Here is a 56301-nt window from a genome sequence, read left to right on the forward strand (position 1 = left end):
CTCAGGGAGCACCAGCTACGCCGGCGGTTTACTGCCTAGCTTCCCGAACCCGATTGACGGGGCGGTGATGGTGACGCCGGTCCTGATCTTCGAGGGGGGCAACGCCAGCCAGCGGGGCGCACGAGGGTTCGCCCCCGGGATGTATCACCTGCCGATCAACGGATCGGCCACTGCCTACAACCACCTCGACGTAGTAACCGGTGTGGACACCATGCCCGGCAAGACCTTCCTAGCGGTACGAACCGGCAACCCCGCACAAACCGCGTACGCCGGGTGCACGTTGTTCGATCTGTTCGGCCCTTGGCGCTAAGGAGAAATCGACATGGCAGTGAAAATGTATAGCAGCTACGCCGCTGGCGGCGGGCACCCGGTCATGTCGGGCGTGTCGGGGGCGCTGATCGCGCTGCTGGACGCCTGTCTGAAGGACGGTTATGGGCTGAAGACCGTCGACTCCATCGTGGTAGCAGGTGGCGTGGCGACGTTGACGATCAACGCTGGGCACAGCTTCGAGATCGGCAGCACTGCGCTGATCTCCGGTGCGACGCCCATCGGGTTGAATGGCGACAAGAAGGTGCTGACGGCATCCACCACACAGGTGACCTTCGACGCGGCCGGCATTAGCGATCAGACCGCGACCGGCACCATCACCGCCAAGGTCAGTCCCTTGGGTTGGCTGAAGCCGTTCTCGGGCACGAACCTGGCCGCCTACACCTCGGCCGCCCCGGACTCGTACGGCATGTACCTGCGGGTTGACGATACCGGCACCATTGACGGTCGCGTGGTCGGCTACGAGTCGATGACCGATGTCAACACCGGCACCGGGGCGTTCCCAACCGTCGCGCAGCTCAGTGGGGGCATGTACGCCGGCAAGTCGTACCAGGGCAACAGCACCGCGCGCAACTGGATTCTGGTCGGCGACGAGCGGTTCTTCTACCTGTGGGTCGAGACCAATGCGCTGGCCGCCGGTCTGATGTGGGGCTTTGGCGATCTGCTGGGCTACAACCCCGGAGATCTGTGGGGCGCTGCGCTGTGCGGTCAGAACGCCAGCCAGGTGAATTACACGGGTCAGTACAGCAGTGAATGCCTGTCGTATTCGAGCAACATTTCTCAGTACTACATGCCGCGTGCCGCTTATGGTCAGCCCGGGGCGCTCAAGGTGCAGCGCCTCGGCGGCATGTTCTGGAACACTCAGGCCGCTTCGGGAGCGAGCCAATATTCGGCGTCGATGCTCAAGTTTCCCAACAATGCCGACAACGCGCTGTTGATTACGCCGGTGTACCTGGTGGTAGCCGGGCAGGGTCAGCGGGGCCGTCTCCCCGGTTTTTTCCACACGCCGCAGGATCTGACCGTGTCCGGCATCAACCACCGCGACCGATACTCCAGCATGCCTGACCTGCCGGGGCGGATTGGCATGATGCTGCGACATGGCGGGCCCGGCTTCGCTGCCAGTTGCTATTCGATGCTGGATATCACCGGACCCTGGCGTTAAGAGGCTGCTCGTATGGATACCAATCAGGAGTACCTGACCTCGCTGCTGCATTTCGACGGCAGCAACGGGGCCACGACGATCCCCGACACGTCGAAAACCGCGCTGAACAGCGTGTGCGTCGGCACCTGCGCGCTCAGCACCGCGCAGAAGCAGTTCGGCACCGCGTCGCTGAAGACCGGCAGTGCCAATGGCAACTACCTGAAGCTCGGCGCCGGCAAGACTGCCCTCGACTTCGGCAGTAGCGACTTCACCGTCGAAGCCTGGGTGTGGCCGGTCTCGCAGGGCGCTGACTACGGCGCGATCTTTGGGCGCTGGGACGACGCAAGCAGCAACAAGGACTGGTTGGTCTGGCGTGCGGCCGATGGCTCGGTCAACGTGTCGATCAACGGTAGCCAGGTGGTAACCGGTGCCGCAGGCGATCTGCCGACCGGTGCCTTCGCGCATGTGGCGCTGGTGCGCTCGGGCACCACCCTGATGGTCTATGTCGGCGGCGTCGCCAAGGGCAACGGTACGTTCTCCGGCGCAATCAATTGCGCAGTCGGGCAGGCCAACGTACTCGGCCAGTCGAACTTCTCGGCGGGCTCGACCTACCTGGAGGCGTATTACGACGATTTTCGCGTCAGCCGGGGGCTTGCACGCTACACCTCGGGATTCACGCCGCCGGCCGCCGCGTTCGAGGACTACTGGAACATCGTGCTGCTGGCGCACTTTGATAAGAGCTATCCGGCGGGAACGGGCGCTGGTCCGACGTGGCTAGACTCGTCGCGTTACTGCCGGGTGTTGTACAGCAGCTCCGCGTCGGACGCGGTCAACACCACGGTGACCAAGTTCGGAGGGGGAAGCTGCTACCACCCGGGTACCTACCTGCTCGCCCCCGACGCGCCGGAGTTGAACTTCGCCGCGAACGACTTCACCGCCGAGGGCTGGTTCTACCCGACTATCGTGGCGGCGGGGCAGGCCGGGCTGATCAACAAGCAGAACCTGGTTGGCAACTTCGGCCCGTTCGACGTGTACCGCACCGGCTCACAGGTGGCGGCGAGGCTGTCGACAACTGGAACCAGTTGGACGCACACCATCGCCGCTGCGGGTAGCCTGACGGTTAACACTTGGCATCACTTCGCACTGGTGCGACAAGGGGCGACGGTCACGCTGTACCTAAACGGCACCTCGATTGGCTCGGTATCGGTCGGCGCTGGCGTGGCGTTGGCGAACAACACCGCTTATTCGTTGGTAATTGGCGGTTATACCGGCAGCAGCTACCTGGGTGCCTACCTTGACGAGTGGCGCGTGATCAACGGCGTGGCGGCCTATACTGGCAACTTCACGCCGGCGACTGCCGCTTTCACTGATCCTCCGATGGACGTTGTGGCGACGGGGCAACTGCGCGGAGAGCGTATTCGCGCCGCGCAAGCTGCGCCCATCCCGGTGGTGAACCGCAAGGCGCCGCTGACTTCGTACGGCCCCTTCCGCCTGAAGGATGCAACCTGGGGCGGCACCGCCAGCGTCAGCGGCAACGTAACGGTGAACAACGTTGCGGCGGTACGTCGGGTATCCCTGATGGACCTGAAGTCGATGGCGATCATCAAGGCCGCTTGGAGCGACACCAACGGTGCCTACAGCTTCCCGAACATTGACGGCAGCCGCAAGTATCTGGTGCTGGGCCGCGACTACACGCAGACCTACAACGCGGTGGTGCAGGACAACATCACGCCGGTGGAGGCCGCACCGGCGCCGTTCCGACCGGCACGTCGCAAGCTGCGCTTCGTCGCCGGCGGCACCGGCCTGGGCGCCAACTACCCGGTGCTGGTCCGCGTGGCCGAGGGCGGCTCCACCAATCTGGCAGCGCTAGCGTTCTCCGGGGCCGACCTGGTCGCACCGGTGCGCTACATGCCTCGCGCCCGGGACGACGTGGCCGATATCGTGTTCACCGACACGGCCGGCAACCAGCTCGACTTCTGGATGGATGCGGTCTACGGCACGGCACCGGACCGCGTGGCCTTCTACTGGGTCAAGTTGCCCGGCGATCTCGATGCAGGGCCGGTCGAGATCTATGTGAAGTACAACACCGGCGTGACGCAGACCAAGACCAGCAACGGCGCCGGCCTGTTCCCAACGCTGTTCGACGACTTCAACGTAGGCACGCTGTCGTCGCAATGGGCTAGCAGTGCCTCCATCGCCATCAACAACTCGATCATCTCGCTGCAGGGAAACGGCTCCGCGATGTATGTGCAGTCGGTCGCCACCTTTGCGGCCGGGCTTGAGGCGCTGGGCTCCTTCACGCAGTTCGGCACGATGAACGTCGCCGGGTGGGTGACCAGCCAGTTCGGCTTCGTCAGCAGCACCGCCAATAACGCCGCCGTGGCGGCACTGGAGAACACCGGCGACCTAGCCACGCAGTCGCGCCTGAGCATCAATGCAGAAGCCACCAGTTCGGCCAACGGTCGATTCACGCCGCAGATCGGCGGGGTATTGGCGCAGCCGAGCCGGATCTCGGTGGGGCGGGCAACCGATGGCAGTTCCACCGTGGCGCTCAACGGTAATGTGTTGATGGCTCGCGCCGGCGCCGGCACAGCGGCAGCCTACCTGTCGATCCACCGCAGCGCCACCAGCGGGGGTGCCGGTATCAGCGCCTTGGACTGGGTGGCGCTGCGCAAGTACATTCCGAGCGGCCCGCCCGCCATGCAGCAGTTTCCGGAGGAATTCCTGTGACGCTCGCCTTTTCAACCACCGTGATCAATGACCGGCTCCAGGCGCTGACCCGCGCCATCGACGGCGGCTCGGGGCCGGGGCTGCTGAAGATTTATGACGGCACGCGCCCGGCAACCGGCGCCGCCGTGACCACGCAGCAGCTGCTGGCGATGCAACCGTTCAACGACCCGTCCGCTGGCAGCATCTCCGGCACCACGCTGAACCTGAGCATCGGCGCGTCGGTGCTGGCGTCGAAGACGGGCAATGCCAGTTGGGCGCGCATCACCGACAGTGCCGGTACGTTCGTCGCCGACCTGGACGTTTCTGCCTCGGGAGGAAGTGGAGAACTACAATTGAGCGCCGGTGGCACTCCGACCACCCAACTATACGAGGGCGGCGTTTTCTCCATCTCGGTGGCGACGCTGGTTGAAGCGTGAGCAATGTAGATCTCGACTTCCACAAGGCTTACACGCCCCCGTCTGGTGGGGCGGTAGACCTGAACTTCTCGCTGAACCCCGATGGTGTACTCACCGCCGGGGTTTTGGCGATGGTGCAGCCGAGTCCGACGCTGCAGATCACCGGAAACGCCCAACCCGCCACTCCGGTCGAAGGCTCCTGTACCCTGACGATCTCGTCGGTGCAGACCGTCCACCTGACCGCCAACTACGATAACAATGTGTTCCGAGGGCCGAGCGTGATTCCCGGTAGCGCCTGGCAGGCGGCCGTCCCGAATCCGGCGGACAGGTCCAGCACGTTCCAGCAGGCCGGCACTCAGCGCACCGCGCACCAGGACACCTGGCAGCCGGCCGCCCTGCAGACGGCGGAAAAAGGCAGTGGATTTGAGCAGGCGGCCACCGCGCGGACCGTGTCCGGCGGCGGGTGGCAGGCGGGCGGCCACGTCGAGCAGTTGCTGCTGTCGCGGTTCGAGTACGGCATCCGGCTGCGCACCGCGCCGCTCGACGGGTGGCAAGCCACCTTGGCTAAGCCCCGCGCCCTGACAGACGGCTTCCAGAATGGCATCCGCAAGCGCGGCGAGGCGAGGTTGCCGTGGCAGGAGACCACCCCCGCCGCGCGGGACTGGCGCTTCACCTCGCAGCAGGCGGAAAAGACCCGGTGCGCGCCGGTGATCCCCTGGCAGGAGGCTAAGCAGGCGTACTGGGCGCCGGGCGAGGTGCCGCCGGTCGAGCCGCCCGATGAAACGTACGACGGCACTGGCAAGCCGTTGGATTTCCGCTGCCTGTGGCTCGACTATGCCGGCGACGACATCCTGCTGAACTTCGCCATCGACCCGTGCCCGCCGGTAAATCCGCCGGATGGCGAAACCATCATCGTCCCTGTCAAGAGGGTCTACATCGTGATCAACGCAACTACTCTGCGCCGTGTCGACGGCAACGTCCTGATCCCCGCATTCTCGATGTCGCTGAGCATCGACGCTGATTCCTGGACATGGGGCTTCAATGCTTCGCTGCCGGCGGAAACGCTCGACGCCATCGAGCCGGGCTCGGACGGCACGCCGGTCGAACTCGAAGCGGTGATCAACGGTACTGCGTACCGCGTACTGGCCGAAAAGATCAGCCGTGAGCGCACGTTCGGTCGCGCGGCTATCCGCGTGAGCGGCAAGGGCAAATCAGGGCTTCTCGACACGCCGTATGCGCCCGTGCAGAACTTCAGCAACTCGTCGGCCGCGCGCACGGCGCAGCAGTTGGCGAACGACGCGCTGACCGTCAATGGCGCCAGCATCGGCTGGACCGTCAACTGGCAAGCAACGGATTGGCTCGTACCCGCGGGCGCTTGGTCGCACCAGGGCTCCTACGTCTCTGCACTGAACGCGATTGCCGGCGCGGCCGGGGCATACATCCAACCGCACCCGAGCCTGAAGACGCTCAACGTTCTGTCCAGGTATCCGACGGCGCCGTGGAACTGGGGTTCGGTGACACCCGACTTCGAGCTGCCGGCTTCCGTGACGACGCGCGAGGGTATTGAGTGGCTGGAGCGTCCGCGCTACAACCGCGTGTTCGTGTCGGGGCAGGGGCAGGGCGTGCTCGGCCAAGTCACCCGCACCGGCACTGCCGGCGACATCCTCGCGCCGATGATGACGGACGCGCTCATCACGCACGCAGACGCAGCGCGGCAGCGCGGCCTGGCAATCCTCGGCGACACAGGTCGACAAGCTCACCTCTCGCTGCGTCTGCCGGTGCTGGAGGAAACGGGCGTGATCCAGCCGGGTAAGTTCGTGCGGTATGTCGACGGCGGCGTGACGCGCATCGGCATCGTACGCAGCACCAGCGTCGACGTGAGCAACCCGGAAGTGTGGCAAACCATCGGAGTGGAAACCCATGTCGCTACTGCGTAATCCCTACAAAGTCCTGCGCGACCTGATGCCGGACCCTCCGCTCCAGGTCGGCACGGTCGTGTCGATCACGGGCAGTGTGGCGTCCATCCAACTGCCCGGCGGTGGCGTGGCGCAGGCCCGCGGCGAAGCGGCTGTCAACGACCGTGTGTTCTTCCGCGACGGCGTGATCGAAGGACCGGCACCAACGCTGCCCATCGTCCTGATTGACGTGTAGGCGCAATCCATCCGCAGGCGGCGTTCTGCTGCCCGCCATACGGTGTTCACCTGGACAACTTTCAGGAGGACACCGATGTTCAGCGCAATCCTTTCATTCCTCGGCGGCTCCGCATTCCGACTGATTTGGGAACAGATCAGTCAGATGTGGACCGCCCACCAAGAGCAGAAACACGAACTGGAGCGCATGCGGCTGCAGGGCGAGCTTGACGCCGCGGCGCACGAGCGCAACCAGGCGGCAATCAAACTGCAGGCGGATCTCGGCGTGCAGACCATCCGCGTGCAGGCTGAAGCGGATCTCGCGCGGCTCGATGCGACCACGTTCGGGCAGGCGGTCACCGAATCCATGAAGCCGTCTGGCATCGCACTGGTCGACACCTGGAACGGCATCGTGCGGCCGGCAGCCGCAACCATCGCGCTGATGCTGTGGTGCGTGGCGCTGAACGCGCAGGGCTTCAAGATGACCGAGTGGGACCGCGAGCTGGTGGGCGTGATCCTCGGCTTCTTCTTCGCCGTGCGCGTGCTGTCGTCGACCCGGAGCAAGGTATGACGGTCGCCGAGTTTCGCGCGCTGGCAGTCCAGGTTGCTGCTGCGCTGGCTCGGCGCTTCGAGGGGCTGTATCTGCGCCCCTACCTGTGCCCGGCCGGCGTCCCAACCATCGGCTACGGGGCGACCCGGTACCTGGACGGACGCGCGGTGACGCTGAAAGATCCGCCCATCACCCGGGTGGTCGCCGAGGTAATGCTGCTCGACCAGGTGCGCACGGTCTATCTGCCGGCGGTGCTGAGGCTCTGCCCGGGTATCGACACGCCCGAGCGCCTGGCTGCGATCATCGACTTCGCGTTCAACCTCGGGGCTGGCAACCTGAAGGCGAGCACGCTGCGCAAGCGGATCAATGCGAAGCGATGGGCAGACGTTCCGGCCGAGATCCGGAAGTGGAACCGCGGCGGCGGTCGCGTACTGCGCGGCTTGGTGCTGCGGCGCGAGGCAGAGGCAGCGTTGATATAGTCGGGGCTAACTTCTGATAGAAACGTTGCTAAACCGGGTGACAAAATTTGTCACCCATCGCACAGACAGGGTGACAAATTTTGTCACCTCTACACCCCTCTGTGGGTGACAAAATTTGTCACTTACTCGCCGTGTTCGCAGCCGCACTGACAAAAATTGTCGTTTCACCCCGGGTTTTAACTCATTCGAGGTACCTGGCACACCTCATGCTCTATTGCCTGCCAGCAGCAATTCGCTGCGTAACTTAAAATTCTTGGGGGTCAACTCATGCTGAAAAAAGCGCGGATGGGAAAACGGGTACAAAAAGGCTTCACGCTGATCGAACTGATGATCGTGGTCGCGATCATCGGTATCTTGGCGGCAATTGCTATCCCGCAATATGCTGACTACCAGCAGCGCACCAAGGTGTCCGGCGCCGCAGGCGGAATTGGGGCATTTAAGACGGCTGTTGCTATGTGTGCTCAGGACAAGGGTACGCTCACTGGTTGCGGCGGTGGTGTGGGCGACATTCCGGCGGACATCGCTGCAGCCAATGCTGGCGCAACGGTCGCGTATGTCGATCAGCTCACGACGGCCAACGGTATTATTGATGTGATTACCACCGGTACTACCTCGGCGGGCGCTAAGATGGCGCTGAAGTACACCCCTGCCTTGGCAAACGGCGTTGTGCAATGGACGATTACGGGCACTGGCTGCGATGCTACGACGCCTGGTCGTGGCATTAAGTGCGCGGCCAACTAAGCGTTTAGTTGCGAACATCGGGCGCCCGCTGTATGGGGCGCCTTTTTCTATCTGGAGTATCCGTTGACGCTGCCCATCCTACCCAGCGCAGCCGAATTGGTCGCCTCGCTGGACGAGGAACTGATCGATCTGCTGTACGAGCGCCTCAAGATGGCGGCCGAACTGCCCCCGATCGAGACGCCCGATGACGTGGCCCGGGAGGTTCAGCGCATGCGCAATCTAGCTGCGATTTATCGCGTGCCGCCGGATCTCGGGGAGGCGATGGCGCTTGCGCTAATAGAAGCGCGCAAGCAGTGGAAGGGTGCATAAAGGCAAAAAGGCCCGCCATTGCACCACATCACTCTTCGAGGGGTCATGTAGTACGGCGAGCCGCCGACGAGTCGGCATGCGTAGTGTCCAGCAATTCGCGGCGCTAGGCAATTGGCGTGTCGTCTGCGCCCAACAGCTTAACGGTCCCAGCAATGCTTCGCAGCCGGTTAGGCGCGCAGCCTTTGGCGGGCATCGGCGCTAGTGAGTGTCCTTGCTGTAGGTGTAGCGTTCGCGGATTTTGCCGTTTCGGCCGTGGATGAATAGTGCAACGCCATCCTCTTTCGCTTTTTCTGTGCCAGCGGCGACCGCCTGATCCTGCGTCAGGTATTCCGCGCTCGCTTCGTCTTCCCCCTCGACCTCGACGACCCAGCCGAACTTGCCGGTTGGGATCAAGTGGATATTGTGCGCGTGCATGGTGGCGTCCTCCATACTGTTAATAAATTACATCTAGCGCTGGTGCGCCCGGAGTGCCATCGGCGACTGTGCGAGACCGCACAGTCGGATCGTGTGCGCGTCTTTTCGTCGCCAGTCGAATTACTCGACGACGCTGGCTTCGCATTCCTTGAAGAACAGTTCATCTGGCTTGTCATCGATGCCATGAATCAGTAGGACGGCGTCGTTCTCAATTGCTATTTTCATCGCTGCAGCGATTGCTACACCCCGCGAGGCACAGGGGACATGATCCTCTGATCCCTCACAGGCCACTACCCAGCGGCGATCCTTGGTGAACATCACTTCAACTGTGGATACTGACATCGTCATCTCCGCTCGTTGTTTATATCTCCTTTCTAGGGGCAGGCGGGGGTGGGTTCTGTCGGACGCGGTCCTACATTCTTGTAGGTCACGATGAAGGTGTTGTGGTGGCTGGCTACGGACCGAAGGGGCGAGCGCCGGGCCAGCAAATGACACCACAGCTGGGTCGCGAGGGGAGGCCAGAAAAGAAAACCCCCGGACGGACCGGGGGTTCAACGGGAAGGGGACAACATGAAGTTGCGCCCGAACCGCAGTATATACATGCTCTCTGCTTCATACCACAATTGGGTGATGTATTTTTAGACATATGTTCCGAGATCTGGCGATGGTTGGCGCATCCAAGCCCGGACCACGCCGCGTGTCGTCCTCGGGCCTCCCATGACCTTCAGTAATCCTCGGCCATGCCAAATGGAGGCCGTAAGGCTACACCCAAGCGTCTCTGATGCTGTGGGCCAGTTGGGCGTGCGGACATGCGCTTTCTTTGTGGTATCGCTCTCAGATGAGTCCTCTGGCCGTCCATCGAAACGAGCCCGGGTTTCCGTTGCGTCGCCAACATTTCTACCACCTCACGCTACGTTTCTTAAATGAAACTTAGGTTAGTGCTGTACTGAACTGTGTGGGGGGGGCCGTGCACGACCGCGACTTGTTCTTTGCCGTCCTTGGGGTGATCGTGTTTTTGGGCTATCTGGTTTTCGGTGGTGTTCCGATCTACGAGCGCCTTACGGCGGGCATCAATGCTATCCATGCCATCATGCAGACAGCAAATCATGCGGGCGAAGACAGAGCTGGGCGCGTGCGCTGAACTGGGATACTGGCGCTGCCGTAGCGGACCCGCTCACCCACTTCGGTAGGCCGCGCGGTGTGGCGCGGGCGCGATCTGCGCAAGCTGTTCCTGTCCGTCTTTTGGGGGAGAGCGGTGAAAAGGCCGGGGCAGCCCGCCGGCGTTACTTCGCTGTGAACGTGGAGAGCGTTATCAAGAAGGCGGCGATTCCTCGTAACCCTGTCAGGGTCTCTGATCTCGTTGTTCACCAGCAATCCCGGTCCCGTCCCCGTCGGCGGACTGTATCGGGAAGGTTAAACAATGGACGTAAGGCTTGATATGGGCCATATGGTTGATTTGCAAGCGATGCGCGGATTTCGAATGTAGGCCAAATAGAAAAAGCCCTCGGCCGGGGTGGGCGAGGGCACAAGCATGCGCTGCGCTCAGTGTTGGCAGGGAGGGAGCGCATCCGATCACTTTATGAGGCCAGGCGCCTTGCGGCAATTAGACTTTGTGAAATTCAGAGTTAAGCGATCACGCGGCGGCGATTGCGGTGGACGCCCCTAGCACGGCGGCAGAATTGGTGCCGGGGCTTGGGTGTCATGGGTCAGCTTCTACGAGCGATGGTGGCGAGGAACTGGCGGCCTCGACCGGTAAGGCGTACGCGCCCTTGTTGGTGCGCTTGGCGGTCCATCTGTACGAGTTCTTTGCGCGCCAGGGCATTCAGGTCGGCGGGATCCAATTCGGGCGTCTCGTTGGCATCCTTAAGGAGCATCAAGGCGGCAATTTCATGTGGGCTCAGCATCTTCGTCTCCGGCGAAGGGGATAGGTTTGCATGAAGTCCGCACAGCCGAAGGCTGCGCTCGGTAATAGTCCGCCCACTTTGTGTTGACCCAAGCCGGCTCGCAACGCGGGAAACATTTTTTTACGGCATGAGCTGGGGCTGTGCGCCGCGAAAGCGCAACACCGAAATCTTCTTGTGATGTCAAGCTCGCGCGAAGTCGCTTGGCTTCGCCCCAAGCTGATCGCCGATCGCAAATCGGCGGCCATAAAAAAAGCACCATCACAGGTGCTCGGCGCTTTCAGTTGTCGTTGCACGCGGCCGAACCGGATCATTTGACCCGGTTCGGATTTGCAGGTCGCCGGCCTGCACGACCACGTTTCATATGGGGAAATGTGATCGTTTCGCTGACCTACCTTCGCTTGCTACGGGCGTGTCTCAGTCAGCACTTAAATTATAGGTCAGCCGGTAACTGCCTCAAAACTTGGTGGCCACACTAGTATGAAAGAGCGTTTGGTGGTCCAAATGCGTGCGGAGCGGACATGGTCAACTTCGAAATGGAGCAGCGGCACTTAGCCCAGTCCCAAAGGCATTTGCGGGAGGGAAGGGGACGAGTGCGGCAACAGATTAAGATGGTTCGCGCGTTACGGGCCGATGGCCAGGATCCCAGCCTGGCGATTCAGCTACTTGTGGCACTCCGCGACGCGGTCGCAGTAGGGCGTCAGCACAAAGCCCTCATAGAGGCCGCCTTGCGCGATCAGGTGGCTTACTAGCGCGGGCAGGTTTTTGCGGGGCATTGCTTCAGCGCAGCGAAAAGCGAACCGTGGTGTCGCCCAGCGCAGTCCAGCTCCCGACTGCGAGCCGCACCAGTAGACCATCGGACCAGTAGGAGAGAAAGTCCGGCCGCCAGGTCAGCGCCTGCAAGTGTCGGGCTTCCAGCCCAGTTACCACGAGCCCGCCGGCCGTGGCCGCGACCGCATCGCACGGCAGCCGCAGTTCTTCGCTGTCCTCGCCGAAGTAATGGGCTTCGAGAAAAATGGTGGTAGCCGACATGGCGCTAGTTCGCTAGCTCGGCCCGGTAGGCCGACCAGAAGTAGTGCGAATGCCGGCCGTGCCGGGCCTGCTTCTTCTCGACAAATAGGCGCACGGTCCCAAGATGGCCGGCATCCACAAGCACCTCGTGGTGGCTTGGCGCCTCGCGTGTGGCTGGGCCGAGCGTGCGCAGTCCTGCGGCAATGTGATTGCCCTGGACCTGAGCGAGAATGCCGCTCGCCCCGATTGGTGGAACCGGGTCATAGGCCGTGGTCCGAACGTGGCAGCCGGCGGCGAGTTTGCTGTTGCCCATGGCGTCGGTTCAGTTGACCCGATTCCAGGCGTCTTGGATCACGCTGAAAGTGATCGGCAACACTTCGCTGCCCGTGAAGTCGGCGGGCGTATCGTCCTTCGGGTAACCCAAAAACGGCGAGGACTTCAGCATGCGGAGCAGGTTGGACGCATGCTTGCCCGACTGGGCCACCTCGTGCATGACCTCATCTTCGATTTGGTGAATAAGCTTCCAGGTCAGGATGCCGGCGGCGCGGTGCTTGGCGACGATGGCCGGCGTGGCTTCGATGATGGACGATTCAGCGGCGTTAATGGCGTTCATGGTCGGGTGAAAGTACTGTATGGATATCCAGTATAGCGCGTGAGAGGGCGGCCTTGGGAATGCGCGAGAAATTGTCTAACTTGGCTCGAAATCTACCCGCCGAGCCGCATGCCATTGTGCTCAAAAGATGAGCAGCAAGTTAGAGGAAATAAGCTAACTTACTGTTTTTGTTACACTTCATATCTATATGGGGTGCAGGTGGTCGGAGGTTCAAATCCTCTCGCCCCGACCAGAACAAGAAACCCGCTTGGTGAAAGCCAGGCGGGTTTTTTCGTTCTCGGGGGCGGGGCTTCAGACGTTTCAGGCGTAACGCTTTGATACAGCCTGCCCGACCGGGTGTTGCTATGCTCGGTCGTCCCTTGCGCACTGTTTTCCCATGGCCCGAACGCTCCCCACTGCCATCCTCGTCCTCTCCTGCCTGATCGTTTCGCCCGTCTCTCATGCCGGCGGCGAGTACAAGGAAAAATTCCGCAGCGGCCCTTGCAAGATCGAGCGCGAGGTCAAGCGGGATGGCGAATACAAGGAGGTGCGCAAGTGCAAGGATGGTCCGCGCGGCTATGAGCGCAAGGAAAAGTACCGCGACGGGCCGTGCCTGATCGAGCGTAAATGGGATGACGACGGCGAGTATGAAGAGAAGGTCGAATGCAAGCGTTCATGAATACGCGACCTTTGCCGCAGCCGTTTCCGCATTGCACTGGCGATGGCGGGCTTGCGCTGACCACATGGCCGTAGGCGCGCAGGCGCTCGGCGGCGGTGCCGCAAAAAGGGCAGTTGGCAGTTTCGGGTGACATGGGACACCGGAAAGATACTGTATGAATGTACAGTGTGACGCTGCTGCGCGCACCCCGCCGCGCGGGCTGTTTTTTTGCCGCGCGCGCTATCGCGAGAGCCGGCGCAGCAGGGTGTCATGCCCGCTTGCCAGGCCCGCAAGCGCGGCCGCATCGGCCAGTTCGAAGTCGCTGAACTGGAAGGCCGGTGCCACGGTACAACCGACCAGCGCAAAGTCGACGCCGTCTCCCAGGTCCACGCGTTCCGCGGCAAACCACCGGCCGGCGGGCACCATCGCCTGGAAGGACGCGCCGGTGTGGCGCAACGGATCGCCGAGACGCTGCGTGACGATGCCGCCGTCGGCGATGCTGTGCACTGCTACCGGCGAGCCGGCGTGGAAGTGCCACAACTCGTCGGAACGGATCCGGTGCCACGCGGAATAATCGTTGCCGCACAGCATGTAGTAGATCGCCGTGCTGGCTTCGCGCGTACGCTGGTCGGCGCACACGATGCGTTCTTCGCTGCGGTAGGTCTCGCGATAGAAGCCGCCTTCCGGGTGCGGCTTCAGTGCAAGCGTGCGGATCAGTTCGTTGGCGGCAAGGCTGTGGGCTGGCATGTGGACGTTGGCGTGGCATGGTGCAGGCGGAAGCCATAGCTTAAAGCAGGGCGAAGCGTGCCTGTGCGGGGCCAACCAGCGCGGGGCGGCTGACCGGGTAGCGGTGGCGCGTGCCATGCGCTTCGAACGAGAGGAAATCGGGCGTCCAGCGCAGCGACCGGAGCAGGTCGGGCTCGATGCCGTGGACGATGATGGCGCCGGCGTCAATGCTGACGCTGCCGCAGGGCAGGCGCAGGGATTCCGCATCGTCGCCGAAGTAGAAGGCCTCAAGCAGGATGGAATCGGATTGGTACAGGGGCATATGGCAAGGACCATGCGGCAGCGCGGCCAAGGCAGGACGCCTGTCGGATAACTGTATGGATATACAGTATAGTCGCCGCCTGCGGTCCGGTCACGCTCCAAATTCTTGTTTCCGCGCGGCGTGCGCCGCCAATGGCCTCTTTCCGGATTGGTATAACCTTGGAAGCAATACCGTGCACGCTGCCTGCGGTTTTGCGCAGGTGACAGGATGGCCGGCAGGGGCCGCTGACAGGGGATGCCGATGGCGCAGTGTGGAAGCAGGGCTTGCTGGTTTGGCCTGGGCGTGGTGCTCGGTGTGGCGCTGGGCAGTGCCTGCGCGACATTGCTGCGGGCAAGTCCGGCGCGAGGCAGGCCGGACTCGCGTGCGGATGCACCGGTGGTGCCATCCGATGCCAGCGCCGACCGTGCGCTGACCGATGACGCGACCGACGTGGTCGAGTATCGCGGCTTCGTCATTCACGTTTTTTGCCACGCGCTGGGGCCGGGCCGTTTCAAGGCGTTGTGCGATATTTGGGAGTCTGGCGCCGTCGTGCTGGAAGGCGGTGCGCCGCCGACCACGCATGCCACGCCGGAGGATGCCCGCGCTGCGGCGATTTCATGGGCGCGGCAATGGGTGCAACGCAATGGTTGAGGGGGCCGCTATCGAGGCCCTGATTTTCAATTTTCAGGAGAATTCATGTTTGTTTGTGGGAACCAGGCTTGCGGCGCGCGCTGGGAGCCGGACGAGGTGCAGATCCGCAACGAAGGGCAGGGGCCGGTATTCCGCTGCCCGCAATGCGGCGCCCGCAACCATGTCGAAGCCCGCACCGCGCGCGACGGCACCACGGTCTACCGGCAGGTAGCCGCGAAGCCGGCAGCGCGCTAGCCCGCCAGCCGCTTCGGCGCCGCAAGCCTGTGCAGTACCCCACGCCTGTGGGGTCAAATTCACATGGCTGCCGACTTAAGCTCGTTCGGGCGAGACCGTTAAACACAAAATGGACTTTGCCGACTTCCCTCAACACTCCGCTTCCAATGCTGAACGCATGGGCTGGGCGAATGCTTCCCCGGAAGTCATCGCCAAGGTACTGAATTCGGCGCTGGCGGCGCAGGACCTGTCCGGGTTTGCCGCGCTGCTGTCGGATATCGCGCGCGACCGCGGCCTCAAGGGGCAGCGCGCCGCGCACCAGTCGATCTACGACATGCCTTATGCCAGCCTGCTGCCCCGGCAGAAGCATCTGTTGTCAGATGCATTCGAGCTGCTGGTGCTGCTCGGGCTGGAGTTGCGCGCCCGGCGGGACGACGAGGGCTTCGACACCGAGGACAGCGGCGACAGCGGCGACGAATAAGTCCGCGCCTTGCCCGCGCCAGGGATGGCGCGCTAGCCGCGCTCCAGCATCCCGATCTCGCGCACCGCGACCGACAGCATCGACAGTCCCGCGGCACCCGATGCGCGCTGGTCGGCAAGCATGCGCGTAAAGCGTTCCAGCGCGCCGTGGCGGCTGGCACGCCAGGCATCGATCATCGCTTCCGGCGATTCCAGTTCCCCCTGTTGCGACAGCACGCTGACCGTCAGCGCGCGCTTGAGCCGGCCCAGGTCTTCCAGCGTGGTGGTGCGCGCCAGCAGGTCCCAGTGCGTGTCCGAGGGCAGAGCCAGCGCACGCTCGCGCAGCCAGCTGAAGCTCAGGTGGCTGTCCAGCGCGAAATACACCCCCGCGACCAGGTCGAGGCTGCGCTCGCACGCGTTGGCCACTTCGGCGATATCCAGCGCCGCCGCGGAAATCTCGCTGCCGGCAACGCGCAAGGCGAGCGCCTCGTCGACCCCGGCATCGGAGAAGGTCCTGGCATGTTCCGCCAGCGCCGCCGCATCGGCCGGCGGCAGCAGCCGAGGCAACTGCGGCAGCAGCCACTGCGCCGCCTGCGTAAAGCGCGCCAGTTCGGCGCCGGCCTGGCCGCCGCTGCGCAGATAGCGGATAAACCACAGGCAGGCCCGCTCCAGCAGCACCGCCACCTCGCCGAACATGCGAGCCTGCTCGGCATCGGGCCCGCGGTTGTCCAGCGCATCGATCTCCTGCCACAGCGCGGTCAGCCCGAACACATCGCGCGCAATCAGGCAGGCGCGCACGATGTCGGCCGGGCGCGCGTCGGTTTCTTCCATGATCCGGTGCACGAAGGTCGCGCCGATGCGGTTGACCAGCATATTGGTCAGGTGCGTCGAGAGAATCTCCCGGCGCAGCGGGTGGCGATGCATGGTTTCGCCATGGCGCTGGCGCAGCGGCACCGGGAAATAATCGGACAGCAGGCCGCCGACCAGCGGGTCTTCGGGCACGTCGGAATCCAGCAGCGCGTCGTACAGCCACATCTTGCTGTACGCCAGCAGCACCGCGCGCTCGGGCGACGTGAGCCCTTCCCCGGCCAGCTTGCGCTCGGCAATCTCTTCGTCGGAAGGCAGGAATTCCAGCGCCCGGTTCAGCCGCCCGGCGCGCTCCAGCCAGCGCACCAGCCGCGCCTCGCCATCGAGCAGCGCCGTGGCGTGGCGCCCGGCCACCGACAGCGCCTGGGTCTGGTAGTAGTTGTCCTGCAGCACCAGCAGGCCGACCTCGTCGGTCATCTCGGCCAGCAGCTTGTTGCGCTGCTTCTCGGTCATCTCGCCATCGGCCATCACCAGGCCAAGCAGGATCTTGATATTGACCTCATGGTCGGAGCAATCCACGCCGGCGGAGTTGTCGATGGCATCGGTGTTGATGCGGCCCCCCTTGCGCGCGAACTCGATGCGGCCCAGCTGGGTAAAGCCCAGGTTGCCGCCTTCGCCGACCACCTTGCAGCGCAGTTCGTTGCCGTTGACGCGCACCGCGTCGTTGGTGCGGTCGCCGGCCTGCAGGTGCGTTTCCTGGCTCGACTTGACGTAGGTGCCGATGCCGCCGTTGTAGAGCAGGTCGACCGGCGCCATCAGGATGGCGTGGATCAGCTCGGCCGGCGACAGCGCGCTGGCCGTGATGCCGAGCACCGCCTGCACCTGCGGCGTCAGCGTGATGGTCTTGGCCGTGCGCGGGAAGATGCCGCCGCCGGCGGAGATCAGCGTGGCGTCGTAGTCGGCCCAGCTCGAGCGCGGCAGATTGAACAGCCGTGTGCGTTCCTCCAGCGTGCGCGCGGGATCCGGGTCGGGGTCGAGGAAGATGTGACGGTGGTCGAAGGCGGCCACCAGCTTGATATGCGGCGACAGCAGCATGCCGTTGCCGAACACATCGCCCGACATGTCGCCGACGCCGGCCACGGTGAAGTCGGTGGTCTGGATATCGACGCCCATCTCGCGGAAATGCCGCTTGACCGATTCCCAGGCGCCGCGCGCGGTGATGCCCATCTTCTTGTGGTCGTAGCCGACCGAGCCGCCGGAGGCGAAGGCATCGTCGAGCCAGAAGCCATACTCGGCCGAAATCGCGTTGGCGAAGTCGGAGAACGTCGCGGTGCCCTTGTCGGCGGCGACCACCAGGTAGGGATCGTTGTCGTCATGCCGCACCACGTCGGGTGGCGGCACCAGCTGGCCGCCGACAAGGTTGTCGGTCAGGTCCAGCAGCCCGCGCAGGAAGGTCTGGTAGCAGGCGATGCCTTCCTGCAGGAACGCATCGCGGTCGCCCGGCGGGGGCGGGCGCTTGACCACGAAACCGCCCTTGGAGCCCACCGGCACGATCACCGTGTTCTTGACCATCTGCGCCTTCATCAGGCCCAGGACCTCGGTGCGGAAGTCTTCGCGGCGGTCGGACCAGCGCAGCCCGCCGCGCGCGACGCGGCCGCCGCGCAGGTGCACACCCTCGACCCGCGGCGAATAGACCCAGATCTCGAACATCGGCCGCGGCTCGGGCAGCCCGGGCACCAGCGCCGGGTTGAACTTGAACGACACATAGGGACGCGGCTGGCCGTCCTCGCCGCGGTGGAAATAGTTGGTGCGCACCGTGGCCTGGATCACACCCAGGAAGAGCCGCAGGATGCGGTCCTCGTCGAGGTTGGGCACCTTGTCGAGCGCGGCTTCGATGTCGGCCAGCAGCTTGTCGCAGCGTGCCTGGCGCGCGGTGTCGGCAGCCACCTGGCTGACAGTGTCGAAGCGCGCGATGAACAGCGCGACCAGCATCGCCGCGATGCCCGCATTGCCGGTCAGCGCGCGTTCGATATAGGCATCGCTGAAGGTCGAGCCGACCTGGCGCAAATAGCGTGCGTAGGCGCGCAGGATGGTGACATCGCGCGCGGCCATTTCGGCACGCAGCACCAGCCGGTTCAGGTCGTCGTTCTCGATTTCGCCATGCCAGGCACGCGCAAAGGCGTCTTCGAACAGCGCCTTGACGCGCGCGATATCGAAGTCCGCCGCGCCGCCGCTGTCGGCAATTTCCAGCCCGAAGTCATGCACCCACACCGGCGCGCCGCTGTCGGGCTCGATCAGGTAGGGGCGCTCTTCGTCCACGCGCACGCCCAGGTGTTCGAGCATGGGCAGGCTGTGCGACAGCGCGATCGGCTCGCCGGCACGGTAGACCTTGAAGCGGAACGCGCCCGGCGCGGCCTCGATCGGCCGGTACAGGTTCATGGCCATGCCGCGCGCGCTGTCGTGGGCGCGCAGCGCGCGCTCCATCAGCTCGATGTCGCGCACGGCGGTGCGGGCGGGGTAGTCTTCGCGGTAGCCCGCGGGGAACGAGGCGCCGTAGCGCTGCAGCAGCCGGTTGCCTTGCTCCTCGCCGTGGCTTTCGTGCAGCGCTTCGGCAAGGTCGTCCTGCCAGCGGCGGCTGGCGTGGACGATGCGCTGCTCCAGTTCGGCGGTGTCGACATGCGGCATCGTGCCCGGTTCGCCGCGCACGGTCAGCTGGATGCGCGCCAGCGGCGATTCCGACAGCAGCGGCGTGAATTCGCAGCTGGTGCCGTGGAAGGCCGCAGTCAGCAGCTTCTGGATCTTCTGGCGCAGGTCGGTGTTGTACTTGTCGCGCGGCACGAACACCAGGCACGAGACAAAGCGGTCGAAACGGTCGCGCCGCACGAACAGCCGCGTGCGCTGGTGCTCCTGCAGCCGCAGGATGCCGGTGGTGATGCCGAACAGTTCGTCCTCGCTCGCCTGGAACAGTTCGTCGCGCGGATATTGCTCGAGGATGGTCACCAGCGACTTGTACAGGTGGCCCTTGGTGAGGAAGCCGGCGCGCGCCAGGATATTGGCGCACTTGCGCCGCACCAGCGGAATCTCGGCGATCGGCGCCGTGTACGCGGTCGAGGTGTACAGGCCCACGAAGCGGCGCTCGCCGAACAGCTGGCCCTGTGCATCCAGCAGCTTGACACCGACATAGTCGAGATAGCCCGGCCGGTGCACGCTGGCGCGCGAGTTGGCCTTGGTGACGAAGATCTGCGTGGGGCCCTCGATGATGGCGGTGGCCGCGGCCGGCAGCGGCGTCAGGTCCTGCGCCTCCGGCTCGCGCAGGCTCTCGCGCAGGATGCCCGCGCCCGAGCCCGGCACGCCGCGCAGGAAATAGCGCCCTTCCTGCGCCACCAGCTCGTAGTCGCGCTGGCCGAGGAAGGTGAAGTGGTCGTCCATCATCCATTCCAGGAAGGCGCGGGCCTCGGTGCTGTCGGGCGAGGCGGCAGCCGGTGCCTGCGCCAGCATGGCGATGGTGGCCTGGGTGATGTCGCACATCGCCGGCCAGTCTTCGACCGCGGCGCGCACGTCGCCCAGCACGCGCGCGATGCCGCTGCGCAGCGCGTCCAGCCGCGCGGCCTCGCCGCTGCGGTCGACCTCGAAGTGGATGAAGGATTCCAGGCGCGAATTGTCGCCAGGCTCGCCGGCGCCGCCCAGCGCGATGCGCTCGATCCCGCCGGCGGCACTGCGCCAGACGCGGAACACCGGGTGGATCGCCGAATGCAACGCCAACCCTTGCCGGTTGATCTCCATGGTCACGGAGTCGACCAGGAAGGGCATGTCGTCGTTGACGATCTCGACCACGGTATGGTCGGAGTGCCAGCCATGCTCTTCCAGCGTCGGGTTGTAGATGCGGATGCGCGCGCTGCCCGGGACGAACTTCTGCGCGGTCTGCCAGTGCGCCATCACGGCGCCGTACAGGTCGGCGACTTCGCGGTGCAGCAGGTCTTCTGCGTCGGCCTGGTCGTAGTAGTGCCGCAGGAGGGGCTCGGCGGTGCCGAACGTGGCCGCCGGCAGCCGCTCCCGCGCAAAGGCAAGCAGTTCGTCCAGCAGGTGCGCGACTTTGTCTTCGTTCTCCTGCGGCATGATCCCTCCTCGCGGTATCGATGGACGACGCGGCCAGTGCGGCCCGCGCGGCAATTACGCCGCCGGTCCGGCATGTGCCGGGGCATGCTCATACTTTAGGAAAAATCAGCGCACCTGGCGGGACAAAGTCGCGAAGAAAGCAGGGGGTCCGGACAGTGCGGCGGGTCCGCCCGCGAGGGAGGCGGCCGCCGGCCTTGGCGCGCGCGTCAGAAGCGCGCGCTGGCGAGGGTAGGGCAAGAGGCCGGGCGATGCGCAACCGGGGGCAGTCCCGTGCAGGGGACGACGGACGCCGGCATGCCGGCCTGGGTTGAAGCACCGCCGGCTGTCGCCAGCTTGTCCTGGCGCGCGGCTTCGCCGCCCACGCGGATCTGGCGCGTGGTGTGGTCGTTCAGCCGGATCTTCATCCGTTCCAGCAGGCTGCCCAGCGCCACGCGCTCCTGCGGGCTGAACGGTGCCACCGACACGCTGTGCAGCGCGCTGAGCGCCTGCGAGGCGCGTTCGAGGCGGCTCGCAGCGGTGTCGGAGATGCGGGGCGCAATGGCCTCGGCATACTCGATCCAGCCGTCGCGGCGCAGTTCATGCAGCAGCAGTTCCGACTGCGGAACATCGATCGGCATGGCGCCCGGCAACGGGGCGCCGCGCACGAAGTGGCCGCGCCTGATCGCGCGCAGCAACAGCCATTTGGCGTAAGTCAGGCCAGAGGCGGAGAGGGTCTGTTCCAGGGCGTCCTGCCAGGCGGTGACGGCGTCGACCAGTGCAAGGACGACCGGCTCGTTGGGTTCGAGAGGTCTGGGCTGCATGAATGGCGTCTCCTGATTTTCAAATTGCCGCCACTACGATGCTGCAGGCACCCGTCACGCTTGTGCGACGGGTTGATGGGCCGAGCATGGCCGGCCCGGGCGGCACGGTTGCTGGACCTCTCTGGCGGGCCCGTTCAACCGATAGGGCGAGACAGTACCAGAAACTTTTGCCATTTTTGTGACATTGCGGGTATGTCCTGAGGCTCCGGACGCGGTTAGTGGCGCGCAGGTCCCTGGCGCCGGATCGGCTATGAAGAAAGCGACTGGTTGTCATGACTTTAAATCGCAGCCTGAATAGAGGTGCCTGGCTACACTGCCAGCCGGAGACCCCGGCAAACAAGGCACGGGGCGAGCGGCACAGGCAAGGGCCCGCGCCGCCAGACCGGAGATCACGATGGACAAGGAACGCATTCGCCTGGCGAGGCTGCATGACAAGGTAGTCTCGGCCGACGAGGCCGCCGCGCTGATCCGCGACGGCATGACCGTAGGCATGAGCGGTTTCACCCGCGCGGGCGACTGCAAGGAAGTCCCGTTCGCGCTGGCGCGGCGCGCGGCGACCGAGCCGCTGCGCATCACCCTGATGACGGGCGCCTCGCTCGGCAACGACATCGACCGCGTCCTGGCCGAGGCCGACGTGATCGCGCGCCGCCTGCCGTTCCAGTCCGATGGCACGCTGCGCCGCAAGATCAACGCCGGCGAGGTGATGTTCATCGACCAGCACCTGTCCGAAACCGTCGAGCAGCTGCGTTCCGGCCAGATCGCGCCGGTGGACGTGGCGGTGGTCGAGGCCGTGGCGATTACCGAGCAGGGCGGCATCATCCCCAGCACCTCGGTGGGCAATTCGGCAAGCTTTGCCATGCTGGCGCGCAAGGTGATCGTCGAGATCAACATGAACATGCCGCTGGAGCTGGAAGGGCTGCACGACATCTATTTCCCGGTCCAGCGCCCGTACCGCCAGCCGATCCCGCTGATCGCGCCGGAACAGCGCATCGGACTCCCGTATATTCCGATCGATCCGGAGAAGATTGCCGCCATCGTCATCACCGCCAAGGACGACAGCCCGTCCAATGCGCTGCCGCCGGACGACGAGACCCGCAGCATCGCCGGCCACCTCAATGACTTCCTGCTGCGCGAAGTGCGCGCGGGCAAGCTGTCGCCGTCGCTGCAGCCGCTGCAGGCCGGCATCGGCACCATTGCCAATGCCGTGCTGCACGGGCTGGTCGAGTCGCCGTTCCGCGACCTGAAGATGTATTCCGAGGTGCTGCAGGACAGCACCATCGAGTTGCTCGATGCGGGCCGGCTGTCGTTCGCGTCGGCGTCGTCGGTGACGCTGACGCGCGAGGTCTACCAGCGCTTCCTGTCGAACCTGGACCGCTACCGTTCGCGCCTGCTGCTGCGCCCGCAGGAGATCAGCAACCATCCCGAGATCCTGCGCCGGCTGGGGCTGATCACCATCAACACCGCGCTGGAGTGCGACATCTACGGCAACGTCAACTCCACGCATGTGGGTGGCACGCACATGATGAACGGCATCGGCGGCTCCGGCGACTTTGCGCGCAATGCGCACGTGTCGGTGTTCGTGACCAAGTCGGTGGCCAAGGGCGGCGAGGTCTCGAGCATCGTGCCGATGGTGGCGCACGTGGACCACACCGAGCACGATGTCGACATCATCGTCACCGAGCACGGCCTGGCCGACCTGCGCGGCCTGGCACCGCGCGAGCGCGCGCGCACCGTCATCGCCAATTGCGCCGATCCGCAATACCGCGAGTTGCTGGGCGACTATTTCCGCCGCGCCAGCGCCCACGGCGGCCAGACGCCGCACCTGCTGGAAGAGGCGTTGTCCTGGCATGTCGGCTTGCGCGATCGCGGCACCATGCGGTCCGCACAGCCGGCGCAGGCCCTGGCTGCCTGAAACCCGCACGCAAGAATGCAAACAGCCCGCCGAAGCGGGCTGTCCTGCCGGGACATTGCGGGCTTACTGCGCCTTGCTGCCCTGGCTGGCGGGCGCCTTGGCGCCATCGGTGTACGGATCGTACTTGCCGGCCTTGGCGCCGTCGGTGTGAGGATCGAACTTGCCCGACTTGGCACCATCGGTGTTCGGGTCGAACTTCTTGCCCGAGGTGGTCAGGTCCGAGCGCGTCGACTGCTTGGCGCCGTCGGTGTAGGGGTCGAACTTGCCCGACTTCGCCGGGTTCTGGTTCGGGCTGGCCTGCTTCTTGGTATGGCTGCCGCCGTACAGGTCGCCGCCATCGGTGTAGTTCTTCTGCGCATGAACCTGCGTCGCGCCCATGGCGGCGAATGCTGCAACGATCAGGGTAGAAACGGTCTTCTTCAGCATCTCTCTTATCCTCGCGATTTCGGCATCGCAGCGCCTGTGCGATGCCGGGTTTGGGGCCGAGCGTGGTCCGGCGTGCGGCCGGCCGTGTGGCGGATCACCCAGCTAATGTACCGAGTTGGCGCGTGTCCGCAAAGTGAAAGTTTCTTCTAGGGATATTGAAACGCTTGGGCGGGCGTTGCGTCCTGTTCAGGATCAAGATCTGGCCCGGTTGGTCGGAAATCTCCCACCAGGCAGGGCCGTTATCGGCACGTTTGTGAACCTTCAGGCGAAAAAAACGGCTGCCATGCGGCAGCCGTTCGATGGCCCCTCGTCTGACGCCGGTTATTCCAGCGTGATGTTCTGGTCATGCGCAATCTTCTTGCGCAGGTCCAGTTCGCGCTTGATCTGCGCGGCGTACTGGGCCGAGGTATTGCCGTCGGTGTAGGCGCCGCTTTCAGCCAGGCGGCGCTTCGTGTTCGGATCCTGCAACGCCTTGACCGCGGCATCGTGCACGCGCGTGATGATGGCCGCGGGCGTGCCGGCCGGCGCGACCAGGCCATACCAGGCCATGTTGTTCATGTCCTTCATGCCGGCTTCGGCAAAGGTCGGCACGTCGGGCAGGCCCTCGACGCGCTTGGGTGCCGCCACGGCCAGCGCGCGCAGCTTGCCGGCCTGGATATGCGGCATCGACGACGGCAGGTTGTCGAACTGCGCGTTGACCTGGCCGGCCAGCGTGTCGTTCAGCGCCGGGCCCGATCCACGATAGGGGATATGGACCATGTCGGTCTTGGTGATGTCCTTGAACAGTTCGCCATCCAGGTGCGAGATGCTGCCCTTGCCGGCGGAAGCGTAGCTGTATTTGCCCGGGTTGGACTTCAGCAGCGCGATGAACTCCTTCAGCGTCTTGGCCGGCACCTTCGGGTTCACCGTCAGCACGTTGGGCACGTTGACCAGGTTGGTGATCGGCGCGAAATCCTTGAGCGGGTCGTACGGGTTCTTGGGATTGGTGGCCGGGTTGGTCGCCATGGTGCTGACCGTGGCGATGCCGAGCGTGTAGCCGTCCGGCGCGGACTTGGCCAGCGCGTCGGCACCGATCGCGCCGCCGCCGCCGCCGCGGTTTTCCACCACCACCGGCTGGCCCAGCTCGCGGCCCAGGCTGTCGGAGACCGCGCGTGCGACGATATCGGTGGTGCCGCCGGCCGCGAACGGGACGATCAGGCGGATCGGCTTGGTGGGGTAGGACTGCGCCTGGGCAAAGCCGGCACAGGCCAGGCCGATGGCTGCGATGCAGGCGGCTGCGCCTGCTTTGTTGACTGCTTTCAAGGATGCCTCCGTTCTTCTTTCACTGATTGCTCGCCGGGCGGGCTGCAGGCGTTCTCTCGGGCGCAACGCCATCGTGCGCCCCGCGCCGTCAGTCTTCCCGCGCCGGCTGACCGGGCCGCTCCGGGGTGCGGCAGCGGCCTGCACATTGCGATGGTTCCGCGATACGGAACCATGTTCCACAACATGCGCGGAAGGGATTCAACCGGGAAAGGACGCGCAAGGATATTGGTGACAACCCGCGTATCAAGAAAACAGCGGCCGTGCCGTGCGGTCGACCACGGCTTGCGCAGGCGCGGGAGAGGGTAAGAGGAAGGGCGGGTGAAAATGAAAAAAGCCGGAAGCAAGCTTCCGGCTTTTCCTGAATTCGCTGGTGGGGCGTGAGTGACTCGAACACTCGACCTACGGATTAAGAGTCCGCTGCTCTACCAACTGAGCTAACGCCCCAACGAAGAAAAAGATTGTAGCAAGGTATCGCATACTGCGCAATACCCTTTCGCCGTCTTTTGCAAAGGCGGAGGCAGCAGGGTTCGCTCCCGCCGCTACAATTCGGCACTCCCCGATACACCGCCAGCCCATGCACGCCAGAATCCTGCGCTATCTCGACGAGGTTGTCCGCCGCGGTTCGATCCGCAAGGCGGCCGAGCACCTGCACGTGGCGCCGACGGCCGTGAACCGGCAGATCCTTGACCTGGAAGCCGAGCTGGGCGCGCCGCTGTTCGAGCGCATCAACAAGCGGCTGCGCCTGACGCCGCTGGGCGAGATGGTGCTGGCCCACGTCCGCCAGACGCTGCGCGAGCATGACGCGCTGCGCGAGCGCATCGAAGAATTCAAGGGCGCTCGCCGCGGCGACGTCACCGTGGCGGTCACCGCGGGGCTGGCCGGATCGCTGATGCCGTCGCTGGTGCATGACTTCCGCCAGCGCTACCCGGGCATCATGGTGCGCGTGAACGACCTGCCGGTTGCCGGGATCGTCGCGGCGGTCGAGCAGGGCGATGCCGATCTCGGGCTTGGCTACGATCTGCCGGAACTGCCCGCCTTCCGCGCGCTGGCCAGCAGCGACTGGCAGATCGGCGCGGTCGTGCCGCCGGGCCATGCGCTGGCGGCGCAGCCGTCCGTGCTGTTGAGCGAATGCGTCGGCTATCCGCTGATCCTGCCGGCGCCGTCGCTATCGATCCGCGCGCTGCTGGATGCCGCCTTTTCCCGCAATGCCATCGAAGTGTCGCCGGTGGCGGAATCGACCTCGACCGTGCTGATCCGCCAGCTGGTCATGCTGGGCACCGGCGTGGCGCTGCTGAACCCGCTCGACGTGATGGAGGAGCGCGCGCGGCAGGCGCTGGTGTACGTGCCGCTGCGCGACCGCCACCTGCAGGGGCAGACGCTGACGCTGGTGGCGCGTGCCCGCGGCACCCCCAGCGCGGCCGCGGAGCTGATGGCAGAACGCATCGGCGATGCGCTGGCCACGCTGTTCGCCCAGGCCCGCTAGTCGGGGTGGCGCGGCTGTCCACTTTTTGTGGACACGGTGCTCGGAATTCAATGCTTAGGCGCGAGCACGCCTTCGTCTTAGACTGGCGGCATCCGTCCCCAAGCACCCAAGGAATGCCGCCATGACCCTGATTGCCCTGAACGCCGACGTACTCGTCACCATGGACGCGCAGCGCCGCGAGATCCGCGACGGCGCGCTGGTCGCCGAAGGGCCGGCGGTGCAGTGGGTCGGTCCGAGCGCCGAACTGCCGGCGCAATACCGCCGCATGGTCGACGACGGCAGCGCGCAGGTGCTCGACATGCGCGGCCGCGTGGTGACGCCCGGACTGGTCAACACGCACCACCACATGTACCAGAGCCTGACGCGCGCCGTGCCCGCCGCGCAGGATGCCGAGCTGTTCTCGTGGCTGACCAACCTGTACATGCTGTGGTCGCACCTGACGCCGGAAATGATTGCCGTGTCGACCAAAACCGCGATGGCCGAGCTGATGCTGTCCGGCTGCACCACCACCAGCGATCACCTCTACCTGTTCCCCAACGGCTCGCGCCTGGACGATTCGATCGCCGCCGCGCAGGAGATGGGCATGCGCTTCCATGCCGCGCGCGGCTCGATGAGCGTGGGCCGCAGCAAGGGCGGCCTGCCGCCCGACGTGGTGGTCGAAGACGAAGCCGCGATCCTGCGCGACAGCCAGCGGCTGGTCGAGCAGTACCACGACGGCGCGCGTCACGCGATGCTGCGCGTGGTGCTGGCGCCGTGCTCGCCGTTCTCGGTGTCGCGCGACCTGATGCGCGAGTCGGCCGTGATGGCGCGCCACTACGGCGTGTCGCTGCACACCCACCTGGCCGAGAATGACAACGACATCGCGTACTCGCGCGAGAAGTTCGGCCTGACGCCGGCGCAGTATGCCGAAGACCTGGGCTGGGTCGGTCACGACGTCTGGCATGCGCACTGCGTGAAGCTCGATGAAGAGGGTATCGCGCTGTTCGCGCGTACCGGCACCGGCGTGGCGCATTGCCCGTGCTCGAATATGCGGCTCGCCTCAGGCATTGCGCCGGTGCGGGCGATGCGCGATGCCGGCGTGCCGGTTGGCCTGGGTGTCGACGGCAGCGCCTCGAACGACGGCGCGCACATGCTGGGCGAAGTGCGCCAGGCCATGCTGCTGCAGCGCGTCGGCTACGGCCCGGCCGCCCTGAGCGCGCGCGAGGCGCTGGAGATCGCCACGCTGGGCGGCGCACGCGTGCTCAACCGCGACGATATCGGCGCGCTGGCGCCCGGCATGTCGGCGGACTTCGTCGCCTTCGATATGTCAGGGGTGGGCTTTGCCGGCGGCGGCCACGACCTGGTCGCCTCGCTGGTGTTCTGCACCCCCGCCAATGTCGCGGCGAGCGTGATCAACGGCCGCGAAGTGGTGCGCGATGGCATGCTGCTGACGGCGGACCTGCCCAGCGTGCTGACGCGGCATCGCGCACTGGCACGCACGCTGTTCGAGCGCGCCAGCGTCGGCGCCTGACCGCGGCAGTTGCGGCACAGGCAGTTGCGGCACATCAAGGCGAAACACCAGGAGCGAAAAAGCAAAAGGCCGGAAGCATTGCTGCTTCCGGCCTTTCTGTGTTCGCTGGTGGGGCGTGAGTGACTCGAACACTCGACCTACGGATTAAGAGTCCGCTGCTCTACCAACTGAGCTAACGCCCCAACGAAGAACGAGATTCTAGCATGATTTTCGGCGCTGTCAACAGTTTGCGCGCCATCGCGCGCAAACCGGCGCAACGCCTTTCGCGCATGCCGATGCCGGCAACCATCAGGTGAACGGAACCGAACGCCAGCTTTGCTGGTCTTCGGATTGAGCGCAATCGCACAAGCTGGATCCGCACGATATCGCCGGAGCCATGTTAGGATTCTTCTCCACTTGCATATGGAGGGCTGCACCGATGGATATTAAATTCCAAGAGCAAGAGCGCTACGACATCAACAACGAAGGCTTGCTCTTTCAGGCGATCGTCAATGGCGAGAAAGTGACTTGCGTAGTGACACGCGAGGCGCTGTGGGAAGGCTTCAGCGCCGACCAGGTGCTGTCGCTGGAAGAGGCATTCCGTGCCGGCCGCGAAACCATCGAACGCGCCGCCGTGGTGCTGATCGAGCAGGGCGCGCCCCAGCCAATCGTCGTCAAGCGCGCCCACGTGGCGCCGATCTGATGAGGATGGATGCCCCGGCCAGCCGTCGGCATGTCGCGGGCGCCCATCCACCATCAGGCATCACCGCGTAGGGCCGTCCGGCCTTGCGTACCCGGCCCGGCAACGCCGGCGCAGGCACCCACGTCATCCCCGCTGTTTCAATTTCCGGTTGTTTAACGCTGTCCTCGGCAGGCTTTTCTTGCTGACGGCATCTTGTGTGCGACGTATGAGCGCGACGCGTCAGCGTGCCGCCGCGGTGGCGCATGCCCCCGGCTGCGGTGCGCTGGCCGCATCCGCATTGACGGCGCCGTGAGCGGATGCCCCCGGCCGTGACGCGCATTCTTCAAAGATCCTGGCGCGGCACTGCGCGCAGATCTCGGGCGACAGCTTGCCGATGATCGTGTGCAGCGCCTGCCGCTTGGTCGGGAAGATATGGTCCGGCCCCAGCTTGTTGCTGAAGCCGGTCTGCTCCCACGTCTGCAGCACCTGCGTGCGCGGACGGTGGAAGTAGAGGTCGCCGCCCATGGCGCGGCGCTCGACCAGCTCGTTTTCCCACATCTCCGCACCCGCCAGGTCGATGAAATTCATGCTCTTGGTCATCGCCAGCAAATGCGTCTGGCCGGCGTTGACTTCGCGCAGCCAGTGCAGGCGGTCGGTCACGTACTGCACGGCGCCGAAGTAGATCGCGCCTTCCATGCGCAGCAGCTTGAGCTGCGGGCATTCCGGCTGCGGGCGGTGCAGTTCGTCCAGCGGCGTGAAGCGCCGGCCCGGGTCGTCGGCATCCGGCACCAGGCTGCGCACTGCCGGCCTGGAGGTGCGGTACAGGTAGGCCACCAGCGACAGCACGGTGCCGAGCAGCACCGCCATTTCGAGCCGGATCACCAGCGTCGCGGCGAAGGTGCCGATGGCAATCGCGAACTCGGTACGGCTGAGCGTGAAGATGCGCCGCAGCCGTGCAATATCGAGCAGTCCCCACGCCACCAGCAGCAGCATGGCGCCGATCGCCGCCATCGGGATCTGCGCCAGCAGCGGCGCGCTGAGCGCGACCAGCGCCACCAGCCACAGCGCCGAGAACACGCTGGCCAGCGGTGTGCGCGCGCCGGCTTCAAAGTTGGGCATCGAGCGGTTGAGCGAGCCGCACGAGATATAGCCGGAGAAAAAGCCGCCGGCGATATTGGACAGGCCCTGGCCGATGAATTCGCGGTTGGCGTCGATATGCTGCCCGGAGCGCAGCGCCACCGCCTTGGCGATCGAGATCGACTGGCCCAGCGCGACGATGGTCAGCGCCGAGGCGATGCCGAGCAGGTCGGGCAGCTTGCGCCAGTCGAGGTCGGGCACATGGAAATGCGGCAGCGCCGACGGGATCGGCCCGACCACGTTCACATGCTGGGCGCCGGTGCCGGCCTGGTTCAGCAACAGCGCCACGCCATAGCCGGCCAGCAGGCCCAGCAGCATGAACGGCAGCTTGCGCCACAGCCGCTTGCACAGCAGCGTCACCGCCAGCGTCACGGCGGCGACGGCCGCCGCGGACCAGTTGATCGTGTCGGCGTGTTCGGCCAGGTGACGCAGCACGCCGAAGGCGCTGGTGCCGGTCGGCACTTGCAGGCCGAACACATCCTTCAGCGCATACAACCCGATCAGTGTCGCGGCGCCGCAGGTGAAGCCGAGCAGCACCGACGGCGAGATAAAGTTGGCGAGCGAACCGAGCCGCAGCGTGCCGACGGCGAGCTGCATCACGCCGACCAGGATGGTTACCGCGAGCGCCAGCCCGATATACGCGGGGCTGCCGGCAAACGCCAGCGGGCTCAGCATCGCGAACAACGCCAGCGAATTGGCATTGGTCGGCCCCGACATCACGTGCCAGCTCGAACCGAACAGCGCCGCGACGATGCAGGGCACCACCGCGCTGTAGATGCCGTACTGCGGCGGCAGTCCGGCCAGCGTGGCGAAGGCAACGCCCTGTGGCAACACCAGCACCGCGCCGAGCAGGCCGGCGACCATGTCGGCGCGCAGCGTGGCGCGGTCGATGCGCTGGCGCCAGGGGAACATGCGATGCAGGAAATTGCCTTGCGTGGATGCTGTCATGGAGAGCAGGTACTGACTCGTCGGCGGCCTGCCCGTGGCCGCGTAGGGGCGGGGCCTAGCCGCAGTGCAGCGTGGCAACCACCGGCGTGTGGTCCGACGGCTGCTCCCAGGTGCGCGGCACGCGGTCGATCACGCAGGCCGCGCACTGCTGCGCCAGCGTTGGCGACAGCAGGATATGGTCGATGCGCAGTCCCGCATTGCGGCGGAATGCCAGCATGCGGTAATCCCACCAGGAGAAGCTCTTCTCAGGCTGGTCGAACCTGCGGAAGGCATCGGCCAGGCCCAGTTCGACCAGCGCCGCAAAGGCGGCGCGCTCCGGCGGCGACACCAGGTTCTGGCCTTCCCACTTGGCCGGATCATGCACGTCGCGGTCTTCGGGGGCGATATTGAAATCACCCAGCAGCGCCAGCTTGGGATGGCGCGCCAGTTCCTCGCGCAGCCACGCCGTCATGGCTTCCAGCCACTTGAGCTTGTACGTGAACTTCTCCGACTCGGGCGACTGGCCGTTGGGGAAGTAGGCACAGACCAGCCGCAGGTCGCCGTAGGTGGCGGCGATCACGCGCTGCTGCGCGTCCTCGAAGCCGGGAATGTTGCGCACCACGTCGGCCGGCCCGGGCATGCTGGCGTCGCGGGCGACGATGGCCACGCCGTTGTACGTCTTCTGGCCGGTGTAGATGCTGTGGAAGCCGGCATTCTCCAGTTCGGCCAGCGGGTACTTGTCGTCCGGCAGCTTCAGTTCCTGCAGGCACAGCGCATCGATGGGCGCGCCGGCCTGGTCCTGCTCGGCCAGCCATTGCAGCACCTGCGGCAGGCGCACCTTCAGGGAATTGACGTTCCAGCTCGCGATCCGCAGCGGACCGGTGGTGGGCAGTGCAACCGCGCTCATGCCGCCATCCCGCCGTGGCGCAGCAGCGCATCGATCTGCGGCGCGCGGCCGCGGAACGCGACGAAGGATTCCATCGCCGGGCGGCTGCCGCCCACCGACAGGATCTCGCGCTGGTAGCGCGCGCCGGTCTCGCTGTCGAGCACGGTGCCCGACAGCTGTGCCGCTTCCTCGAACGCCGCATAGACGTCGGCCGATAGCACCTCCGCCCACTTGTAGCTGTAGTAGCCCGCCGCGTAGCCGCCGGCAAAGATATGGCTGAAGGTGTTCGGCCAGCGCGACAGCGGATGCTGCGGCACCACGTGCACGCGGTCGTTGATCTGGCGCGACAGCTCCAGCACCGAGGCGGCGCCGGCCGGGTCGAAGTCCGTGTGCAGGTGCATGTCGAACGACGAGAACACGATCTGGCGCAGCGTCATCATGCCGTTCTGGAAGTTCCTGGCGGCCAGCATGCGGTCGAACAGCACGCGCGGCAGCGGCGCGCCGGTGTCGACGTGCTGCGTCATGCCGGTCAGCACTTCGTATTCCCAGCAGAAGTTTTCCATGAACTGCGACGGCAGCTCCACCGCATCCCATTCCACGCCGTTGATGCCCGACACGCCCAGCTCGCCCACCTGCGTCAGCATGTGGTGCAGGCCGTGGCCGAACTCATGGAACAGCGTGATCACTTCGTCGTGCGTGAACAGCGCGGGCTTGTTGCCCACCGGCGCGGAGAAGTTGCAGGTCAGGTACGCGACCGGCGTCTGCACGCCGCCTTGCTCCAGCACCTTGCGGCCGCGCGCGTCGTCCATCCAGGCGCCGCCGCGCTTGCCTTCGCGCGCGTACAGGTCGATATAGAACTGGGCCAGCAGCGTGCCTTCCGCCGTGGTCACGCGGAAAAAGCGCACGTCCTTGTGCCAGGTCTGCGCCGGCTCGGCCTCGATGCGCACCGAGAACAGCTTCTGCACCACGCCGAACAGGCCTTCCAGCACCTTGGGTTCCGGGAAGTACTGCTTGACCTCGTGCTCGGAGAACGCATAGCGCTGCTGGCGCAGCTTTTCCGAGGCGTAGGCCACGTCCCACGGTTGCAGGTCGGACAGGCCGAGTTCGGCGGCGGCAAAGGCCTGCAGTTCGGCCCAGTCCTTCTCGGCGTAGGGCCTTGCCTTGATGGCCAGCTCGTCAAGGAACTTCAGCACTTCGGCAGGCGACTCGGCCATCTTCGGCACCAGCGAGACTTCGCCGTAGCACTGGTAGCCAAGCATCTGCGCTTCTTCGCGGCGCAGCGCCAGCTGGTCGCGCATGTTGGCGGTGTTGTCCCACTCGCCCTGGCCCTGGCCGTATTGCGCGCCCAGCTCCGAGGCGCGCGTGACGTTGGCCTCGTACAGCGTCTGGCGCAGCGCACGGTCGTCGGCGTACTGCAGCACCGGGAAGTACGAAGGGAAGTGCAGCGTGAACTTCCAGCCGGCCTTGCCGTCCTTCTCGGCGGCGTGGCGGGCGGCTTCCTTCGCGTCGTCGGGCAGGCCGGCCAGGCGGGCCTCGTCCTCGATGACCAGCGCGTAGGTGTTGGTGGCGTCCAGCACGTGGTCGGAGAAGGCCTTGGACAGCTGCTCCTGCTGCTCCTGGATCTCGGCGAAGCGCGGCTTCTTGTCTTCGGGCAGCTCGGCGCCGCCCAGGCGGAAGCCGCGCAGCTCGTTGTCGATCAGCTGGTGGCGGGCTGCGCTCATGCCGGCGAAGTCGGGGCTGGCGGCCAGTGCCTTGTACTTTTCATACAGCGCCAGGCTCTGGCCGAGCGACGACCAGAACTCGGTCATGCGCGGCAGGTTGTCGGCGTGCGCCTTGCGCAGTTCGGGCGTGTCGGCGACGGCGCTCAGGTGGCTGACCACGCCCCAGGCGCGGCCGAGCGGCTCGGTGGCGGCTTCCAGGGCCTGCACGGCGTTGACCCAGTCCGCCGGCGTGGCCGGGTCCTCGGCGCGGGCGACGGCCTGCTGCGCGCGTTCCAGCAGCACGTCCAGAGCCGGGCTGATGTGCTCGGGCCGGATCTCGGCGAAGCGGGGCAGGTCGGAAAAGTCCAGCAGCGGATTGTTGGCCGGGGTGGCTTGTGCGGCTTGGTCCATGGCGTGTTCTCGGTTGGCTGGCCTCAAGGGTCGATGTCCCGCAGGTGGGGGCGGGGTGCGGGCATTTCCAGCACCCCGTGTGGCGTACTGTACGTCGAATGTGCGAGCGCTTCAGCCCGCGGCGCGTTCCGCCGCTTCCAGCGTGTTGACCAGCAGCATGGTGATGGTCATCGGGCCGACGCCGCCCGGCACCGGCGTGACGTAGCCGGCTACCTCGCGCACGCCGGCGAAGTCCACGTCGCCGCACAGCTTGCCGTTGTCGTCGCGGTTCATGCCCACGTCGATCACGACGGCGCCCGGCTTGACCATGTCGGCGGTGATCAGGTTGCGCTTGCCGACCGCGGCGACGATCACGTCGGCCTCGCGGGTGTGGGCGCCGATATCGCGCGTCTTGCTGTTGCAGATGGTGACGGTGGCGCCGGCCTGCAGCAGCAGCATGGCCATCGGCTTGCCGACGATGTTGGAGGCGCCGACCACCACGGCACGCGCGCCGCGCAGCGGGTACTGGATCGATTCCAGCATCTTCATGCAGCCGTACGGCGTGCACGGGCGGAACAGCGGGGCGCCGGTCATCAGCGCGCCGGCATTGGCCACGTGGAAGCCGTCGACGTCCTTTTCCGGGGCGATCGCTTCCAGCACCTTGTGGCTGTCGATGTGCCTGGGCAGCGGCAGCTGCACCAGGATGCCGTGGATGCTCGGGTCCTGGTTGAGCGCGTCGATGCGGGCCAGCAATTCCGCCTCGGACAGGTCGGCCGGGTAGCGGTCCAGCGAGGAGTGGAAGCCGTTGTCCTGGCAGGCCTTGACCTTGTTGCGCACGTAGACCTGGCTGGCCGGGTCCTCGCCGACCAGGATCACGGCCAGGCCGGGGCGGTGACCGCGCTCGGTCAGGCTGGCGGCGCGCTGGGCGGCTTCGGAGCGGATTTGTTTGGCAAGGGCGTTGCCGTCGATCAGTTGGGCAGACATGGAGGAAAGGACCGGTTTGGGCGGGTTTGTGCGGTTTGTGCGGCTTGTTCGAATTCGCGGGCGCATCCGGCGGCTGCCTTGGCCGCGGGTGGCGTGTGCCCGGCATGCGGGCATGCGGATCAAAGGCGAATTATAAAGGGTCAGTGCGGCCTGGCGCGCGCAGCTTGACCGGAGGCAACGGTTGTCCGGGGGCAGGGCTGGTAGCATCGGCCGCATGCACACCGCGCTCCCGTCCCTGTTGTCCGACCCGCTGCTGATCGTCGTATCGCTCGCCGGGCTGTTGTGGGCGCTGACACGCCGGCCGTGGCGGCTGCTGCAGCGCGACGCGCTGCAGCACGCATGGCTGGGCGCGATGGTGCTGGTGGCGCTGCTGTGGACGGTGCGCGCCACGCTGGTCGGCGGCCTGGTGATCCAGCTGCTGGGCGCGACGCTGATGGTGACGTTGTTCGGGCTGCCGCTGGCGCTGCTGTCGCTGTTCGTGGTGGACCTGGTGTCGCTGTTCGGGCTCGAATTCCTGGCCGGGCACAGCTGGGCGCTGTTCGACTGGCCTTCGCTATGGGTGCGCTATACCTGGCTGGCGCTGGTGCCGGCGCTGATCTCGGCCGGCCTGCAGGCGCTGCTGCGGCGCTGGCTGCCGCGCCATCCGTTCGTCTTTATCCTGGGGCACGGCTATTTCACGGCAGGGCTGGCGGCGCTGGGCGCCAGCGCGGCGCAGGCGGCATGGCGGCACGTGATGGCGCCGGGACTGCCGTTCACCTTGGCCGATACGCTGGCGGCAACGCTGATCCTGGCGTTTGGCGAGGCGTTCCTGACCGGCATGCTGGTGGCAATCTTTGTGATCTACCGTCCGCAATGGGTGGCCACCTTCCGGGACGAGGAATACCTGGGGAATCAAGGGGAAGGTTCGGGCTGATCCGATCGATCGGCTCACCGTCGTTCCCGCCTGCGCGGGAACGACGGTAGCGGGTGGCAACCCTGGCCGCGTTCAGCTGTTGCGCGACAGCGCCAGGCGCAACAGGTCTGCCACCGTGTTGACGTTGAGCTTTTCCATGATGTTGGCGCGGTGCGCCTCCACCGTCTTGATGGAAATGCCCAGGTCATCGGCGATCTGCTTGTTCAGCCGGCCAGCCACGATGCGCTCCAGCACCTGCTGCTCGCGCGTGGTCAGCTTGCCCAGCAAGTCCTTGGCCGCGCGCTGCTCGCGCGCTGCGGAATGGTCGGTGCGGGCCTTCTGCAGCATGCGCTCGACCAGCGCGCGCAGTTCGGACTCGTCGAACGGCTTCTCGATGAAGTCGATGGCGCCGCGCTTCATCGTCGTGACCGCCATCGGCACGTCGCCGTGGCCGGTAATGAAGACGATCGGGATATGGATGTTCTCGGCGATCATCCGCTCCTGCAGTTCCGGGCCGCTCATGCCGGGCATGCGCACGTCGAGGATCAGGCAGGACACCTGGCTGGCGTCGTAGGCGGCGAGGAACTGCTCGGCGCTGGTAAAGCTGCGAACCTGGTAGCCATTGCCCTCCAGCAACCAGGTCAGCGAGTCGCGCATGGCTTCATCGTCGTCGACGATGAACACGGTCTCGCCGCGGTGGGGCGTGGGGTTTGGCGTTGCGGTCATGTAGTCTCCTCGGGACAACTATTCATTGCTGCGAAGTGTAACCGCCCCGGGGCCTCTGTGGCGAGGCGGCCCCCCCACAGGCGCAAGGGGGGGGTGGCACCGGCCTGCCGGGGGTGTCCGGAACGAATCGGACGGCGGTCGAATGCGCAGGTCGAAGGCGCAGGTCGAAGGCGCAGGGTTATTGCTCGGCCACCACCGGATGCAGTGGCAGCATGATCTTGAAGGTGCAGCCAATGCCGTCGACATTGTTCTCCACCCACAGCCGGCCCTGGTGCGACTCGATGATCGAGCGGCAGATATTCAGCCCCATGCCCATGCCGTCGGACTTGGTGCTGAAGAAGGGCTCGAACAGGCGCTCCTTGGTGGCTTCGTCGACACCCGGGCCCTGGTCGATGACGTCGATATGGACGTTGTCGCCGATCTCGCCCGGCTCCACGCGCGCATGCAGGCGCACCACGCCGCCGGCGCGCAACGCCGGCAGGCCGGCCATGGCTTCGACCGCGTTCTTGAGCAGGTTCACCAGCACCTGCTCGATCAGCACCGGGTCGACATAGATGGCCATCGGCGGCGCCGGCAGCCGGGTCAGGATGGTGACGCGGCGCCGGGTCGCCTCCAGGTCGGCCAGGCCCACGGCATCCGCGACGATATCGTGCAGCGACGCCTCGCGCCGTTGCGGCTGGCTGCGCTTCACGAAGCCGCGGATGCGGCTGATGATGGTGCCCGCGCGCACGGCCTGCGCGGAAGTCTTCTCCAGCACCGGGATCAGGTCCTCCGGCGTGCTGCGGCCCGAATGCAGCCGCGCCACGGCGCCCATGCAGTAATTGTTGATCGCGGCCAGCGGCTGGTTCAGCTCATGCGCCAGCGACGACGCCATCTCGCCCATGGTGGTCAGGCGGCTGGTGAACTGCAGGCGTTCTTCATGCTGGCGCGCCATTTCCTCGGCGGCCTTGCGCACGGTGATGTCGGTGGCGATCTGCATCTGCGCCAGGTGGCCGTCGACCCACTGGATATAGCGGCGGCGCACTTCGAACCATTTCTGCATGTCGGGCACGAACACCTCGCGCGCGTCCGACGCGTAGGGCATCAGCTCGGAAGCGGGCAGGCCGGCGTAGGCGTCGACGTAATCGGTGTTGTCGCCCGACACCTGTTCCTTGTCGAGATCGTCGCCGGCGAGCTTGAGGTGGCCCTCGGCCTCCCAGCCGAACAGCTGGCGGTAGTAGCGGTTGGCGAACAGCAGCTCGGCCTTGTCGGTGGCGAGCACCGACACCGCCGCGTCCAGGCTCTCCAGCACCGTGGTGAAGCGGTCGTGCGCGGCGGCCAGTTCCTCGCGCGCGCGCTTGGGCTCGGTGATGTCCGTCATCGAGCTCATCCAGCCGGTATGGCGGCCGCGGCTGTCGACCAGCGGCGACACGTACATGCGCGCGTAGAAACTGCTGCCGTCGCGGCGCATCGTGCGCATCTCGTAGCCGCCGGCGGGCGACTTGCCCTGCAGCGTCAGGTCGATCTGCTTCTGCATCTCCTGCTGGTCGTTCGGCGGCCAGTAGGGGAAGGGCGGCAGGCGGCCGACCAGGTCGTTCTCCTGCCAGCCGGTCATGCGGCAGAAGGCGGGGTTGACGTAGGTGATGCGGCCGTTCAGGTCGAGCGCGCGCAGGCCGATCAGCATCGAGTTTTCCATCGCGCGGCGGAACGAGGTCTCGGCCAGCAGCGCGCGCTGCGCCTCGGAGCGGCGGCTGGTGTGGCGCCACATGCTCCACAGGCTCCACAGCAGGAAGCAGGACAGGCCCACCACCAGCCACAGCAGCATGTTGTTGGGCAGGTTCGACGGCGGCGGGTAGGCGTCGGCGCGCAGCGACAGCGAGTGGCCCGGCGGATCGAGCAGCACCTCGTACGACAGCGCGTTGCCCGGCACCGGCCGCAGCGAGGTGCTGGCGCGGGTCTGGTTGTTCTTGTCGATCAGCGAGAAGCGGTAGCGCTCGGTCAGCTCCGGCGGCAGCAGGTGCGTGAGGATGCCGTTGATCGAGTAGAGCGCGCCGAGCGTGCCGAGGAACTCGTTGTCGCGCACGATCGGCACCTGCATCAGCATGAAGCTGTCGCCGCGGTCGTTGACCAGCGGGCGCGAGTAGACCACACGCTGGGTTTCGCGCGCCGCGTCGAAGGTGTCGAGCACTTCCGGCTCGAGCGGCTGGTCCTGGTTTTCGCGCAGGCGGCTGGCGAACTCGGACGTCGACGGCAGCGACCAGCGCCCGCGCTTGGTGGCGTCGAGCCAGTTGACAAAGACGATCTCGGGGTTCTCGCGCAGGACTTCCTGGGCGGCGGTGCGGTAAGCGCCTTGCTCCAGCTGCGCGGCGGCGATGTCGCGCGCCAGCGAGGCCAGCTGGTCCTGGTTGCTGAGCAGCGACAGGCGTACGCGCTGCTGCGCCCAGGCGGCGTCGCGGTACAGCGCATCGCGTTGCTGCTGGCGCTCGGTTTCATGCAGCGACCACAGGATCACGCCCATCGCCACGGTGAACAGCACGATCGCGACCAGCGGGATGAACATGAACCAGCTGGTGGCGACGAGGTTGCGCCAGCGCAGCCACCACAGGCCGCGCGGTGCCGCTACCGGTGCGCCGTCGTCGGGGCCGAGCGTGTCGATCGGACCAAGCCCGGCCGCCGTGGAGGGGGGGTGGCCGGTATCGCCCCCGGCGGCCTTGGCCGTGCCCGAGGCATCGGGGGAGAGCATGGCTGCCCGCAGGCGGGAAAGGAAGCGATCGAGAAACGGCATGGGAGGGATTGACGGCTGACCGTTCAGTGTACCGAGTTTATTGCGGTGCGTCGCTTGGGGAAAGCGCCAATGAAATCCCGGCCGTTGCTGTCCGCGCGGGCGCCCTTGCGTCTGGCCCCGCCGGGGCCATGGCGTGGTTCTTGGTGCGCCGCGACATTATTTCACATTGCAAAAAACGATATCGCAATTTGAAAATTTCACTTGTGTTGCCCAATGGGCTTCCATAGAATCGGTTCGACCCAAGAATGCGGGCGGTAGCCATGCGCCTGCTGCGCGGAGGAACCGGAACAGGTTCCCCGGCGGCGGCCCCGATGCAAGACGCGTGAGCGCCGAACCCGCAACGGTGCGAGTCAACCCGTAGAGCCCCCAAAGCCGGCGCCGGAAGCGCAGGCACGGAAGCACGAATTCACCCAGGAGACAGTCATGTCCGCCGTACCAGAGCAGATTCTCGGCGCATCCAGCGCCAACGACGCCGATCCCCAGGAAACCCATGAATGGCTGGATGCCCTGCAGGGCGTCCTTGCGGCCGAAGGCCCGGCGCGCGCCGCGTTCCTGATCGACAAGCAGATCGAGTACGCGCGCGTGAACGGCGTGACCCAGCCGTTCCACGCCGAGACGCAGTACATCAACACCATCCCGGTGGAGCAGCAGGCCCGCATCCCCGGCGACCAGGACATCGAGCACCGCATCCGCTCGTACACCCGCTGGAACGCCATGGCGATGGTGCTGCGCGCCAACAAGCACACCAACGTCGGCGGCCATATCTCCTCGTTTGCCTCGGCGGCCACGCTGTATGACGTCGGCTACAACCATTTCTGGCGCGCCCCCTCGGAGCAGAGCGGCGGCGACCTGGTCTTCGTGCAGGGCCACTCGGCGCCGGGCGTGTATTCGCGCGCCTTCCTGCTGGGCCGCCTGAGCCAGGACCAGCTCGACAACTTCCGCCAGGAAGTGGACGGCAAGGGCATCTCGTCGTACCCGCACCCGTGGCTGATGCCGGATTTCTGGCAGTTCCCGACCGTGTCGATGGGCCTGGGCCCGATCATGGCCATCTACCAGGCCCGCTTCATGAAGTACCTGGACAGCCGCGGCCTGGCCAAGGCCGGCGACCGCAAGGTCTGGGCCTTCCTGGGCGACGGCGAGACCGACGAGCCGGAATCGCTGGGTGCGATCGGCATGGCCGGCCGCGAGAAGCTCGACAACCTGGTCTTCGTCATCAACTGCAACCTGCAGCGCCTGGACGGCCCGGTGCGCGGCAACGGCAAGATCATCCAGGAACTGGAATCCGAGTTCCGCGGTGCCGGCTGGAACGTGATCAAGGTGGTGTGGGGCAGCAAGTGGGATGCGCTGCTGGCGCGCGACACCAAGGGCCTGCTGATGAAGCGCATGATGGACTGCGTGGACGGCGAGTACCAGACCATGAAGGCCAAGGACGGCGCCTACGTCCGCGAGCACTTCTTCAACACGCCTGAGCTGAAGGCGATGGTCGCCGACTGGTCCGATGACGACATCTGGCGCCTGAATCGCGGTGGCCACGACCCGCACAAGATCTACGCTGCCTACAAGGCTGCCAGCGAGCACAAGGGCCAGCCCACGCTGATCCTGGCCAAGACCATCAAGGGCTATGGCATGGGCGACGCCGGCCAGGCCATGAACGTGGCCCACCAGCAGAAGAAGATGCCGGTGGACGCGATCCGCAAGTTCCGCGACCAGTTCAACCTGCCCGTTGCCGACGACCAGCTGGAAGACGTGCCGTACATCACCTTCCCGGAAGGCTCGAAGGAACTGGAATACATGCGCCAGGCGCGCATGAACCTGGGCGGCTACCTGCCGGCCCGCCGCCAGAAGGCAGAAGCCCTGCCGGTGCCGCAGCTGTCCGCGTTCGACGCGCTGCTGAAGGCCACCGGCGAAGGCCGCGAAGTGTCCACCACCATGGCCTTCGTGCGTATCCTGAACACGCTGCTGAAAGACAAGCAGATCGGCAAGCACGTGGTGCCCATCGTGCCGGACGAGTCGCGCACCTTCGGCATGGAAGGCCTGTTCCGCCAGGTCGGCATCTGGAACCAGGAAGGCCAGAAGTACGTGCCGGAAGACCATGACCAGCTGATGTTCTACAAGGAATCGCAGACTGGCCAGGTGCTGCAGGAAGGCATCAACGAAGCCGGCGCCATGTGCGACTGGATCGCTGCCGCCACGTCGTACTCGACGCACGGCGTGCAGATGATTCCGTTCTACATCTACTACTCGATGTTCGGCATCCAGCGGATCGGCGACCTGTGCTGGGCCGCCGCCGACATGCGCTCGCGCGGCTTCCTGCTGGGCGGCACCGCCGGCCGCACCACGCTGAACGGCGAAGGCCTGCAGCACGAAGACGGGCACTCGCACGTGTTCCACGCCGCGATCCCGAACTGCATCTCGTACGACCCGACCTACCAGTACGAGCTGGCGGTGATCATGCAGGACGGCCTGCGCCGCATGTACGCCGAGCAGGAAGACGTCTACTACTACCTGACGGTGATGAACGAGAACTACGAGCATCCGGAAATGCCGGCTGGCGTAGAGCAGGACATCGTCAAGGGCATGTACCAGTTCCGCAAGGGCGTCGAGAACAGCAACGCGCCGCGCGTGCAGCTGCTGGGCTCGGGCACGATCTTCCGCGAGGTGGTCGCCGCCGCCGAGCTGCTGAAGAAGGACTGGGGCGTCGAGTCCGACCTGTGGGGCTGCCCGAGCTTCACCGAACTGGCGCGCGAAGGCCAGGCTGCCGAGCGCTACAACCTGCTGCACCCGTCGGAGCCGCAGCGCGAGTCGTTCGTCTCGCAGAAGCTGAAGTCGGCCCGCGGCCCGGTGATCGCCTCGACCGACTACGTGCGCGCCTTCGCCGAGCAGATCCGCCCGTTCGTGCCGCGCCGCTACGTGGTGCTGGGCACCGACGGCTTCGGCCGCTCGGATACCCGCGAGAAGCTGCGCCACTTCTTTGAAGTGGACCGCCACTGGGTCACGCTGGCCGCGCTCAAGGCGCTGGCCGACGAGGGCGCCATCAGCCGCGACAAGGTGGCCGAGGCCATCAAGAAGTACAACCTCGACCCGAGCAAGCCCAACCCGATGTCGGTCTGATCCGGCAGCCTGCACCCACCCCCGCAGTACGGCGACGCCGTGCCGCGGGCGCCCCGGCAAACCGCCGGCTGGCGCCTTGCGGCATGGCGGCGTGACAGAAGCGGGCGGCGAAGGTAATCTCGCCGCTTGCGGATGTCGTGCGCGCCGGCCTGCCCAGGAGACACTGAATGAGTCAAGCAATTGAAATCAAGGTGCCGGATATCGGCGACTACGACGCCGTCCCCGTCATCGAAGTGCATGTGAAGCCCGGCGACAGCATCAACGCGGAAGACGCGCTGGTGACGCTGGAATCGGACAAGGCCACCATGGACGTGCCCTCGCCGCAGGCCGGCGTGGTCAAGGACGTCCGCATCAAGGTGGGCGACAACGTGTCCGAAGGCTCGGTGCTGGTGATGCTGGAAGCGGCCAACGAGGCCTCCGCGGCACCGCCCGCCGCGGCCGCAGCTCCGGCTCCGGCGCCTGCCGCCGCAGCACCCGCGCCCGCTCCGGCGCCGGCAGCCGCTCCCGCAGCAGCCGCTGCCGCGAGCGGTGGCGGCACCATCGAAGTCAAGGTGCCTGATATCGGCGACTACGATGCCGTGCCGGTCATCGAAATCCACGTCAAGCCGGGCGACAGCATCAACGCGGAAGACGCGCTGGTGACGCTGGAGTCCGACAAGGCCACCATGGACGTGCCCTCGCCGCAAGGCGGCGTGGTCAAGGAAGTCAAGGTCAAGGTCGGCGACAACGTGTCCGAGGGCACGCTGCTGCTGATCCTGGAAGGCGCCGGCGCGGCTGCAGCACCGGCTCCGGCTGCCGCGGCGGCTCCGGCACCGGCCGCTGCCAGCGCGCCCGCCCCGGCACCCGCACCCGTGGCGGCCCCGGCTCCGGCAGCAGCGGCTGCCGCCGCGCCGGCCGCCGCTGGCGTAAGCGGCAAGGCCGCCCATGCCAGCCCCTCGGTGCGCAAGTTCGCGCGCGAGCTGGGCGTCGACGTCTCGCGCGTGGCCGGCACCGGCCCCAAGGGCCGCATCACCCAGCAGGACGTGCAGAGCTACGTCAAGGGCGTGATGACCGGCCAGGCCGCTGCGCCGGCCCAGGCCGCCGCGGCTGGCGGCGGCGGTGGCGAGCTCGGCCTGCTGCCGTGGCCGAAGGTCGATTTCACCCGCTTCGGCGAGGTGGAAAGCAAGGCCCTGTCGCGCATCAAGAAGATTTCCGGCGCCAACCTGCACCGCAACTGGGTCATGATCCCGCATGTCACCAACCATGACGAAGCGGACATCACCGAGCTGGAAGCCTTCCGCGTGCAGCTGAACAAGGAAAACGAGAAGTCCGGCATCAAGGTGACCATGCTGGCCTTCATGATCAAGGCCACGGTCGCAGCGCTGAAGAAGTTCCCGAACTTCAATGCCTCGCTCGACGGCCAGGGCGACGAACAGCGCCTGGTGCTGAAGAAGTACTTCAACATCGGTTTCGCGGCCGACACCCCGAACGGCCTGGTCGTGCCGGTGATCAAGGACGCCGACAAGAAGGGCGTGCTGGAGATCAGCCAGGAGATGAGCGAGCTGGCCAAGCTGGCGCGCGACGGCAAGCTCAAGCCTGACCAGATGCAGGGCGGCTGCTTCTCGATCTCGTCGCTGGGCGGCCTGGGCGGCACGTACTTCACGCCGATCATCAACGCGCCGGAAGTGGCCATCATGGGCGTGTGCAAGTCGTTCCAGAAGCCGGTGTGGGACGGCAAGCAATTTGCGCCGCGCCTGACGCTGCCGCTGTCGCTGTCGTGGGACCACCGCGTCATCGATGGCGCCGAGGCCGCACGCTTCAACACGTACTTCGCGCAACTGCTGGCCGACTTCCGCCGCATCCTGCTGTAAGGCGGCCGCAATGCACACCGGCAGTGCCGGTGTGCGAGCCAGCGATAGGAGCGAGCCATGACTACCTGTGTTGTCGTCAAGAAGGGCGCCGAGGTGGCGATCGCGGCGGACGCGCTGGTCACCTTCGGCGATACGCGGCTGTCGCGCGCGTATGAGCGCAACCAGAAGGTCTTTCCTGTCGGCGACGGCTTTATCGCGCTGGCCGGGACGACCGCGCACTTCCCGGTCATGCGCACGCTGCTGGCGGGCCTGGGAGAGGAATGCAGGCTGGGCTCGCGCGACGACGTGTTCCGCACCTTCCTGAAGGTGCACGAGAAGCTGAAGACGGACTACTTCGTCAACACCAAGGAAGACGAGGACGATCCCTACGAGTCGTCGCAGATCGTGTGCCTGATCGCCAATCCGGCCGGCATCTTCGGCGTCTACTCGTACCGCGAGGTGTTTGCGTTCGACCGCTTCTGGGGCATCGGCTCGGGCCGCAACTACGCGCTGGGCGCGATGCACGCGGTGTATGACCGGCCGGACCTGGATGCGGGCGAGATCGCGCGCATCGGCGTCGATGCGGGCGTGGAGTTCGACAAAAGCTCATCGGGGCCGATCGAGGTCCATACGGTGCGGCTGCACGATGCAGACGATGGCGCAGCGCCGGCGGCGGATGCGGCAACCAACAACGACGGCGCGCCCTGAAGCCGAGAGGCGGGCGCGTATTGAGGAGCAAATATGAGTGTGATCGAAGTCAAGGTGCCGGATATCGGCGATTTCGACGCGGTGGAAGTGATCGAGGTACTGGTCAAGGCCGGCGATACGGTCGAGACGGAACAGTCCCTGATCGTGCTGGAGTCCGACAAGGCGAGCATGGACGTGCCGTCGTCGGCCGCCGGCAAGGTGGTGGAGGTCAAGGTCAAGGTGGGCGACAAGGTTGGCCAGGGCGCGGTGATCTGCACCGTCGAGGCCGAGGCCGCCGCCGCCGCACCGGCGCCTGCGCAAGCTCCGGCTCCGGCCGCGGCTCCCGCGCCGGCTGCTGCGGCACCGGCTGCTGCGCCAACTGCTGCAACGCATGCCGGCGGTGCCGACATCCAGTGCGACATGCTGGTGCTGGGCGCCGGCCCCGGCGGCTACTCGGCCGCCTTCCGCGCTGCCGACCTGGGCATGAACAGCGTGCTGGTGGAACGCTACAGCACGCTCGGCGGCGTCTGCCTGAACGTGGGCTGCATCCCGTCCAAGGCGCTGCTGCACAACGCCGCCGTGATCGACGAAGCCAAGGCGCTGGCCGCCCACGGCATCCTGTTCGGCGAAGCCAAGATCGACCTCGACGGCCTGCGCCACTACAAGAACCAGGTGGTCGGCAAGCTGACCGGCGGCCTGGCCGGCATGGCCAAGGCGCGCAAGGTGCAGGTGGTGCGCGGCATCGGCAGCTTCCTCGATCCGCACCACATGGAGGTCGAGCTGACCGAGGGCGAGGGCAAGCGCAGCACCGGCAAGAAGACCGTGATCCGCTTCGAGAAGGCCATCATCGCCGCCGGCAGCCAGGCGGTGAAGCTGCCCTTCATCCCGGAAGACCCGCGCATCGTCGACTCGACCGGCGCGCTCGAACTGCCGGAAGTGCCCAACAAGATGCTGGTCATCGGCGGCGGCATCATCGGCCTGGAAATGGCCACGGTGTACAGCACGCTGGGCGCCGAGATCGATGTCGTCGAAATGCTGCCGGGCCTGATGGGCGGCGCCGACCGCGACCTGGTCAAGGTCTGGGAAAAGAAGAACAAGGACCGTTTCGGCAAGGTCATGCTGAATACCAAGACGGTCGGGGTGGAAGCCAAGCCGGACGGCATCTACGTCAAGTTCGAGGGCGAGCAGGCCCCGGCCGAGGCGCAACGCTACGACCTGGTGCTGGTGTCGGTGGGCCGCGCGCCCAACGGCAAGCGCATCGGCGCCGAGAAGGCGGGCGTGGCCGTGACCGACCGCGGCTTTATCAACGTCGACAAGCAGATGCGCACCAACGTGCCGCATATCTTCGCGATCGGCGACGTCGTCGGCCAGCCGATGCTGGCGCACAAGGCGGTGCATGAAGCCCACGTGGCCGCGGAAGCCGCGCATGGCGAGAAGGCGTTCTTCGATGCCAAGCAGATCCCGTCGGTGGCCTTTACCGATCCGGAAGTGGCCTGGGCCGGCCTGACCGAGGACGAGTGCAAGGCGCAGGGCATCAAGTACAGCAAGGGTGTGTTCCCGTGGGCCGCTTCGGGCCGCGCCATCGCCAACGGCCGCGACGAGGGCTTTACCAAGCTGATCTTCGACGAGGAAACGCATCGCGTGATCGGCGGCGGTATCGTCGGCACCCATGCCGGCGACCTGATCAGCGAAGTGTGCCTGGCGATCGAGATGGGCGCCGATGCGGTGGATATCGGCAAGACCATCCACCCGCACCCGACGCTGGGCGAATCGATCGGCATGGCGGCGGAGATCTACGAAGGCACGTGTACCGACGTGCCGCCGCCGCGCAAGCGCTGAGCGTCCTTCCGCAAGCGCAAGAACCCGCCTCCGGGCGGGTTCTTTTTCGCCTTGATAATGCAATTAACCGCCGGAAATCAAACCCAACCATCAATGGAGCCAGCAGGGCAGGGCACTCCACAAGCGGAAATGTGGACGAAAAAAAGCCCGGCCTGCAGAGGCCGGGCACTAACGATACCTTTGGACAAGGAGACCGCGGTACCGAGGAGACATCGGCAGATCAGGCAGTGCCGCTATCCTCGGTCGGGACACCACCATCATCGTTGGCAAAACGCACCGGCAGGATGCCGCATCGATGCGCTTTGCCAACGGACCGGCCGGAGCCGGTCCATCGTCAAGACAAACAGCTATCAGGCAACCGTAGTCTTTTTCGCTGTGGCCGTACGGGCCGTGGCGCTGGCTTGCTGGGCAGCCTTGGTGGCAGCGGAAGCAGCGGCCTGGAAGTTCGTTTCAGCGATTTCCACGGCTTGCTTGGTCGCCTTCTGCACCGACTCGTAGGCGTTGTTGGCAGCCGAGATCGCCGACTTCACGATGGCCACGGTCGATTCCGAACCGGCCGGGGCGTTCTTGGCGAAGTTCTCGACCAGCGCCTGCACGTTCTTCGAGCCTTCGGCCAGTTGGGCCTCGGCCACCTTGGTGAATTCGCTCTGGGTTTCCGAAGCGATTTCGTACAGGTGACGGGTGTAAGCCAGGGTCTTCTCGGCGACCGGCTGCACGGCTGCGGCCTGCAGGGCCAGCAGTTCCTGTGCGTCCTTGGCCGACAGGGCCTTCTTGGCATTTTCCACGTTTTCGGCGAACGTGGTCTTCACGACCTGCAGGTTCAGTTCGACAAGCTTTTCGACGCCTTCAAATGCCTTGGTAGTCAGGCCGAACAGCGTTTCCAGGTTTGCTTTTTGCGCTGCTGCGACTTGTTCCGGGGTCAGGATCATTGCTGGTCTCCAGTGGTGAACTTCAAGGTCAAGCAAAAATAAGCCGCCTAGATGTCAAGGCCGTGACGGTGTGTCCCGCTTCGGCCAGCCCAGGCGTATGTGGGTGGTGGTGTGCCGCGCCCGATGCTTTGATGCGCCGCAACAATTCCAATTCTAGGGGAGTCAGGTTTAATGTCAAGCGCATTTTGTGCGTCGCACAAAAAGATTGCGGCGCTGCGCTGGTTTTGTGCCGCAGCAGCCATTTTGGCAGGGCGGCGAGGTGCGATGAGCGGTGCTACCATCGCGGATTGCCTCGCTGTACGGCTGGCCGCCGCCTGCGAATACCGACAAGACGTGAACAGAACCGCACAGGCCAATCCATGCTTGCCTTCTACGCCGACCATTTCGTGTTGCCGCTGCCGCCGGGACACCGTTTCCCGATGCGCAAGTACAGCATGCTGCGTGACACGGTCGCAGCCCAGATTCCTGGCTTGCGCCTGGCCGAGGCGCCGCGCGCCGGCGACGATGCGCTGCTGCTGGCGCATACGCCGGAATACGTCCAGGCCGCTTCCGCCGGCACGCTGGATGCCGCCCGCCAGCGCGAAATCGGCTTCCCGTGGTCCGAAGCCATGGTCGAGCGCTCGCGGCGCTCCGCCGGGGCCACCATCGAAGCGTGCCGGGCGGCCTTGCGCGAAGGTGTTGCCGTGAACCTCGCCGGCGGCACGCATCACGCGTATGCCGACAAGGGGGGCGGCTTCTGCGTGTTCAACGATGCTGCCATTGCGGCGCGCGTGCTGCAGCGCGACGGCGACGTGCGCCGCGTGGCGGTGGTCGATCTCGATGTGCACCAGGGCAACGGCACGGCGTCGATCCTGCACGGCGACCCCTCCATCTTCACGCTGTCGCTGCACGGCGAGAAGAACTACCCGTTCCGCAAGGAAGCCAGCGATCTCGACATCGGCCTGACGGACGGCTGCGACGACGACACCTATGCCCGTGCGCTGCAGGCGGCGCTGGATACGCTGTTCAGCCGCTTCGCGCCCGACCTGCTGATCTACCTGGCCGGCGCCGATCCGCACGAAGGCGACCGGCTCGGGCGGCTCAAACTGAGCTTCGCCGGCCTGGCGCGGCGTGACCAATTGGTATTCGATGCCGCCATGGCGCGCGGGCTGCCGGTGGCGGTGGCGATGGCCGGCGGCTACGGCAACCAGATCGAAGACACGGTCGCGGTCCATGTGCAGACCGTGCGCCTGGCCGCGCAATACCATGCCCGCCACGGCGTGCTGGCGGCGGCATCATGAGCGCCGCGGCAGAACCAGGCCGCACGGCCGACGCCGGCACCCGCCAGACGGCATGGGTGGCGGCGATGCCGTGGCTGTTCGTGCTGATCTGGAGCACCGGCTTCATCGTTGCCAAGTACGGCATGCCGTATGCGGAACCGATGACATTCCTGTTCCTGCGCTTTGCCGGCGTGCTGGTGCTGATGGTGCCGTTCGTGCTGCTGGCAGGCGTGCCATTGCCGCGCGCGGCGGGCACGGCGCATGCCGACTGGCGCATGGTCGGCCATCTTGCCGTGGCCGGCCTGCTGCTGCAGGCCGGCTACCTCGGCGGCGTGTGGGCGGCGATCAAGCTTGGCATGCCGGCCGGCGTGTCGGCGCTGATTGCGGGCATGCAGCCGATCCTGACCGCGCTGATCGCCACGCGGCTGGGCGAGCGCATCGGCGGGCGCCAGTGGCTGGGCCTGCTGCTGGGCATCGCCGGCGTGGCGCTGGTGGTGGCCAACAAGCTCGGCACCAGTGCGCTGACGCCGGCAAGCCTGGCGCTGGCGGCCGGTGCGCTGCTCAGCATTACCGTTGGCACGGTCTACCAGAAGCGCTTCTGCCCGGTGTTCGACCTGCGCATGGGATCCGTGATCCAGTTCGGCGCCGCCGCGCTTGCCTGCCTGCCGTTCATGTTCCTGTTCGAGACCCGCGCAGTGCAATGGACCGCCGCCATGATCGGCGCGCTGGCGTGGTCGGTGGTGGCGTTGTCGATCGGCGCTATCTCGCTGCTGTTCCTGCTGATACGCCAGGGTGCGGCGACCAGGGTGTCGAGCCTCATGTATCTGACGCCACCGACCACCGCCGTGATGGCCTGGCTGCTCTTCGGCGAACGCTTTCCGCCGCTCGCCGCCGCCGGCATGGTGCTTGCTGCGTCAGGCGTGGCACTGGTCATCCGCAGGTAGCGCTGGTGCGTTCGTGTCGCAGTTGCGAACGCGTCAGCGGTTGCCCTGGCGTACTCCGATTCCACTTTCCGTTCCTGCCCAGTTCCTTCCTCGCCCCATGAAACCACAAGCCGAGCCGCGCAGTGCCTATCCGTACTTCCAGCCGATCACGACGCGTTGGATGGATAACGATGTCTATGGCCACGTTAACAACGTTGTCTACTACAGTTATTTTGACACCGTGGTGAATACCTACCTGATCCGGCAGGGCGCGCTCGATCTCGAGTCGGGCAAGACCATCGGGCTGGTGATCGAGACGCAGTGCAACTACTTCTCGTCGCTCAGCTTCCCGGAGACGGTGGTTGCAGGTTTGCGCGTTGCCAGGCTCGGCACGTCGAGCGTGCGCTATGAGGTCGGCCTGTTCAGCGGCGACAACGAGGTTGCCGCCGCGCAGGGGCATTTCATCCACGTCTATGTCGATCGCGCCACGCGCCGGCCGGTACCGCTGCCGGCGCCGCTGCGCGAGGCGCTGCTGCCGCTGGCGGCCGCAGGCGCGCAAGGGTGAGGGCGGGGCAATGGAGACGAACAAGATGTCCCTCGAGATGCAACCGGGTTCGCAGGACGCAGTGGGGTGCGTGGATCGCGCGATCCTGACGCGGCGTTCGGTGCGGGCCTTTCTCGATACGCCCGTGCCGCGCGAGACCGTGGAAGACATCCTGGCCGTCGCCAGCCGCGCGCCCTCCGGCACCAATACGCAGCCGTGGCGGGTCTATGTCCTGTCGGGCGAAGCCAAGGCAAAGCTGTGTGCCGATGTGCTTGCCGCTTACGACGACCCCGAGCGCGACAGCAAGTACCTGGAGGAGTACCCGTACTACCCCCGCGAATGGGCCAACCCCTACCTGGCGCGGCGGCGCAAGGTGGGCTGGGACCTGTATGGCCTGCTTGAGATCAGCCGCGAGGACAAGGCGCGCATGCATGAGCAGCACGCGCGCAACTTCCGTTTCTTCGATGCGCCGGTGGGCATGATCTTCACCATCGACCGCATCATGGAGCAGGGCAGCTGGCTCGACTACGGCATGTTCCTGCAAAGCATCATGGTCGCCGCGCGGGCGCGCGGGCTGGATACCTGCCCGCAGGCGGCGTTCACGCAGTTCCACAAGATCATTGCCAGCCATTTGCTGCTGCCGCCGGAGGAGATGGTGGTGTGCGGCATGTCGCTGGGGTTTGCCGATCCGGACGCGCCGGAGAATCGCCTTGCCACCGAACGGGAGCCGGTGAGCGGATTTGCGCGTTTCCTCTCATAGAGAGGTTTGTATCAATGTGTAACGATTGCTGCCGATATAGAGAGCGAATTCCTGTATTGACCGCGATTGTTGCTGGGGTGAGCAAGGCGGAGCGAATGCAGTTCGTTTGCGAACGTGACCTGTGGTCGACTTTTTCCACTATGTGGAAATGTTTGCAAATCGAACTTTAAGGAGCGTCTGTAAGTCTTTAATCTTGCTAACAATTTCTTAATTTCCTACACTAGCGCCATTCCTGATGCGCTGAACGAATCATGTTTCGGTCTGATTCCATTTTTTCCAGATTCTTCGGCTCCACGCCCCTGTCCGCCGTTGCCGCCGCGGTGCTGGTGTCGGTGTCGATGGTCGCAGCTCCCGTCGCTGAAGCTGCCAGCAAGTCTGCAAGCACGCAAAAAGCGTCTAAAAAGCAGGCAACTACTGCCAAAGCCACCAAAAAATCCGCTTCCAAGGCTGTGACCGCGAAATCGCGCAGCAGCAAGGTCGCCAAGAAGGAAGCCGGTTCCGGCCGCAAGGTGATCGTGCTGAAAAACGGCAAGCGCCAGGCCGTGGCTGCCCATCGGGCGGCGCCGGTGCGCGCCGCGTTCACGCCCGCCAAGCCGTCGCTGGGCGAGGCGATGGGGCTGCGCGACACCGAAGACGCGCTCGCGCTGCGCTCCAGCGTGGCGCTGGTGATGGACCAGGGCTCCAACGAGGTGCTGTTCCAGAAGAACGCCTCCGCGGTGCTGCCGATCGCCTCGATCACCAAGCTGATGACCGCACTGGTGGTGATGGACGCGCGCCTGCCGATGGACGAGATGCTGACCATCAGCGAGGAAGACCGCGACACCGAGAAGCACAGCAGCTCGCGCCTGCGCTTTGGTACGCAGCTGACGCGCCAGGAACTGCTGCTGCTGGCGCTGATGTCGTCCGAGAACCGCGCCGCCTCGGCGCTGGGCCGCCATTATCCGGGCGGGCTGCCGTCTTTCGTGCAGGCGATGAACCGCAAGGCGCGCGAGCTGGGCATGAACGACAGCCACTTCGTCGACTCGAGCGGCCTGTCGAGCAGCAACGTGTCGAGCGCGATGGACCTGGTGCGCATGGTCAATGCCGCGTACCGCAATCCGACCATCCGCGAGTTCTCGACCCAGACCGAGCATGAAGTCAACGTGCTGGGCCGCACGCAGCACTATGTCAGCACCAATCGCCTGGTGCGCGGCGGCAACTGGGACATCGGCCTGCAGAAGACCGGCTTTATCTCCGAGGCTGGTCAGTGCCTGGTGATGCAGGCGCGCGTGCAGGGCCGCAACGTAGTGATGGTGTTCCTGGATTCGGCGGGCAAGCTGTCGCGCTTTGCCGATGCCAACCGCGTCAAGGACTGGCTCGAGCATTCGCCGTCGCAGCCGCACGGCTTTCCCTCGTCGCCTAACCTGACGCAGCGTCCGGGCGGCGCGCACGCGATCCTGGCTTCGCAGCAGGCGCGGGGCACCTGAGCGCTGACTTGCAAAAAAAACGCGCCGGATCCGGCGCGTTTTTTTGCCAACCGCCAGCGCTCAGAGCAGCTTGCCGGGGTTCATGATCCCGGCCGGATCGAACACAGCCTTGATCTCTCGCATCAGGCGCAACTCCAGCGGATCCTTGACTGCCAGGAAGGCATGGCGCTTGAGCTGGCCGATGCCGTGTTCGGCGCTGATGCTGCCGCCGTAGCGCATCACTTCATCCAGCACCGCGTCAGTCACCGCATCGCCCCGGGCCGCTGCCCAGTCCCTGGAGGCGCCGGCCGGGCGCGACAGGTTGTAGTGCAGGTTGCCATCGCCGAAGTGGCCGAAGACAAAAGGCCGGATCGCCGGATCGAGCGCGCGCAGCCTGCTTTCCATTGACGTCATGAACGCCGGGATCTGCTCGATCGGCAGCGACACGTCGTGTTTCAGGTGCGGGCCATCGGCGCGCTGGGCTTCGGAGATCTCCTCGCGCAGTTTCCACATCGCCTGCAGCTGCGCCAGCGATGCCGAGACCGCCGCGTCGAGGCACAGCTCGCGCTCCAGCGCTTCGCCGATCACGCGCTCCAGCAGTGCGTTGAGCGCATCTTCATCCGTGGTGTCCGCCAGTTCCACCAGCACATAGGCCGGGTAGCGCTGTGCGAACGGTTCCTGCACGCCTTCCGCGTGCGTCAGCACCAGGTCCAGGCAAGCGCCGGTAAAGAACTCGAACGCCTGCAGGCGCGCGCCGCACTGCGCGAACAGCAGTTCATACAGCTCCAGCGACTGCGCCGGCGAGGCGACTGCCGCCAGCACCACGCTGCGCGTATCGGTGCGCGGGAACAGCCGCAACGCTGCCGCCGTGATCACGCCCAGCGTGCCTTCCGAGCCGATCAGCAACTGCTTCAGGTCATAGCCGGTGTTGTCCTTGCGCAGCGTGCGCAAGCCGTTGAACACCTCGCCGTTGGGCAGCACGGCTTCCACGCCCAGTACCAGCTCGCGCGTCATGCCATAGCGCACCACGTTGACGCCGCCGGCATTGGTGGCAAGGTTGCCGCCGATCTGGCACGAATCCTCGGCCGCCAGCGAAAGGGGCAGCAGCCGGTTGGCCTCTTGTGCGGCGCGGCGCAGGTTGCCGAGGATGCAGCCGGCTTCGGCCACCATGGTATTGGCGATGGTGTCGAGCGAACGCACCGTGTTCATGCGGTCCAGGCTCAGCACCACGTTGCCGGCCTGCGCGTCGGGCGTGGCGCCGCCGCACAGTCCGGTATTGCCGCCGCGCGGTACCACCGGCACCGCCGCCAGCTGGCACAGCGCCAGTGCGCGCGAGACCTGATCCACGGTACGCGGGCGCACCACGGCCTGCGCCTGGCCGCGATAGATGCCGCGCCAGTCGGACAGCCACGGTGCGATGTCGTCGGGGTTGGTCAGGACAGTGTCGGTGCCGAGCGCTTCGGTGAGGCGTTGTGCGAGTTGAGCGGTTTGCATGATGTTCCGTGTTTCCGTGGTCTCAGGACTGTGAGGACTGTGCGGGGGAAGGGCTGGCGGCGCGCGCGCGCAGCGTCAGGCCAAGACGCCGCGCCGCGTTCTGCAGATGGGTGACCGCGGCGGTCCGGGCTGCGTCCGCGTCGCCGCGGCGGATCGCGTCGACGATGGCTTCATGCTCGGCCTGCACGCCTTCGGCCAGCCCCGGCTGGCGCAGCGTGTTGGCGCGCGCGGTGGCGACCGCCTGGTGCAGCTGCAGGTTCAGGTATTGCAGCAGCTGGCGGTAGTACGGGTTATGTGTCGCCGCGGCGATGCCGATATGGAAGGCCGCGTCGATATCGGCTGCCGGCTGCCCGTCGTAGAGGTGGGCGTGCAGCCGCTCCAGCAGCGCCACCAGCGCGGCGACGTCGTCATCGGTGCGGCGCACCGCCGCCAGCGCGGCCGCGGCGCCTTCCAGGTCGATGCGCAGGTCGTACAGGTCCGCCAGCCCGGCGGCGTCGATATCGGGCTCGCGCGGCAGCTGGAATCCCGCCGCGCCGGTGCGCGAGCGCACCGTGCAGCCGACACCCTGGCGCGTCTCGACAAAACCCTGCGAGCGCAGGTGCTCCGTGACTTCGCGGATCACCGCGGCGCTGACGCCGTATTGCTCCGAGAGCTGCTTGCCGGTCGGCAGCCGGGTGCCGACCGGGTACGCGCCGCTTTCGATGTCGGCGCGCAGCTGGCGGGTGACCTGTTCGGTGAGGGTGACGGCACGGGTTCGCATGGCCGTCGATTATAAGGTTTGCTGGTTATCTGAAAACTAAGGGTAAACGTTGGGATCTTGATATGTCCGGCACCGGATGCAAGAACGCGCGGGGCGCCATCGGTGGCGGCCCGCGCGTCGAGGCGCTGAGGAACGAAGGCCGGCGCTCAGGCCGCCGCTTCGGACACGTAGCCCATGCCGCGCGAGATCTGCAGCGCGGTTTCCTTCAGGTTCTGCAGCCAGCTGTCCTGCAGCCGGTCAGCCGGGGCCGACAGCGACAGGCCCGCCACCAGCCGGCGCGAGTCGTCGTAGATGCCGGCGGCAATGCAGCGCACGCCCAGTTCCAGTTCTTCATTGTCGCGGGCATAGCCGTTGGTGCGGACCCAGTTCAGCTCGCGCTCCAGCTTGGTCAGGTCGGTGATCGAGGTCCGCGTATGCCCGGCCAGCCCGGTGCGGGTGGCGTAGTTGCGCACGCGCGCCGATTCGTCCGCGGCCAGGAACAGCTTGCCGACCGAGGTCAGGTGCAGCGGCGCGCGTCCGCCGATGGCGCGCACCACCTGCATGCCGGAGCGCTCGCTGTAGGCGCGCTCGATATACACGATCTCGTCGCCCTGCCGTACCGACAGGTTGACCGTCTGCCCGGTCACGCGGTGCAGCGCGCGCATCGGCGCCAGCGCCGCGTCGCGCACCGACAGGCGCGCCTTGACCAGGTTGCCCAGTTCCAGCAGGCGCATGCCAAGCCGGTAGCTGCCCGGATCGGAGCGATCGACGAAACGGCAGGCCACCATGTCGTTAAGGATGCGGTGGGCGGTGGAGGGGTGCAGGCCCGTGGCCAGTGACAGCTCTTTGAGGCTGACCGGGTCGGCGTGCTGGGCGAGGGCGTCCAGCAGGGTCATCATGCGCTCGATGACCTGGATGGACGTCTTGCCGGGTGACTTGTCTGCTTCGGACATGTTGGAAAGAGGAGAAATGTTGCTTTGCGGCATTTTTGCGTGTCTGCCTGATTCTATCTCGCATCGTGAAAATTTCAATAGGTGAAATGACATTACCGTAAGAATCCTGTCGTGATGTCACCCGGTAAAGTGATGGGATTTGCACCGAATTCGTGCCGGCAATGAACCGTTTGTGCGCCACGCGCGGCCCAAGGCGCGCATAATTGCGGGGTTTTGGGGTCTGGAGAAGCCAACAATGCGAGTCGGTCTGTTCGCCACCTGCCTGGTGGACCTGATGCGTCCGGAGATCGGGTTTTCGGTGCTGAAGCTGCTGGAAGCTGCCGGCTACGAGGTCATGGTGCCCGAGGCGCAGACCTGCTGCGGCCAGCCGGCGTACAACTCGGGCGAGCGCGCCGTGTCGCGGGATCTCGCGGAGAAATTCCTGCGCGAGTTCGAGATGTTCGACTACATCGTGGTCCCGTCGGGAAGCTGCGGCGGCATGATCCGCCACCACTACGGCGACCTGCTGCGCGACGATCCGGAGCTGAACGGCCGCTATGCGCGCCTGCGGGAACGGGTGTACGAGCTGACCGAGTTCCTGGTCAACGTGGCGCGTGTCGAGACGCTGCCGTCCAGCTTTGCCGGCCACGTCACCTATCA

53 protein-coding genes and 2 tRNA genes (2 of these 55 only partly in view) are annotated in these 56301 nt (G+C 65.8%); 30 read left to right on the forward strand and 25 right to left on the reverse strand.

Features of this window, described 5'->3' with window-relative positions; genetic code table 11:
- The 10 genes from JTE92_RS18405 to JTE92_RS18450 all read left to right on the forward strand — a co-directional run.
- Positions 1 to 310 carry the 3' end of a hypothetical protein gene (locus JTE92_RS18405; protein ID WP_063238573.1) on the forward strand. The gene continues 902 nt to the left of window position 1, outside the view, so the window shows 310 of its 1212 coding nt (coding positions 903-1212); the start codon falls outside the window, past its left edge; it ends in the stop codon at positions 308 to 310.
- A gap of 12 nt (positions 311 to 322) precedes the next feature.
- Positions 323 to 1489, forward strand: a complete 1167-nt coding sequence (locus JTE92_RS18410) for a hypothetical protein (protein ID WP_063238574.1) — start codon at positions 323 to 325, stop codon at positions 1487 to 1489.
- Between the two features lie 12 nt (positions 1490 to 1501).
- A complete protein-coding gene (locus tag JTE92_RS18415; protein WP_063238575.1) occupies positions 1502 to 4198 on the forward strand; it encodes a DUF2341 domain-containing protein in 2697 nt (898 codons plus the stop codon).
- On the forward strand, positions 4195 to 4614 hold the full coding sequence (locus JTE92_RS18420; RefSeq protein WP_063238576.1) for a hypothetical protein: 420 nt from the start codon (positions 4195 to 4197) through the stop codon (positions 4612 to 4614). The genes JTE92_RS18415 and JTE92_RS18420 overlap by 4 nt, the downstream gene beginning before the upstream one ends.
- The gene (locus tag JTE92_RS18425) at positions 4611 to 6530 is read left to right on the forward strand and encodes a hypothetical protein (RefSeq protein ID WP_147318557.1); all 1920 of its coding nucleotides are present in this window, start codon (positions 4611 to 4613) and stop codon (positions 6528 to 6530) included. Before JTE92_RS18420 ends, JTE92_RS18425 begins: the two co-directional genes overlap by 4 nt.
- A complete protein-coding gene (locus JTE92_RS18430) occupies positions 6514 to 6744 on the forward strand; it encodes a hypothetical protein (protein ID WP_306431138.1) in 231 nt (76 codons plus the stop codon). The genes JTE92_RS18425 and JTE92_RS18430 overlap by 17 nt, the downstream gene beginning before the upstream one ends.
- A gap of 75 nt (positions 6745 to 6819) precedes the next feature.
- Positions 6820 to 7293 (forward strand): hypothetical protein, encoded by a 474-nt coding sequence (locus tag JTE92_RS18435; protein ID WP_063238578.1) that lies wholly within the window; start codon positions 6820 to 6822, stop codon positions 7291 to 7293.
- Complete coding sequence (locus JTE92_RS18440) at positions 7290 to 7751, forward strand: lysozyme (protein ID WP_063238579.1); 462 nt, start codon at positions 7290 to 7292, stop codon at positions 7749 to 7751. The genes JTE92_RS18435 and JTE92_RS18440 overlap by 4 nt, the downstream gene beginning before the upstream one ends.
- Before the next feature lie 285 nt (positions 7752 to 8036).
- Positions 8037 to 8492, forward strand: a complete 456-nt coding sequence (locus tag JTE92_RS30715) for a pilin (RefSeq protein WP_116386768.1) — start codon at positions 8037 to 8039, stop codon at positions 8490 to 8492.
- Between the two features lie 63 nt (positions 8493 to 8555).
- On the forward strand, positions 8556 to 8801 hold the full coding sequence (locus tag JTE92_RS18450) for a hypothetical protein (protein WP_063238580.1): 246 nt from the start codon (positions 8556 to 8558) through the stop codon (positions 8799 to 8801).
- Positions 8802 to 8999: 198 nt separating this feature from the next.
- Here the strand turns inward: JTE92_RS18450 and JTE92_RS18455 are convergent, their stop codons facing one another.
- Both JTE92_RS18455 and JTE92_RS18460 read right to left on the reverse strand, forming a co-directional pair.
- A complete protein-coding gene (locus JTE92_RS18455) occupies positions 9000 to 9215 on the reverse strand; it encodes a DUF2188 domain-containing protein (RefSeq protein WP_063238714.1) in 216 nt (71 codons plus the stop codon).
- Positions 9216 to 9335: 120 nt separating this feature from the next.
- Complete coding sequence (locus tag JTE92_RS18460) at positions 9336 to 9557, reverse strand: DUF2188 domain-containing protein (protein ID WP_147318558.1); 222 nt, start codon at positions 9555 to 9557, stop codon at positions 9336 to 9338.
- Positions 9558 to 10182: 625 nt separating this feature from the next.
- Between JTE92_RS18460 and JTE92_RS18465 the strand changes: the two genes are divergently transcribed.
- Entirely contained in the window at positions 10183 to 10356 is a 174-nt protein-coding gene (locus tag JTE92_RS18465) for a hypothetical protein (RefSeq protein WP_157096920.1), read from the forward strand.
- A 565-nt stretch (positions 10357 to 10921) separates the two neighbouring features.
- On the opposite strand, the gene JTE92_RS18470 is transcribed toward JTE92_RS18465, so the two are convergent.
- The 4 genes from JTE92_RS18470 to JTE92_RS18485 form a co-directional block, all read right to left on the reverse strand.
- Positions 10922 to 11119, reverse strand: coding sequence for a hypothetical protein (locus tag JTE92_RS18470; protein WP_063238583.1), 198 nt, complete (start codon positions 11117 to 11119; stop codon positions 10922 to 10924).
- 777 nt (positions 11120 to 11896) lie between these two features.
- Complete coding sequence (locus JTE92_RS18475) at positions 11897 to 12148, reverse strand: hypothetical protein (protein WP_063238585.1); 252 nt, start codon at positions 12146 to 12148, stop codon at positions 11897 to 11899.
- Positions 12149 to 12152: 4 nt separating this feature from the next.
- Positions 12153 to 12440 (reverse strand): hypothetical protein, encoded by a 288-nt coding sequence (locus JTE92_RS18480; RefSeq protein WP_063238586.1) that lies wholly within the window; start codon positions 12438 to 12440, stop codon positions 12153 to 12155.
- A gap of 9 nt (positions 12441 to 12449) precedes the next feature.
- Positions 12450 to 12740 (reverse strand): DUF2471 family protein, encoded by a 291-nt coding sequence (locus JTE92_RS18485; protein WP_063238587.1) that lies wholly within the window; start codon positions 12738 to 12740, stop codon positions 12450 to 12452.
- Between the two features lie 376 nt (positions 12741 to 13116).
- On the opposite strand from JTE92_RS18485, the gene JTE92_RS18490 reads away from it, so the two are divergent.
- Positions 13117 to 13398 (forward strand): hypothetical protein, encoded by a 282-nt coding sequence (locus tag JTE92_RS18490; RefSeq protein WP_063238588.1) that lies wholly within the window; start codon positions 13117 to 13119, stop codon positions 13396 to 13398.
- A 219-nt stretch (positions 13399 to 13617) separates the two neighbouring features.
- Here JTE92_RS18490 and JTE92_RS18495 read toward each other — a convergent pair whose 3' ends face one another.
- Entirely contained in the window at positions 13618 to 14124 is a 507-nt protein-coding gene (locus JTE92_RS18495) for a cupin domain-containing protein (protein ID WP_063238589.1), read from the reverse strand.
- A 40-nt stretch (positions 14125 to 14164) separates the two neighbouring features.
- Positions 14165 to 14425, reverse strand: a complete 261-nt coding sequence (locus JTE92_RS18500; protein WP_063238715.1) for a hypothetical protein — start codon at positions 14423 to 14425, stop codon at positions 14165 to 14167.
- 240 nt (positions 14426 to 14665) lie between these two features.
- Here JTE92_RS18500 and JTE92_RS18505 point away from each other — a divergent pair, with 240 nt between their 5' ends.
- The 3 genes from JTE92_RS18505 (at position 14666) to JTE92_RS18515 (ending at position 15749) form a co-directional block, all read left to right on the forward strand.
- A complete protein-coding gene (locus JTE92_RS18505) occupies positions 14666 to 15055 on the forward strand; it encodes a DUF6566 family protein (protein WP_063238716.1) in 390 nt (129 codons plus the stop codon).
- Between the two features lie 45 nt (positions 15056 to 15100).
- The gene (locus tag JTE92_RS18510) at positions 15101 to 15289 is read left to right on the forward strand and encodes a hypothetical protein (protein ID WP_029047721.1); all 189 of its coding nucleotides are present in this window, start codon (positions 15101 to 15103) and stop codon (positions 15287 to 15289) included.
- A 109-nt stretch (positions 15290 to 15398) separates the two neighbouring features.
- Positions 15399 to 15749 (forward strand): hypothetical protein, encoded by a 351-nt coding sequence (locus JTE92_RS18515; RefSeq protein ID WP_063238590.1) that lies wholly within the window; start codon positions 15399 to 15401, stop codon positions 15747 to 15749.
- A 32-nt stretch (positions 15750 to 15781) separates the two neighbouring features.
- Here JTE92_RS18515 and JTE92_RS18520 read toward each other — a convergent pair whose 3' ends face one another.
- Both JTE92_RS18520 and JTE92_RS18525 read right to left on the reverse strand, forming a co-directional pair.
- On the reverse strand, positions 15782 to 20650 hold the full coding sequence (locus JTE92_RS18520; RefSeq protein ID WP_063238591.1) for an NAD-glutamate dehydrogenase: 4869 nt from the start codon (positions 20648 to 20650) through the stop codon (positions 15782 to 15784).
- Positions 20651 to 20856: 206 nt separating this feature from the next.
- A complete protein-coding gene (locus JTE92_RS18525; RefSeq protein ID WP_063238592.1) occupies positions 20857 to 21450 on the reverse strand; it encodes a winged helix DNA-binding protein in 594 nt (197 codons plus the stop codon).
- 394 nt (positions 21451 to 21844) lie between these two features.
- Between JTE92_RS18525 and scpC the strand changes: the two genes are divergently transcribed.
- Entirely contained in the window at positions 21845 to 23362 is a 1518-nt protein-coding gene (scpC, locus tag JTE92_RS18530; protein ID WP_063238593.1) for a succinyl-CoA:acetate CoA-transferase ScpC, read from the forward strand.
- A 63-nt stretch (positions 23363 to 23425) separates the two neighbouring features.
- On the opposite strand, the gene JTE92_RS18535 is transcribed toward scpC, so the two are convergent.
- From JTE92_RS18535 to JTE92_RS18545, 3 genes are all read right to left on the reverse strand, one after another.
- On the reverse strand, positions 23426 to 23788 hold the full coding sequence (locus JTE92_RS18535) for a hypothetical protein (RefSeq protein WP_063238594.1): 363 nt from the start codon (positions 23786 to 23788) through the stop codon (positions 23426 to 23428).
- A 321-nt stretch (positions 23789 to 24109) separates the two neighbouring features.
- The gene (locus tag JTE92_RS18540; RefSeq protein ID WP_063238595.1) at positions 24110 to 25090 is read right to left on the reverse strand and encodes a tripartite tricarboxylate transporter substrate binding protein BugE; all 981 of its coding nucleotides are present in this window, start codon (positions 25088 to 25090) and stop codon (positions 24110 to 24112) included.
- Between the two features lie 368 nt (positions 25091 to 25458).
- Positions 25459 to 25534: transfer RNA gene (locus JTE92_RS18545), tRNA-Lys, on the reverse strand.
- A gap of 130 nt (positions 25535 to 25664) precedes the next feature.
- On the opposite strand from JTE92_RS18545, the gene JTE92_RS18550 reads away from it, so the two are divergent.
- A complete protein-coding gene (locus JTE92_RS18550; protein ID WP_063238596.1) occupies positions 25665 to 26573 on the forward strand; it encodes a LysR family transcriptional regulator in 909 nt (302 codons plus the stop codon).
- A gap of 121 nt (positions 26574 to 26694) precedes the next feature.
- Positions 26695 to 28083 (forward strand): 8-oxoguanine deaminase, encoded by a 1389-nt coding sequence (locus JTE92_RS18555; protein WP_063238597.1) that lies wholly within the window; start codon positions 26695 to 26697, stop codon positions 28081 to 28083.
- Positions 28084 to 28189: 106 nt separating this feature from the next.
- Here JTE92_RS18555 and JTE92_RS18560 read toward each other — a convergent pair.
- Positions 28190 to 28265, reverse strand: a tRNA-Lys gene (locus JTE92_RS18560).
- 236 nt (positions 28266 to 28501) lie between these two features.
- Here JTE92_RS18560 and JTE92_RS18565 point away from each other — a divergent pair.
- Positions 28502 to 28765 (forward strand): DUF1488 family protein, encoded by a 264-nt coding sequence (locus JTE92_RS18565; RefSeq protein ID WP_029047712.1) that lies wholly within the window; start codon positions 28502 to 28504, stop codon positions 28763 to 28765.
- A 219-nt stretch (positions 28766 to 28984) separates the two neighbouring features.
- Here JTE92_RS18565 and JTE92_RS18570 read toward each other — a convergent pair whose 3' ends face one another.
- From JTE92_RS18570 to folD, 4 genes are all read right to left on the reverse strand, one after another.
- Positions 28985 to 30829 (reverse strand): SulP family inorganic anion transporter, encoded by a 1845-nt coding sequence (locus JTE92_RS18570; RefSeq protein WP_063238598.1) that lies wholly within the window; start codon positions 30827 to 30829, stop codon positions 28985 to 28987.
- A gap of 55 nt (positions 30830 to 30884) precedes the next feature.
- A complete protein-coding gene (gene xth / locus JTE92_RS18575) occupies positions 30885 to 31715 on the reverse strand; it encodes an exodeoxyribonuclease III (RefSeq protein ID WP_174544855.1) in 831 nt (276 codons plus the stop codon).
- Complete coding sequence (locus JTE92_RS18580) at positions 31712 to 33805, reverse strand: M3 family metallopeptidase (protein ID WP_063238599.1); 2094 nt, start codon at positions 33803 to 33805, stop codon at positions 31712 to 31714. Before JTE92_RS18580 ends, xth begins: the two co-directional genes overlap by 4 nt.
- A 111-nt stretch (positions 33806 to 33916) precedes the next feature.
- Positions 33917 to 34768: a bifunctional methylenetetrahydrofolate dehydrogenase/methenyltetrahydrofolate cyclohydrolase FolD gene (gene folD / locus JTE92_RS18585; RefSeq protein WP_063238600.1), complete on the reverse strand. Its 852-nt coding sequence runs from the start codon at positions 34766 to 34768 to the stop codon at positions 33917 to 33919.
- 214 nt (positions 34769 to 34982) lie between these two features.
- Here folD and JTE92_RS18590 point away from each other — a divergent pair, with 214 nt between their 5' ends.
- Complete coding sequence (locus JTE92_RS18590) at positions 34983 to 35681, forward strand: hypothetical protein (protein ID WP_063238601.1); 699 nt, start codon at positions 34983 to 34985, stop codon at positions 35679 to 35681.
- Between the two features lie 72 nt (positions 35682 to 35753).
- Here JTE92_RS18590 and JTE92_RS18595 read toward each other — a convergent pair whose 3' ends face one another.
- Both JTE92_RS18595 and JTE92_RS18600 read right to left on the reverse strand, forming a co-directional pair.
- Positions 35754 to 36386, reverse strand: a complete 633-nt coding sequence (locus JTE92_RS18595) for a response regulator transcription factor (RefSeq protein ID WP_063238602.1) — start codon at positions 36384 to 36386, stop codon at positions 35754 to 35756.
- A gap of 178 nt (positions 36387 to 36564) precedes the next feature.
- The gene (locus tag JTE92_RS18600; protein WP_063238603.1) at positions 36565 to 39150 is read right to left on the reverse strand and encodes a PAS domain-containing sensor histidine kinase; all 2586 of its coding nucleotides are present in this window, start codon (positions 39148 to 39150) and stop codon (positions 36565 to 36567) included.
- 423 nt (positions 39151 to 39573) lie between these two features.
- On the opposite strand from JTE92_RS18600, the gene aceE reads away from it, so the two are divergent.
- From aceE to lpdA, 4 genes are all read left to right on the forward strand, one after another.
- On the forward strand, positions 39574 to 42261 hold the full coding sequence (gene aceE / locus JTE92_RS18605; protein ID WP_063238604.1) for a pyruvate dehydrogenase (acetyl-transferring), homodimeric type: 2688 nt from the start codon (positions 39574 to 39576) through the stop codon (positions 42259 to 42261).
- Between the two features lie 167 nt (positions 42262 to 42428).
- Entirely contained in the window at positions 42429 to 44111 is a 1683-nt protein-coding gene (aceF, locus tag JTE92_RS18610; protein WP_063238605.1) for a dihydrolipoyllysine-residue acetyltransferase, read from the forward strand.
- 57 nt (positions 44112 to 44168) lie between these two features.
- The gene (locus JTE92_RS18615; RefSeq protein WP_063238606.1) at positions 44169 to 44798 is read left to right on the forward strand and encodes an Ntn hydrolase family protein; all 630 of its coding nucleotides are present in this window, start codon (positions 44169 to 44171) and stop codon (positions 44796 to 44798) included.
- 33 nt (positions 44799 to 44831) lie between these two features.
- Positions 44832 to 46616, forward strand: a complete 1785-nt coding sequence (gene lpdA, locus JTE92_RS18620; protein ID WP_063238607.1) for a dihydrolipoyl dehydrogenase — start codon at positions 44832 to 44834, stop codon at positions 46614 to 46616.
- Between the two features lie 350 nt (positions 46617 to 46966).
- Here the strand turns inward: lpdA and phaP1 are convergent, their stop codons facing one another.
- Positions 46967 to 47545 (reverse strand): TIGR01841 family phasin PhaP1, encoded by a 579-nt coding sequence (phaP1, locus tag JTE92_RS18625; RefSeq protein ID WP_063238608.1) that lies wholly within the window; start codon positions 47543 to 47545, stop codon positions 46967 to 46969.
- A 359-nt stretch (positions 47546 to 47904) separates the two neighbouring features.
- On the opposite strand from phaP1, the gene JTE92_RS18630 reads away from it, so the two are divergent.
- The 4 genes from JTE92_RS18630 (at position 47905) to JTE92_RS18645 (ending at position 51031) form a co-directional block, all read left to right on the forward strand.
- Positions 47905 to 48825, forward strand: a complete 921-nt coding sequence (locus tag JTE92_RS18630; RefSeq protein WP_063238609.1) for a histone deacetylase family protein — start codon at positions 47905 to 47907, stop codon at positions 48823 to 48825.
- Positions 48822 to 49748, forward strand: a complete 927-nt coding sequence (locus JTE92_RS18635; RefSeq protein ID WP_063238610.1) for a DMT family transporter — start codon at positions 48822 to 48824, stop codon at positions 49746 to 49748. Before JTE92_RS18630 ends, JTE92_RS18635 begins: the two co-directional genes overlap by 4 nt.
- Before the next feature lie 97 nt (positions 49749 to 49845).
- Entirely contained in the window at positions 49846 to 50292 is a 447-nt protein-coding gene (locus JTE92_RS18640; protein WP_063238611.1) for an acyl-CoA thioesterase, read from the forward strand.
- Positions 50293 to 50317: 25 nt separating this feature from the next.
- Positions 50318 to 51031, forward strand: coding sequence for a nitroreductase (locus JTE92_RS18645; protein ID WP_063238718.1), 714 nt, complete (start codon positions 50318 to 50320; stop codon positions 51029 to 51031).
- 220 nt (positions 51032 to 51251) lie between these two features.
- Here the strand turns inward: JTE92_RS18645 and JTE92_RS30790 are convergent, their stop codons facing one another.
- Positions 51252 to 51515 (reverse strand): hypothetical protein, encoded by a 264-nt coding sequence (locus JTE92_RS30790; protein WP_232353246.1) that lies wholly within the window; start codon positions 51513 to 51515, stop codon positions 51252 to 51254.
- Between JTE92_RS30790 and pbpG the strand changes: the two genes are divergently transcribed.
- Positions 51481 to 52497 carry a D-alanyl-D-alanine endopeptidase gene (gene pbpG, locus JTE92_RS18650; RefSeq protein WP_239477833.1) on the forward strand — a complete coding sequence of 339 codons (1017 nt, stop codon included), beginning with the start codon at positions 51481 to 51483 and terminating at the stop codon, positions 52495 to 52497. The genes JTE92_RS30790 and pbpG overlap by 35 nt on opposite strands.
- Positions 52498 to 52557: 60 nt before the next feature.
- On the opposite strand, the gene JTE92_RS18655 is transcribed toward pbpG, so the two are convergent.
- From JTE92_RS18655 to JTE92_RS18665, 3 genes are all read right to left on the reverse strand, one after another.
- Entirely contained in the window at positions 52558 to 53970 is a 1413-nt protein-coding gene (locus tag JTE92_RS18655) for an FAD-binding oxidoreductase (protein ID WP_063238612.1), read from the reverse strand.
- A gap of 22 nt (positions 53971 to 53992) precedes the next feature.
- On the reverse strand, positions 53993 to 54730 hold the full coding sequence (locus JTE92_RS18660) for a FadR/GntR family transcriptional regulator (protein WP_063238613.1): 738 nt from the start codon (positions 54728 to 54730) through the stop codon (positions 53993 to 53995).
- 146 nt (positions 54731 to 54876) lie between these two features.
- Positions 54877 to 55662, reverse strand: a complete 786-nt coding sequence (locus JTE92_RS18665) for an IclR family transcriptional regulator (protein ID WP_029047693.1) — start codon at positions 55660 to 55662, stop codon at positions 54877 to 54879.
- Positions 55663 to 55897: 235 nt separating this feature from the next.
- Between JTE92_RS18665 and JTE92_RS18670 the strand changes: the two genes are divergently transcribed.
- A protein-coding gene (locus JTE92_RS18670) for a (Fe-S)-binding protein (protein WP_063238614.1) crosses the window boundary here: on the forward strand, positions 55898 to 56301 show its 5' portion. It continues 322 nt past the right edge of the window; the window shows 404 of its 726 coding nt (coding positions 1-404); it begins with the start codon at positions 55898 to 55900; its stop codon lies beyond the right edge, outside the window.

The organism is Cupriavidus oxalaticus, assembly GCF_016894385.1.
Taxonomy (GTDB): Bacteria; Pseudomonadota; Gammaproteobacteria; order Burkholderiales; family Burkholderiaceae; genus Cupriavidus; species Cupriavidus oxalaticus.

Coding starts and splice junctions, on each gene's coding strand:
- JTE92_RS18490 (WP_063238588.1), top strand. CDS start 13,117: ATGGCCCGAACGCTCCCCACTGCCATCCTCGTCCTCTCCTGCCTGATC.
- scpC (WP_063238593.1), top strand. CDS start 21,845: ATGGACAAGGAACGCATTCGCCTGGCGAGGCTGCATGACAAGGTAGTC.
- JTE92_RS18410 (WP_063238574.1), top strand. CDS start 323: ATGGCAGTGAAAATGTATAGCAGCTACGCCGCTGGCGGCGGGCACCCG.
- phaP1 (WP_063238608.1), bottom strand. CDS start 47,545: ATGATCCTGACCCCGGAACAAGTCGCAGCAGCGCAAAAAGCAAACCTG.
- JTE92_RS18550 (WP_063238596.1), top strand. CDS start 25,665: ATGCACGCCAGAATCCTGCGCTATCTCGACGAGGTTGTCCGCCGCGGT.
- JTE92_RS18415 (WP_063238575.1), top strand. CDS start 1,502: ATGGATACCAATCAGGAGTACCTGACCTCGCTGCTGCATTTCGACGGC.
- JTE92_RS18460 (WP_147318558.1), bottom strand. CDS start 9,557: ATGTCAGTATCCACAGTTGAAGTGATGTTCACCAAGGATCGCCGCTGG.
- JTE92_RS18595 (WP_063238602.1), bottom strand. CDS start 36,386: ATGACCGCAACGCCAAACCCCACGCCCCACCGCGGCGAGACCGTGTTC.
- JTE92_RS18440 (WP_063238579.1), top strand. CDS start 7,290: ATGACGGTCGCCGAGTTTCGCGCGCTGGCAGTCCAGGTTGCTGCTGCG.
- JTE92_RS18500 (WP_063238715.1), bottom strand. CDS start 14,425: ATGCCCCTGTACCAATCCGATTCCATCCTGCTTGAGGCCTTCTACTTC.
- JTE92_RS18495 (WP_063238589.1), bottom strand. CDS start 14,124: ATGCCAGCCCACAGCCTTGCCGCCAACGAACTGATCCGCACGCTTGCA.
- JTE92_RS18640 (WP_063238611.1), top strand. CDS start 49,846: ATGAAACCACAAGCCGAGCCGCGCAGTGCCTATCCGTACTTCCAGCCG.
- JTE92_RS18505 (WP_063238716.1), top strand. CDS start 14,666: ATGGCGCAGTGTGGAAGCAGGGCTTGCTGGTTTGGCCTGGGCGTGGTG.
- JTE92_RS18635 (WP_063238610.1), top strand. CDS start 48,822: ATGAGCGCCGCGGCAGAACCAGGCCGCACGGCCGACGCCGGCACCCGC.
- JTE92_RS18510 (WP_029047721.1), top strand. CDS start 15,101: ATGTTTGTTTGTGGGAACCAGGCTTGCGGCGCGCGCTGGGAGCCGGAC.
- JTE92_RS18660 (WP_063238613.1), bottom strand. CDS start 54,730: ATGCGAACCCGTGCCGTCACCCTCACCGAACAGGTCACCCGCCAGCTG.
- JTE92_RS18480 (WP_063238586.1), bottom strand. CDS start 12,440: ATGGGCAACAGCAAACTCGCCGCCGGCTGCCACGTTCGGACCACGGCC.
- JTE92_RS18665 (WP_029047693.1), bottom strand. CDS start 55,662: ATGTCCGAAGCAGACAAGTCACCCGGCAAGACGTCCATCCAGGTCATC.
- JTE92_RS18600 (WP_063238603.1), bottom strand. CDS start 39,150: ATGCCGTTTCTCGATCGCTTCCTTTCCCGCCTGCGGGCAGCCATGCTC.
- JTE92_RS18515 (WP_063238590.1), top strand. CDS start 15,399: ATGGACTTTGCCGACTTCCCTCAACACTCCGCTTCCAATGCTGAACGC.
- JTE92_RS18520 (WP_063238591.1), bottom strand. CDS start 20,650: ATGCCGCAGGAGAACGAAGACAAAGTCGCGCACCTGCTGGACGAACTG.
- JTE92_RS18430 (WP_306431138.1), top strand. CDS start 6,514: ATGTCGCTACTGCGTAATCCCTACAAAGTCCTGCGCGACCTGATGCCG.
- JTE92_RS18485 (WP_063238587.1), bottom strand. CDS start 12,740: ATGAACGCCATTAACGCCGCTGAATCGTCCATCATCGAAGCCACGCCG.
- JTE92_RS18525 (WP_063238592.1), bottom strand. CDS start 21,450: ATGCAGCCCAGACCTCTCGAACCCAACGAGCCGGTCGTCCTTGCACTG.
- JTE92_RS18630 (WP_063238609.1), top strand. CDS start 47,905: ATGCTTGCCTTCTACGCCGACCATTTCGTGTTGCCGCTGCCGCCGGGA.
- JTE92_RS18435 (WP_063238578.1), top strand. CDS start 6,820: ATGTTCAGCGCAATCCTTTCATTCCTCGGCGGCTCCGCATTCCGACTG.
- JTE92_RS18470 (WP_063238583.1), bottom strand. CDS start 11,119: ATGCTGAGCCCACATGAAATTGCCGCCTTGATGCTCCTTAAGGATGCC.
- JTE92_RS18570 (WP_063238598.1), bottom strand. CDS start 30,829: ATGACAGCATCCACGCAAGGCAATTTCCTGCATCGCATGTTCCCCTGG.
- folD (WP_063238600.1), bottom strand. CDS start 34,768: ATGTCTGCCCAACTGATCGACGGCAACGCCCTTGCCAAACAAATCCGC.
- xth (WP_174544855.1), bottom strand. CDS start 31,715: ATGAGCGCGGTTGCACTGCCCACCACCGGTCCGCTGCGGATCGCGAGC.
- JTE92_RS18615 (WP_063238606.1), top strand. CDS start 44,169: ATGACTACCTGTGTTGTCGTCAAGAAGGGCGCCGAGGTGGCGATCGCG.
- JTE92_RS18645 (WP_063238718.1), top strand. CDS start 50,318: ATGTCCCTCGAGATGCAACCGGGTTCGCAGGACGCAGTGGGGTGCGTG.
- aceE (WP_063238604.1), top strand. CDS start 39,574: ATGTCCGCCGTACCAGAGCAGATTCTCGGCGCATCCAGCGCCAACGAC.
- JTE92_RS18580 (WP_063238599.1), bottom strand. CDS start 33,805: ATGGACCAAGCCGCACAAGCCACCCCGGCCAACAATCCGCTGCTGGAC.
- JTE92_RS18475 (WP_063238585.1), bottom strand. CDS start 12,148: ATGTCGGCTACCACCATTTTTCTCGAAGCCCATTACTTCGGCGAGGAC.
- JTE92_RS18590 (WP_063238601.1), top strand. CDS start 34,983: ATGCACACCGCGCTCCCGTCCCTGTTGTCCGACCCGCTGCTGATCGTC.
- JTE92_RS30715 (WP_116386768.1), top strand. CDS start 8,037: ATGGGAAAACGGGTACAAAAAGGCTTCACGCTGATCGAACTGATGATC.
- aceF (WP_063238605.1), top strand. CDS start 42,429: ATGAGTCAAGCAATTGAAATCAAGGTGCCGGATATCGGCGACTACGAC.
- JTE92_RS18565 (WP_029047712.1), top strand. CDS start 28,502: ATGGATATTAAATTCCAAGAGCAAGAGCGCTACGACATCAACAACGAA.
- JTE92_RS18535 (WP_063238594.1), bottom strand. CDS start 23,788: ATGCTGAAGAAGACCGTTTCTACCCTGATCGTTGCAGCATTCGCCGCC.
- JTE92_RS18655 (WP_063238612.1), bottom strand. CDS start 53,970: ATGCAAACCGCTCAACTCGCACAACGCCTCACCGAAGCGCTCGGCACC.
- JTE92_RS18455 (WP_063238714.1), bottom strand. CDS start 9,215: ATGCACGCGCACAATATCCACTTGATCCCAACCGGCAAGTTCGGCTGG.
- lpdA (WP_063238607.1), top strand. CDS start 44,832: ATGAGTGTGATCGAAGTCAAGGTGCCGGATATCGGCGATTTCGACGCG.
- JTE92_RS18555 (WP_063238597.1), top strand. CDS start 26,695: ATGACCCTGATTGCCCTGAACGCCGACGTACTCGTCACCATGGACGCG.